The organism is Bradyrhizobium tropiciagri (assembly GCF_001189845.1).
Classification (GTDB): Bacteria; Pseudomonadota; Alphaproteobacteria; order Rhizobiales; family Xanthobacteraceae; genus Bradyrhizobium; species Bradyrhizobium tropiciagri.
Genome location: NZ_LFLZ01000021.1, coordinates 53,833 through 111,503 on the forward strand (window position 1 = coordinate 53,833; position 57,671 = coordinate 111,503).

General features: G+C 60.6%; 51 protein-coding genes and 1 pseudogene (2 of these 52 only partly in view). 42 read left to right on the plus strand and 10 right to left on the minus strand.

Features of this window, described 5'->3' with window-relative positions; genetic code table 11:
- The 4 genes from AKN84_RS48550 to AKN84_RS47405 form a co-directional block, all read right to left on the minus strand.
- A protein-coding gene (locus AKN84_RS48550) for a cytochrome ubiquinol oxidase subunit II family protein (RefSeq protein ID WP_050422085.1) crosses the window boundary here: on the minus strand, nt 1-189 show its 5' end (the start). Its footprint begins 276 nt before the window's first position; only the first 189 of its 465 coding nucleotides appear in the window; it begins with the start codon at nt 187-189; its stop codon lies off the left edge, out of view.
- Between the two features lies 1 nt (nt 190).
- Entirely contained in the window at nt 191-1,207 is a 1,017-nt protein-coding gene (locus tag AKN84_RS18445) for a heme o synthase (protein WP_128970961.1), read from the minus strand.
- 361 nt (nt 1,208-1,568) lie between these two features.
- Entirely contained in the window at nt 1,569-1,901 is a 333-nt protein-coding gene (locus tag AKN84_RS45670) for a hypothetical protein (RefSeq protein ID WP_128970962.1), read from the minus strand.
- A 60-nt stretch (nt 1,902-1,961) separates the two neighbouring features.
- Nucleotides 1,962-2,117, minus strand: coding sequence for a hypothetical protein (locus AKN84_RS47405; protein ID WP_157863319.1), 156 nt, complete (start codon nt 2,115-2,117; stop codon nt 1,962-1,964).
- Between the two features lie 773 nt (nt 2,118-2,890).
- Here AKN84_RS47405 and AKN84_RS18455 point away from each other — a divergent pair.
- The 13 genes and pseudogenes from AKN84_RS18455 to AKN84_RS45690 all read left to right on the plus strand — a co-directional run bounded on the left by AKN84_RS18455 (nt 2,891) and on the right by AKN84_RS45690 (nt 19,808).
- Nucleotides 2,891-5,614 (plus strand): helix-turn-helix transcriptional regulator, encoded by a 2,724-nt coding sequence (locus AKN84_RS18455; protein WP_244485265.1) that lies wholly within the window; start codon nt 2,891-2,893, stop codon nt 5,612-5,614.
- A 191-nt stretch (nt 5,615-5,805) separates the two neighbouring features.
- Nucleotides 5,806-6,249: a winged helix-turn-helix domain-containing protein gene (locus AKN84_RS18460; RefSeq protein ID WP_128970963.1), complete on the plus strand. Its 444-nt coding sequence runs from the start codon at nt 5,806-5,808 to the stop codon at nt 6,247-6,249.
- 51 nt (nt 6,250-6,300) lie between these two features.
- Nucleotides 6,301-7,134 carry a sensor histidine kinase gene (locus AKN84_RS18465; RefSeq protein WP_050422089.1) on the plus strand — a complete coding sequence of 278 codons (834 nt, stop codon included), beginning with the start codon at nt 6,301-6,303 and terminating at the stop codon, nt 7,132-7,134.
- A gap of 236 nt (nt 7,135-7,370) precedes the next feature.
- Nucleotides 7,371-9,059: an ATP-binding protein gene (locus AKN84_RS18470; protein ID WP_050422090.1), complete on the plus strand. Its 1,689-nt coding sequence runs from the start codon at nt 7,371-7,373 to the stop codon at nt 9,057-9,059.
- A gap of 753 nt (nt 9,060-9,812) precedes the next feature.
- Nucleotides 9,813-10,562 carry an electron transfer flavoprotein subunit beta/FixA family protein gene (locus AKN84_RS18475; protein ID WP_050422091.1) on the plus strand — a complete coding sequence of 250 codons (750 nt, stop codon included), beginning with the start codon at nt 9,813-9,815 and terminating at the stop codon, nt 10,560-10,562.
- Between the two features lies 1 nt (nt 10,563).
- Complete coding sequence (locus AKN84_RS18480; RefSeq protein ID WP_050422092.1) at nt 10,564-11,508, plus strand: electron transfer flavoprotein subunit alpha/FixB family protein; 945 nt, start codon at nt 10,564-10,566, stop codon at nt 11,506-11,508.
- A 44-nt stretch (nt 11,509-11,552) separates the two neighbouring features.
- On the plus strand, nt 11,553-13,343 hold the full coding sequence (locus AKN84_RS18485; RefSeq protein WP_050422093.1) for an acyl-CoA dehydrogenase C-terminal domain-containing protein: 1,791 nt from the start codon (nt 11,553-11,555) through the stop codon (nt 13,341-13,343).
- Nucleotides 13,344-13,391: 48 nt separating this feature from the next.
- A complete protein-coding gene (locus AKN84_RS18490) occupies nt 13,392-15,050 on the plus strand; it encodes an electron transfer flavoprotein-ubiquinone oxidoreductase (RefSeq protein ID WP_050422094.1) in 1,659 nt (552 codons plus the stop codon).
- 132 nt (nt 15,051-15,182) lie between these two features.
- Nucleotides 15,183-15,980, plus strand: coding sequence for an enoyl-CoA hydratase-related protein (locus tag AKN84_RS18495; RefSeq protein ID WP_050422095.1), 798 nt, complete (start codon nt 15,183-15,185; stop codon nt 15,978-15,980).
- 29 nt (nt 15,981-16,009) lie between these two features.
- The gene (locus tag AKN84_RS18500) at nt 16,010-17,230 is read left to right on the plus strand and encodes a CaiB/BaiF CoA transferase family protein (RefSeq protein ID WP_050422096.1); all 1,221 of its coding nucleotides are present in this window, start codon (nt 16,010-16,012) and stop codon (nt 17,228-17,230) included.
- Between the two features lie 849 nt (nt 17,231-18,079).
- Nucleotides 18,080-18,574: a hypothetical protein gene (locus AKN84_RS45680; RefSeq protein ID WP_128970964.1), complete on the plus strand. Its 495-nt coding sequence runs from the start codon at nt 18,080-18,082 to the stop codon at nt 18,572-18,574.
- 31 nt (nt 18,575-18,605) lie between these two features.
- A pseudogene (locus AKN84_RS45685) lies at nt 18,606-18,770 on the plus strand (ATPase); the annotation flags it as partial.
- A 168-nt stretch (nt 18,771-18,938) separates the two neighbouring features.
- Entirely contained in the window at nt 18,939-19,808 is an 870-nt protein-coding gene (locus AKN84_RS45690; protein WP_128970965.1) for a copper chaperone PCu(A)C, read from the plus strand.
- A gap of 445 nt (nt 19,809-20,253) precedes the next feature.
- On the opposite strand, the gene AKN84_RS18520 is transcribed toward AKN84_RS45690, so the two are convergent.
- The 4 genes from AKN84_RS18520 to AKN84_RS18535 are packed head-to-tail and all read right to left on the minus strand — an operon-like array spanning nt 20,254 to nt 25,136.
- Nucleotides 20,254-21,591, minus strand: a complete 1,338-nt coding sequence (locus AKN84_RS18520; protein WP_128970966.1) for an NAD(P)/FAD-dependent oxidoreductase — start codon at nt 21,589-21,591, stop codon at nt 20,254-20,256.
- Between the two features lie 54 nt (nt 21,592-21,645).
- A complete protein-coding gene (locus tag AKN84_RS18525) occupies nt 21,646-23,175 on the minus strand; it encodes a CoA transferase (protein ID WP_050422099.1) in 1,530 nt (509 codons plus the stop codon).
- A 50-nt stretch (nt 23,176-23,225) separates the two neighbouring features.
- Nucleotides 23,226-24,200, minus strand: a complete 975-nt coding sequence (locus AKN84_RS18530; protein ID WP_050422100.1) for a 3-hydroxyacyl-CoA dehydrogenase NAD-binding domain-containing protein — start codon at nt 24,198-24,200, stop codon at nt 23,226-23,228.
- 21 nt (nt 24,201-24,221) lie between these two features.
- Complete coding sequence (locus tag AKN84_RS18535) at nt 24,222-25,136, minus strand: 3-hydroxyacyl-CoA dehydrogenase (protein WP_050422101.1); 915 nt, start codon at nt 25,134-25,136, stop codon at nt 24,222-24,224.
- Nucleotides 25,137-25,410: 274 nt separating this feature from the next.
- Here AKN84_RS18535 and AKN84_RS18540 point away from each other — a divergent pair, with 274 nt between their 5' ends.
- Together AKN84_RS18540 and AKN84_RS18545 are read left to right on the plus strand one after the other, a co-directional pair.
- Nucleotides 25,411-31,431 carry a PAS domain S-box protein gene (locus AKN84_RS18540; protein ID WP_050422102.1) on the plus strand — a complete coding sequence of 2,007 codons (6,021 nt, stop codon included), beginning with the start codon at nt 25,411-25,413 and terminating at the stop codon, nt 31,429-31,431.
- Nucleotides 31,428-31,709, plus strand: coding sequence for a sensor histidine kinase (locus AKN84_RS18545; protein WP_050422103.1), 282 nt, complete (start codon nt 31,428-31,430; stop codon nt 31,707-31,709). The genes AKN84_RS18540 and AKN84_RS18545 overlap by 4 nt, the downstream gene beginning before the upstream one ends.
- On the opposite strand, the gene AKN84_RS18550 is transcribed toward AKN84_RS18545, so the two are convergent.
- Nucleotides 31,675-32,064 (minus strand): response regulator transcription factor, encoded by a 390-nt coding sequence (locus AKN84_RS18550; protein WP_244485256.1) that lies wholly within the window; start codon nt 32,062-32,064, stop codon nt 31,675-31,677. The two genes, AKN84_RS18545 and AKN84_RS18550, sit on opposite strands and share 35 nt — an antisense overlap.
- Before the next feature lie 665 nt (nt 32,065-32,729).
- Between AKN84_RS18550 and AKN84_RS18555 the strand changes: the two genes are divergently transcribed.
- From AKN84_RS18555 to AKN84_RS18605, 11 genes are all read left to right on the plus strand, one after another.
- Nucleotides 32,730-32,870, plus strand: coding sequence for a hypothetical protein (locus tag AKN84_RS18555; protein WP_244485258.1), 141 nt, complete (start codon nt 32,730-32,732; stop codon nt 32,868-32,870).
- A gap of 227 nt (nt 32,871-33,097) precedes the next feature.
- A complete protein-coding gene (locus AKN84_RS18560) occupies nt 33,098-33,733 on the plus strand; it encodes a response regulator transcription factor (RefSeq protein ID WP_050422106.1) in 636 nt (211 codons plus the stop codon).
- A 216-nt stretch (nt 33,734-33,949) separates the two neighbouring features.
- A complete protein-coding gene (locus tag AKN84_RS45700) occupies nt 33,950-34,420 on the plus strand; it encodes a winged helix-turn-helix domain-containing protein (RefSeq protein ID WP_128970969.1) in 471 nt (156 codons plus the stop codon).
- Nucleotides 34,421-34,454: 34 nt separating this feature from the next.
- Entirely contained in the window at nt 34,455-36,386 is a 1,932-nt protein-coding gene (locus AKN84_RS18570; protein ID WP_050422108.1) for an FUSC family protein, read from the plus strand.
- Nucleotides 36,386-36,589: a DUF1656 domain-containing protein gene (locus tag AKN84_RS18575; protein WP_050422109.1), complete on the plus strand. Its 204-nt coding sequence runs from the start codon at nt 36,386-36,388 to the stop codon at nt 36,587-36,589. The genes AKN84_RS18570 and AKN84_RS18575 overlap by 1 nt, the downstream gene beginning before the upstream one ends.
- Nucleotides 36,590-36,600: 11 nt before the next feature.
- Nucleotides 36,601-37,776: an HlyD family secretion protein gene (locus tag AKN84_RS18580; protein WP_050422110.1), complete on the plus strand. Its 1,176-nt coding sequence runs from the start codon at nt 36,601-36,603 to the stop codon at nt 37,774-37,776.
- A 220-nt stretch (nt 37,777-37,996) separates the two neighbouring features.
- Nucleotides 37,997-38,305 carry a hypothetical protein gene (locus AKN84_RS18585; RefSeq protein ID WP_050422111.1) on the plus strand — a complete coding sequence of 103 codons (309 nt, stop codon included), beginning with the start codon at nt 37,997-37,999 and terminating at the stop codon, nt 38,303-38,305.
- Nucleotides 38,306-38,338: 33 nt separating this feature from the next.
- On the plus strand, nt 38,339-38,572 hold the full coding sequence (locus AKN84_RS18590; RefSeq protein WP_050422112.1) for a DUF6894 family protein: 234 nt from the start codon (nt 38,339-38,341) through the stop codon (nt 38,570-38,572).
- Between the two features lie 199 nt (nt 38,573-38,771).
- The gene (locus AKN84_RS45705; RefSeq protein WP_128970970.1) at nt 38,772-38,960 is read left to right on the plus strand and encodes a hypothetical protein; all 189 of its coding nucleotides are present in this window, start codon (nt 38,772-38,774) and stop codon (nt 38,958-38,960) included.
- Nucleotides 38,957-39,166 carry a hypothetical protein gene (locus AKN84_RS18600; RefSeq protein WP_050422114.1) on the plus strand — a complete coding sequence of 70 codons (210 nt, stop codon included), beginning with the start codon at nt 38,957-38,959 and terminating at the stop codon, nt 39,164-39,166. The genes AKN84_RS45705 and AKN84_RS18600 overlap by 4 nt, the downstream gene beginning before the upstream one ends.
- Nucleotides 39,167-39,185: 19 nt before the next feature.
- Nucleotides 39,186-39,629, plus strand: coding sequence for a hypothetical protein (locus AKN84_RS18605; protein WP_128970971.1), 444 nt, complete (start codon nt 39,186-39,188; stop codon nt 39,627-39,629).
- Between the two features lie 21 nt (nt 39,630-39,650).
- Here AKN84_RS18605 and AKN84_RS18610 read toward each other — a convergent pair whose 3' ends face one another.
- Nucleotides 39,651-40,565 carry a LysR family transcriptional regulator gene (locus AKN84_RS18610; protein WP_050422152.1) on the minus strand — a complete coding sequence of 305 codons (915 nt, stop codon included), beginning with the start codon at nt 40,563-40,565 and terminating at the stop codon, nt 39,651-39,653.
- Between the two features lie 100 nt (nt 40,566-40,665).
- On the opposite strand from AKN84_RS18610, the gene AKN84_RS18615 reads away from it, so the two are divergent.
- The 16 genes from AKN84_RS18615 to AKN84_RS18690 form a co-directional block, all read left to right on the plus strand.
- Nucleotides 40,666-41,505, plus strand: a complete 840-nt coding sequence (locus tag AKN84_RS18615; RefSeq protein ID WP_050422116.1) for an SDR family NAD(P)-dependent oxidoreductase — start codon at nt 40,666-40,668, stop codon at nt 41,503-41,505.
- Between the two features lie 114 nt (nt 41,506-41,619).
- Nucleotides 41,620-42,225, plus strand: coding sequence for a flavin reductase family protein (locus AKN84_RS18620; protein WP_244485259.1), 606 nt, complete (start codon nt 41,620-41,622; stop codon nt 42,223-42,225).
- Nucleotides 42,222-42,941 carry a hypothetical protein gene (locus AKN84_RS18625; protein ID WP_050422118.1) on the plus strand — a complete coding sequence of 240 codons (720 nt, stop codon included), beginning with the start codon at nt 42,222-42,224 and terminating at the stop codon, nt 42,939-42,941. Before AKN84_RS18620 ends, AKN84_RS18625 begins: the two co-directional genes overlap by 4 nt.
- Before the next feature lie 102 nt (nt 42,942-43,043).
- Nucleotides 43,044-44,354, plus strand: a complete 1,311-nt coding sequence (locus AKN84_RS18630) for a sensor histidine kinase (RefSeq protein WP_050422119.1) — start codon at nt 43,044-43,046, stop codon at nt 44,352-44,354.
- A gap of 660 nt (nt 44,355-45,014) precedes the next feature.
- Complete coding sequence (locus AKN84_RS18635) at nt 45,015-46,031, plus strand: alcohol dehydrogenase (RefSeq protein WP_050422120.1); 1,017 nt, start codon at nt 45,015-45,017, stop codon at nt 46,029-46,031.
- A 140-nt stretch (nt 46,032-46,171) separates the two neighbouring features.
- Entirely contained in the window at nt 46,172-47,551 is a 1,380-nt protein-coding gene (locus AKN84_RS18640; protein WP_050422121.1) for an aldehyde dehydrogenase family protein, read from the plus strand.
- A gap of 101 nt (nt 47,552-47,652) precedes the next feature.
- Entirely contained in the window at nt 47,653-48,372 is a 720-nt protein-coding gene (locus AKN84_RS18645) for a hypothetical protein (RefSeq protein WP_050422122.1), read from the plus strand.
- Between the two features lie 47 nt (nt 48,373-48,419).
- Entirely contained in the window at nt 48,420-48,884 is a 465-nt protein-coding gene (locus tag AKN84_RS18650) for a (2Fe-2S)-binding protein (protein WP_050422153.1), read from the plus strand.
- 9 nt (nt 48,885-48,893) lie between these two features.
- Nucleotides 48,894-51,068, plus strand: a complete 2,175-nt coding sequence (locus AKN84_RS18655; protein WP_050422123.1) for a xanthine dehydrogenase family protein molybdopterin-binding subunit — start codon at nt 48,894-48,896, stop codon at nt 51,066-51,068.
- Between the two features lie 11 nt (nt 51,069-51,079).
- Nucleotides 51,080-52,408: a c-type cytochrome gene (locus AKN84_RS18660; protein ID WP_128970972.1), complete on the plus strand. Its 1,329-nt coding sequence runs from the start codon at nt 51,080-51,082 to the stop codon at nt 52,406-52,408.
- A gap of 87 nt (nt 52,409-52,495) precedes the next feature.
- A complete protein-coding gene (locus AKN84_RS18665) occupies nt 52,496-53,857 on the plus strand; it encodes a Dyp-type peroxidase (RefSeq protein WP_050422125.1) in 1,362 nt (453 codons plus the stop codon).
- 110 nt (nt 53,858-53,967) lie between these two features.
- A complete protein-coding gene (locus AKN84_RS18670; protein ID WP_050422126.1) occupies nt 53,968-54,291 on the plus strand; it encodes an NIPSNAP family protein in 324 nt (107 codons plus the stop codon).
- 32 nt (nt 54,292-54,323) lie between these two features.
- Complete coding sequence (locus AKN84_RS18675) at nt 54,324-55,448, plus strand: DUF4331 family protein (protein ID WP_050422154.1); 1,125 nt, start codon at nt 54,324-54,326, stop codon at nt 55,446-55,448.
- Entirely contained in the window at nt 55,445-56,527 is a 1,083-nt protein-coding gene (locus AKN84_RS18680; protein ID WP_050422127.1) for a tetratricopeptide repeat protein, read from the plus strand. The genes AKN84_RS18675 and AKN84_RS18680 overlap by 4 nt, the downstream gene beginning before the upstream one ends.
- Nucleotides 56,528-56,554: 27 nt before the next feature.
- Nucleotides 56,555-57,070 carry a hypothetical protein gene (locus AKN84_RS18685; RefSeq protein ID WP_050422128.1) on the plus strand — a complete coding sequence of 172 codons (516 nt, stop codon included), beginning with the start codon at nt 56,555-56,557 and terminating at the stop codon, nt 57,068-57,070.
- 275 nt (nt 57,071-57,345) lie between these two features.
- A protein-coding gene (locus AKN84_RS18690) for a carboxymuconolactone decarboxylase family protein (RefSeq protein WP_202814699.1) crosses the window boundary here: on the plus strand, nt 57,346-57,671 show its 5' portion. The gene runs 16 nt beyond the window's last position; only the first 326 of its 342 coding nucleotides appear in the window; its start codon is at nt 57,346-57,348; its stop codon lies off the right edge, out of view.

Sequence of the window (57,671 nt, forward strand, 5' to 3'; positions counted from 1 at the left end):
GAACCAGAAGGCAACGCCAAGCGTCGCAATGACCACCGGGATCACGATCGCCAGCATGATGCCGGTCGCGTTGATCAAAATCTGCAGTTCAGCAAAAGCAATGGGTCCTTTCGGATCGAGCACGCCTTCGGTGCAGCCACCGAGTAGCAAGGCGCCGATCAGGGGCAGAGCAAGCAAACAGATTCGCATGTCAGACCTCGCGAGTAATGAGAGTGGGGAGGCCGTTTGCGACGCGAGCCGTGGCTGGCAGGGCCTTGCCATGTGCCCATCCGCCGCTGTGGCGAGCATGCGGGGCAGGGGACCGCGAGAACGCACCAGTGCCGTGGTCGGCCAGGAGCGCCGCAAACAGCGCGAACAAATAGAAAATCGAAAACAGGAACAGCCTGTGAGCTGCGCGCCGATCGGCTCCAGTGCTTTTGTTCACCCGGTGTGCGAATAGAAGGAAGAGCGCGCTGCAGGCCGCTGCGATCACGCCATAGATCACGCCGGCAAATTCGAGCACCCAAGGCAGTTCGGAGGCGAGAACTAGGAGGACGCTGTAGACCAGGATCTGCCGCGTTGTTGCGGCTCGTCCCGCCACAACCGGCAGCATGGGGACGCCGGCGCGGGCATAGTCATCGCTGCGATTGAGCGCGAGAGCCCAGAAATGGGCCGGTGTCCATAGGAAGATAATGAGGAAAAGCGCAAGCGGCTCGAGTGCAATCTGTCCGGTCGCCGCAGCCCATCCGATGACGGGCGGCAGTGCGCCGGCCGCACCGCCGATAACGATGTTCTGGGATGTGCTCCGTTTCAGCCACGCCGTGTACACGGCAACGTAGAAGAGAATCGTGCCGGCCAGCAGCGTGGCCGCTGCGAGGTTCGTTGCGAAGGCGAGAGCTGTAATTGCGATAACGGCAAGCACCAGTCCAAAGACAAGCGCCTCGATCTTCGTGACCTTACCGCGGGGAATGGGCCGCATCGCCGTACGAGCCATGACTGCGTCGATATCGGCGTCGTACCACATGTTCAACGCACCGGCGGCTCCGGCGCCGGCGGCGATTGCTAGAATTGCAATGAAGCCAGGGAGTGGATCGAGGCGGGTTGGCGCAACCATTAATCCGACGAATGCGGTGAACAGCGCGAGCGCCATCACGCGCGGCTTCATCAATGTGACGAAGTGGGGTAGCCGCTTCACGAAACTCGGCCGTGAGGCAACGTGAGACGCGATAACGGAATCGCTGTGGTATTCATGGTGGTCGATTCCTCAAGCCAGAGAGTTGTCTGTGTGAAGCCCTTCATTTCGCCGTCGCAACGATCGTGCGCCTTTCTGACAGTTAAACTCACGAGTTCTAGAACGTGAGTGAAGGCTGCCAAATTCCTGCAAATTCATCCGAGCGATCGCAAACATCTGGATCCGGTAGGCGTTGAACGCCCATCGAGATGGGAGTGCGTCAGCCGTTCGCACGCCTCCGCGACGGCTGGCCAAGAAGGTTTTACGTCGGGTTACAACCGTTGGTGGCTTACGAGACCGATAGACATCCGATGATGCCGCCGCGAGCTGCGCGAGCCGTCCTCTTGCAGGACGTCGCTCATCGAATTTGAGGTTTTCCGGCTAGAAACTCGCCACTTGACATTTCGAGGCAAATCAAAAGCTCAACATAGCTCTGCGTGCCTCCACTGCTGCTCTCCCCGACGCAGGTCTGCTTGTTCGACGCGGCAAATTCACGCCATCGTCTGTCGAGCTCATTTTTGGCATCTGTTTCGTCTTTTGCGCAGTCTGCGATTTCGGTGCCGACTGCTGCTACTTCGGCGCTGCAGTTTCGTACAATATCGAAGGCCGGTATTCGGTCTGTGGCCGAGGCCCGATCAATCGCCCATGAAGCGGCGACGGTGGCAGCTAGAGCAAGAGTGAAGGTACGCATTTTGATCTCTCCGTTGAATACGTGTCGGACGCCGTTGCGTTCATGGCGCGGCGCGCTCAATCATCCGATCCGGAACGAGTGATTTCTGAAGGTGCCGGTGTTGGGCTTGCCCGCTGAGGGGACTGCGCCTAGCGGATCCGGCTTCACCGTGATCAGGAACATCGCGAAGCACAGGGCTCCCATGACGAACGTGACCACGGTCAAGATGTGTTTCATGGGTGACTCCTGCGCATCTCCATCTGACGCCGCGGTGACCGCCTTTCGAATTTCAGCTTGCGCCGCATCAGACACGGCGCGACGCCGATCAAATGCCGCAACAGACTATTCGGCCGGCACGAGCGTCGGATTCTTCGCAAAATTGGGCGGAGGTCGGCCGGCGCGGGTGGTGTCCGATGAAGTCTTCGATTTGGTCGCTCGAGTGTCATCATGGTCGTTCCGTCGGTGTCGCAATTGCGTGGTCTCAGCTTGCCGTCGTCAGTCTCTGTTTTGACGCAGAGGCGGTGCCATCGCGAGTTAAGCGTCGCGAATCGCGCCAAATTTCTGGGAGCGAGGAGGCGGTCCACGTATGCCGGATCAGGCAAGATCAACGGACGGCTGGCATTTCTCAGGCGATCGGGTACGATTTCTGGGGTCCGAGAGAGGCCCGAGCATGGCGTACATGAGCCGCCGGAAAGCCCGACGCCGGAGTTTCTCAGATGGTGCCGCATCCACTGAATAGCACGTACTCGGATAGCAGCTCTCAGATCCTCCGGGAGAGAGCGCGTCTTTCATGGTGGCTGGCGACTCGATGATGACGGTAAGCGCCGCGCCGTGCTGCTCGTTGCTCCTGCCGCCGAGGATCTGCCCCTCGTCACGGGTATGTGATAGGGTATCCCTCGAGGTCCGGCTGGAAATCATCGCGCGAAGCGCCAAGGCCTAGGATGGCGAAACGGCTGAAAACAACTCGGTTACCGAGGCCCAAGCAGCCCGAAGGCGCCTCACGATCGAGGGTGCTATCCTTGCAGGGACGAGAGACAGAAATCGCCCTGATCAATCAGCTTCTCGACCGGATCGATCAAGGTGGCTCGTCTCTCGTGATCAGCGGGGCACCCGGGATCGGGAAATCAGCGCTGCTTGAAGAAGCAAAAAGCCGGGCGCGTGAACGCGGCATCACCGTATTGGGCATGACGGGCGTCCAGGCTGAAGTCCATATTGCATTCGCGGGACTTGAGCAGGCACTGCGGCCGCTCATGAAGCAGGCAAAATCGTTGGCTTCCGGCCAACGGTCTGCTTTGCTAAGTGCGTTTGGTATGGGCAATGATGCTGCTGCGTCCCCGGATATTTGGCTGGTCGCTCTGGCGACGCTCACCCTTCTGACTGGAGGTTCGGGTCGCAAGCCTTTTTTGCTTGTCGCTGATGACGCCCAATGGCTGGATGAGGCGACCCGCAATGTCTTGTCCTTTGTCTCGAGGCGATTGAGTTCGGATCCCATCGTTCTGCTGTTGGCTGTACGTGAGGGTTTCGAACTGCCGTTTGGTGATGCTGATACTTTGCGACACGTTATTCCCGCTCTCGGCGATGCCGATGCGGAACGCTTGCTGGAGATCCAGGCGCCTGGCCTTTCAGATGATCTACGCGGCCGAGTGCTGAGAGAAGCCGTCGGCAATCCGCTCGCCCTTATGGAACTGCCGAGCGCAATTCAGGCGGCAGATGATCGTGAGGCCCGATGGCTCCCGTTGACGGAGCGCCTTGAACGCGCTTTTTCCAGTCGCTTGTCCGAGCTTCCCAGTGCCACGCGGACGCTCCTGTCCGTAGCTGCGGCAAACGATGGGGCGTCTCCTCACGAAATCATGCGCGCTGGCGAAGTGCTGCTCGACCAGAATATCGGAGTTGATGCCTTCGCAGCCGCCGTCTCGGCTAAACTGATCGAGCTCAATGCAACGGAGGTGCGGTTTCGACACCCGCTCGTACGATCCGCGATTCATCAAGTCACTGACCTGGCGACGCGCCAAAGGGTTCACGCCGCGCTCGCGGCGATCATCGAAGATCCGGATCGCCGGCTTTGGCATCGTGCGGCAGCGACGATCGGACCGGACGATGAACTGGCTGCCGAACACGACCTCCTGGCAAGCCGTACGCGGCAGCGGGGTTGCATCGCCATGGTGGTCGAGACCCTGCAAGTTGCAGCGAAATTGAGTAGCACAGCAGGAGCAAGGAGGGAGCGACTTCTGAAGGCCGCCGAATTTGCTGCCGATCTCGGGCGCCCGGAGTTGGTCGAGCATCTATTGCTAGGGGCCGAGGTAGATACGTCGGATAGGCTGAGCACAGCGCGGATCGGGTGGTGTCGCGAGATATGCCAGCCTCCGATATTCAATGATCCAAGAAAGATCTCCGCGTTGGTTGGCTTTTCCGACCACGCACGCGCCGCAGACGCGAAGGATCTCGCAGCCAATCTCCTCTGGCGGGCGGCACAACACTGCTGGTGGAGCAACGCGAGCAGCGACGTCTGCGCAGGCGTTCTCGCTGCGGCAAGCCGGCTGGAATTACCGGAGCTCGATGCACGCTCGATCGCAATTTCGGCCTATACTGAGCCGCTTCGCCGAGGCGGTGAAGTGTACGCGAAGCTGAAGGCGCTCTCTGGAAGAAGTATCGGCAACGCAAATATTGTGCGCTTCCTGGGGAGTTCCGCGAACGTCATCGGGGCGTTCGATCTCGGTGTCAGCTTTCTGGCCGAGTGCAGTACAGAGCTGCGCAGACAAGGTCGAATCGGCAACCTGCCGCGTACGCTTGTCGCTCAAGCGTGGGCCGAAAGGGAAGTGGGCGATTGGGTGGGGGCAATGAGAGAAGCCGAGGAAGCGGTGCGCCTTGCTGAGGAAACGGGAAGCGCCTTATGGACCGCTGCGGCCACGATCATGAAGGCGAAGCTCGCGGGTATGCAAGGCGATCTGCAGCAGTCCGAAGCACATGCGGCGCAAGCAGAGCGTCTCGTCTTATCCACCGGCGCCATGTTCCTGCTGGCCCAGCTGCAGTTGGCGCGAGGCGTAACCGCCATCGGTGCCGGCCGATATTTGGAAGCCTTTGAGCATCTGCGCCGCCTGTTTGCGCCTGCCGATCCGGCCTTCAACTCCCGTCTGCAATTTTTTGCGCTCGCCGATTTCGTCGAGGCGGCGGTCTATTCCGATCGGTCGCAAGCTGCGCGTAGTGTGATCGATGAGATCGAGCGCGTCTCGGCTCCGAAGCCGGTGCCGTGGGTCGAGACGATGTTATTCTACGGCAAGGCGCTGGTCGCGACTGATGAAGATGCGGAGCGGCTCTTCCTGCAGGGTCTTGGGCCGGCTGCAAAGAATTGGCCTTTCTTGCGAGGGCGCCTCCTGCTCGCTTATGGCGTGTGGCTACGCCGACAGCGCAGGCCCGCCGACGCACGGGCGCCACTGCGCGAAGCCCGGGGCATTTTCGACGCGCTCGGCGCTATGCCTTGGAGCGATCGCGCGCGCGTGGAGTTGCGAGCAGCCGGCGAAACCAGCCTTCGTCGAACCGAACGAATTTGGGAGAAGCTGACCCCACAAGAGTTGCACATCGCGCAACTCGCTGCTCAAGGGCTTTCTAACAAGGCAATCGGCGCTAAACTATATTTGTCACATAAAACCGTCGGCTACCACCTGCAGCACATCTTTTCAAAGACCGGGATCACCTCCCGATCCAGCCTGGGACCTATTCTCTCCACAAGCCCGTAGCCTCGCAACTCGACTTCCTGAGTCGTCGGACTGGGCATTTGCCAGATGGCGCCTGTCCTCGGTCGCCATAGGTCCAAACCCGCGAGACAATTGTAGGAGGCGGTCTAGGGCGGTCAGTGATGGGCTACGCGAGGTTATAATGCCCGCATTCATCGGACGCTCGGCGGATCCCGAATTCAACAGGAGTGAACATGGGTGACGTTATTCGATTTGCTCCAAAATCGGGACTTAACGTAAGTCAAGCTGCTCAACGTCAGGGTATGGACGAGGCGATTTTCGGGAAGCAAACCGAATCCGCCGATGTCCCACCAACCAAAGTGTCCTTTGGACCGTTCTGTCTGCTCCCGACGCGGCTTCTGTTGTTGGAGGGCGACAAAGTGGTGCCTCTCGGAAGCCGTGCCATGGAGATCCTGATTGCTTTGCTTGAACGTTCCGGTGAGCTTGTCAGCAAGCAGGACTTGATGGCTCGCGTTTGGCCCAATCTATTTGTCGACCCGTCCAACCTCACGATCAACATGTCTGCTCTGCGACGCGCGCTGCGAGATGGCCGGGACGGACGCCGGTTCATCGTCAACATCCCCGGACGCGGCTACCGCTTCGTCGGCTCAGTGGATGTGTCGGGAGATGATAACTGAGCTCGAGGGGCAAAACGTCCGCATGACGCCTTGCGAACCCTGCGGCTACTGGTGCGCAAGCTCGCTACATCCGCCATTGCGATCGGGAACGAAATTGAGCTGCTCATGGACTTTGCCGCGCAGACTGCCGTTGCCCCGGAGATCAGCCGCCGTGAGCGTGAGCTACGCGAACAGCACATGCAACTGGCGCACACGAACCGCCTCGTAGCAATGGGGGAACTCAGCGCCTCTATCGCACATGAGGTCAATCAGCCGATTGCGGCGGGGCGCAACAACGTCATTGCGGCGCTGCATTTCTTGAACAGAGATCCGCCAGATTTGCAGGAGGTTCGAGAAGCGCTCGCTGCCGCTGTCAAGGACGCTGACCGGGTCAGCACCATCGTCTGTCGCATGCGCGCGCTCATGCAGAAAGCGTCGCCCCGACTGGATCCGGTAGATATCAACGAGGCCCTGCAGGAAGTGATCGAGCTGACCAGGGGAGAAGCGCTGAAGAACGGGGTCCTGGTGGAGAGCCAGCTCGCGCAAGGCCTGCCTGTCATTGCCGGTGACCGGGTCCAGCTTCAGCAAGTCGCTCTTAACCTCATTCTCAATGCCGTGCAGGCGATGGGCGCAGTTGGTGAGGGCGCGCGACAGATGCTCATCACCAGCCGCCAGATCGGCTCGAACGATCTGTACGTTGGCGTTCAGGATACAGGCCCCGGGCTGAGCCCGGAGACCCTCTCACGTCTGTTCGAGCCATTCTACACGACCAAGCCCAACGGCATGGGAATGGGACTTACAATCTGCCGTTCGATCGTCGAAGCCCATGGCGGACGCCTGTGGGTCAGCGCGTGCCAGCCACGCGGGGCCATGTTTCAGTTTGCGATCCCTGCGCGGCCGTCTTGACCAACCGATTGTCTGTGCCCGTCGCGTCATTTTGCATACCCGCAGCAATCAGGTCGGGTGTACGGTCAAAGCGGATATCGACTGGAAGGCAGGACCGGCTGGCCCAGTAGAGAATGATCCAGAGCAGCCCTCGGACCCATTTTTTGCGCTCAGGTTCCCACGGGACCCTATCTGAAGGCCCGCTGGGGCGATAGCATATCAGGCCGTTAACGTGGATCGATCGGGACGGAGCTGCGATGAACCAGCTCGAAACCGGCGAAGCGCCCGAAGCTGCTCACCGCCGTTCAGATTTGCAAAAGGAGCTGGCCGAGGTCCTTCGACAACGGGCGGCCATCTCGGCAGTGCTGCGCGTTACTGCAAATTCCCCTCACGATTTGCAGCCCATATTCGACACCATCCTCGACAACGCTGTACGTCTGTGCCGAGCAGAGGGAGGTGGGGGCCTCTTCCGTTTGGCCGAGGAAGCAGGCTTTCGTCTCGTTGCATCTACTTTGAGCCCCGCCATTTTAGCGCATTATACACCGCCAACGCTCCACGAATACGACAGCTTTTTCGGTCGCATCTTCGCAAACAAGTCGCCACTCCACATTCCCGACTTCTCCGCTGAACTTCGTCGTGCGGGGGAGGCCCACCCATCGGCCCTGGTCCGAGCGCCCATTGGGACGGCCCTTTTCGTGCCGATGCTCAGAAACGACGAGCTAATCGGGTCGATGGCTATTGGGCGGCCGCACATAGAGCCGTTTACGGAGAAAGAGATCGAACTGGTCACGGACTTCGTTGCCGAGGCATCCATTGCCCTGGAGATTACCCGTCGCGAGCAAGCCTTGCGTGAAAGCGAGCGAGATTTGCGCTCGGCAATTGATGGGATACCTGGGTTCGTTTTGATCCTAGCCCCGAATGGTGAGGTCGAAGCCGTCAATCGCCAAATCGTCGAGTATTTTGGTCGGCCACTCGAAGAGCTGAGGAACTGGGGAACAAACGGAATCGTACATCCTGGTGATCTTCCCCATATCGTTGAAATTTTCACAAAATCGATCGCCTCCGGTATTCCATACCAGTTTGAGGTTCGTCTTCGACACTTTGACGGCGAGTATCGGTGGTTTGATTGCCGCGGCGTCCCAATTTGCGATGGCTCTGGGCGCATTACTCGTTGGTATGCTCTGCAGACGGATATCGAGGATCGCACGCAGGCGCTGGCGCGGTTGCGGGAGATGCAATCGGATTTCGCCCGCATCAACCGCGTGAGCATGATGGGAGAATTGGCAGCCTCGCTGTCTCACGAAATCGCACAACCGATCGCCAGCGCGCGCAACAACGCACGCGCAGCCCAGAACTTCCTAAACATGCAGCCGCTGGACCTGGGCGAGGTCCGGGAAGCACTTGCATGTGTCGTTGGCGATACTGATCGAGCCCGAGACATCATCGATCGCATCCGAGAGCAAATGAAGAAAGCGCCGCCCCGAAAGGAGCGTTTCGACCTTGGTGCGGCGATTAGTGAGTTGATTGTGTTGGCGCGAAGCGTGACCAACCGGCATGGCGTCTCGGTCCAGACCCAGCTTGCGGACGGATCGTTTCCCGTTGAGGGGGATCGCGTTCAACTGCAACAGGTCTTGTTGAACCTCATCCTGAATGCGGCTGAGGCAATGGGCTCGGTCGAGGAGGGACCGAGAGAGCTGTTGATCAGCACCGAGCAAGACCAGACTGGCGTCCTCGTGGCCGTGCGCGATTCCGGGCCGGGAATTGATCCGGCACATCTCGATCGGGTCTTCGACGCCTTCTACACCACGAAGTCCAGTGGAACCGGCATGGGGCTGTCGATTTGCCGCTCCATCATCCGTGCTCACGGGGGGAGGCTGTGGGCGGGAGCGAACGAGCCTCGCGGCGCTGTGTTCCAGTTCACCTTGCCCAACGCCTCCGGCGGGTAACTTCCAGAATTGGCCCGTCGCTACGAAATCGGTCCGTCGCCTCATGTCAGCTGTGAGTGGTAGACGGGACCTCAGCAAGACTGGCCTAAGCCGACGCGATTGAGCCAAGGCGGACGTTGGCGTCGTTGATGCGGCTGCTCGAGGAGGCTCGCAGCGAGCTGCAGGAGGCGGCCCCGCCAGACTGTAGAAGCCTCGGAGGACGCAACGTTCCGGGACGCCGCGCGGATCGGGCAATTTCCGGCCGTTGGAGGCGCGCAGGACAGTCGCACCCCCGCGGAGATGCTCTCTTGCCTCAACCGATCGGCGATGGTCCGCCTTTGCTATGCCAAGCTGACGCCGCTCCCCGATGGGCCACCTGCACTACTGGCGGACGGAGCACACGCGACGATCGGCAAGCGAGATACGCCGACGCTGCGCACCGGTTGCGTGAAACGACTCCGCAGAAAGACTCGATCGAGGCAGATGCGCTGCGTGCCTTGTCCTGACAAACAAGATCCTTGATCGGGTAGCGGTGTCGACTTCTCTCAGGAGGATCGCGCTTGCGCGCCGGCGGCTGGCCACACTGTACTGACCGTCCGAAGGGTGGGAGCTGATGAAAGCGCTATCGTGAGCACACGGTTGCGCGACTGACTCCTTAGAACTCCCATCGATTCGCAACCGTTAACTTCGATCATGTCGCGCAGTGCCATATACATGAGTGCACCCGAAGCAACGATAACTCGTCTGGGTTTTTCCAATGAAGAGAGCCTCAACATGAAGATCCTGGTACCCGTCAAACGCGTCGTAGATGCCAACGCGCATGTGCGCGTGAAGGCCGATGGCTCCGGCGTTGATCTGAGCGGCGTCAAGATGTCAATCAATCCGTTCGACGAGATCGCTGTAGAGGAGGCGACGCGTCTGAAGGAGAAAGGTTCGGCGGCGGAGATAGTGTGCGTGAGCATCGGACCTGCAGAAGCGGCCGAAGTGCTGCGCAGCGCCTTCGCAATCGGCGCGGATCGCGGGCAGCTCGTCATCGGGGAGGGGGACCTCGAGCCTCTGGCGGTAGCCAAGATCCTGAAAGCGGTCATCGAGAAAGAGAATCCGCAGCTCGTGATCCTCGGCAAGCAGGCGATCGATTATGACAACGATCAGACCGGACAGATGCTCGCGGGGCTGCTGGGGTGGCCTCAGGCAACCTTTGCCTCGAATGTCACCATCGAAGGCGATCAAGTGCAAGTCACCCGTGAGGTCGACGGCGGGCACCAGACGGTGCGGCTGCGCTTGCCGGCGATCATCACGTGCGACCTGCGCCTGAATACTCCACGTTTCGCCGCCCTTCCCAGCATCATGAAGGCAAAGAAAAAGCCGATCGAGCAGAAGAGCGTCGACTCCTATGGAGTAGATCTGAAACCACGGCTTCAGGTTTTGAAACTGGCTGAGCCCCCCCGCCGCAAAGCAGGCATCAAGGTCAAGAGTGTGACCGAATTACTCGACAAACTTCGTAACGAAGCTGGAGTTATCTGAAATGAAAACGCTACTGGTCAGTGACCACGACAACAAGACACTCAGTGAGGCGACGGCCAAGGCATTGAGTTGTGCCGTATCGCTCGGAGGTGAGGTGGACGTGGTCATCGCGGGCAAAGGCTGCCGAGCGGTTGCCGAACAGGCGGCCCAGCTCTCCAGCGTCGCACGGGTTCTGCTGGCCGACGCAGACGCTTACGAGCACGTACTGGCCGAACCTTTCGCCGCGCTGATCGTCTCACTCGCAGCGCCATACGATGCAATAGTCGCTCCGTCGACCAGTTCAGGGCGCAACATCCTGCCGCGGGTCGCAGCATTGCTCGACGTCATGCAGATCTCGGATGTGAGCCGGGTGCTCGCACCTGACACGTTCGAGCGACCGATCTACGCGGGAAATGTCATCGAGACCGTCCGGACGACCGACAAGAAGAAAGTCATTACCGTGCGAACAACCGCGTTTCCGCGTGCGGCTGGCGGCGGAACAGCTTCTATTGAGTCGATTCGGGCCGTGGCCGACCCGGGCACCTCGCAATTCGAAAGCGAGGAGCTTCACGCCTCCGCGCGAGCGGAGCTGACGAGCGCGCGGATCATCATCTCCGGAGGTCGTGCGCTTCAGAGCCGGGAGAACTTCACCAAATATATCGATCCGATCGCCGACAAGCTGGGAGCCGCAATTGGTGCCTCGCGCGCGGCGGTCGACGCCGGCTACGCCCCGAACGACTGGCAGGTGGGCCAGACGGGGAAGATCGTCGCGCCGGATCTGTACATTGCCGCGGGCATCTCCGGCGCCATTCAGCATCTGGCAGGCATCAAAGACGCGAAGATCATTGTCGCGATCAACAAGGATCCGGATGCGCCGATCTTTCAGGTGGCTGACTACGGCCTGGTTGCGGACCTGTATACGGCGCTTCCGGAAATGGCCGCCGAGCTGGCCAAGTCTCACGCGTAGCCCACACGACCTGAACCCGAACCGCACACGCCAAGGAATCATCCATGCCCTCGTACAAGGCCCCCGTCCGCGACACACTGTTCCTGCTCAATGACGTGTTTCAAATCTCCCGCCATGCCGATCTGCCGGGATTCTCGGATCTGACCCCCGAGACTCTGCAGGCAATGCTCGAAGAAGCGGCGAAGCTCGCCGAAAACGTTATCACTCCCCTTAATCGGGTCGGTGACGTTGAGGGCTGCCAGCGGCATCCGGATGCCTCCGTTACGACGCCGAAGGGATTCCGCGAGGCCTATCAACAGCAAGCCGCAGGCGGTTGGGTCGGCATCACCGCTCCCGAGCAGTACGGTGGACAAGGTTTGCTGGAAACCCTGAACGTAGTCGTCGGGGAGTACTTCTCCTCCGCGAGTCTTGGCTTCTACATGTATGGCGGCCTGACCCAGGGAGCCATCGCAGCACTGCTCGCGCACGCCTCTGATGAGATCAAGGCGGCTTATGTGCCGGACCTCATTGCCGGCAAGGCAACTGGTACGATGAACCTCACCGAGGCCCATGCCGGAAGTGATGTCGGATTGTCCTATGCTCGCGCCCATAAAGCGGCGGACGGCAGCTATCGAGTGACGGGCTCCAAGGTCTTCATCTCTGGCGGTGAGCACGATCTCGCCGAGAACATCATCCATCTCGTTCTTGCCCGCATCGAAGGCGCGCCCCACGGCACCAAGGGGCTCTCGCTGTTCGTCGTGCCGAAGTTCCTGCCCGCCGCCAATGGGGAGCCGCGCAAGCCCAACGGAGTCAGCTGCGGCTCCATCGAACACAAGATGGGCATCCACGGCAACTGCACCTGCGTCCTGAATTACGACGATGCCACAGGCTGGCTCGTCGGTGAAGAGAACGGTGGCATGCCGGCGATGTTCGTGATGATGAATCACTCGCGCCTGTTTGTCGGGGGACAAGGTGTCGGGCTCGCTGAAGTGGCCTATCAGAACGCCGTCGCCTACGCGCGGGAGCGCCTTCAGGGCCGTTCCCTCTCCGGGGCGAAGTTCCCCGAGAAGCCCGCAGATCCGATCATCGTTCATGGCGACGTGCGCCTCATGCTGATGAGCATCCGGGCATTCACCGAAGCGGCAAGGGCGCTCATCATCTCAACCTCGTTGCGGAATGACGTGGCTATACGCAAGAACGATCCTGCCGCGCTACGGGATGCCGAGAATCACATGGCGCTGCTAACCCCAGTGATCAAGGCGTTCTTTTCGGACCAGGGGTTTCTCAGCACCGTGAACGCACAACAGATCTACGGCGGCCACGGATATATCGCAGAGAACGGCATGGAACAGTTCGTACGCGACTCGCGCATCTCACAGATCTACGAAGGCGCGAACGGCATTCAGGCCCTCGACCTGGTCGGTCGCAAGCTCGGGCTCGAGGGTGGCCAGGTGGTCCGCGCCTATTTCGCGGAGATCGAGAGTTTCCTCAATGAGCACGCGGAAGATCCCGGTCTGGCGCCCTATGTCACGCGTACGCGTGAAGCTCTTGGTCATCTGCAAGAGGCCACGCAGTGGCTCGCCAAGAACGGCGCGAAGGACCGCGACCTCGTCGGCTGCGGCGCCCGGGACTATCTGCAGCTATTTGGGCTCGTCGCGCTCGCACACATGTGGTGTCAGATTGCCGAAACGGTTCAGCGAAAACTCAGCGAAGGTGCTGCGGACCCGTACCTCAAGGCGAAGTTGGTGACCGGGCAATTCTTTGTCGAGCGGATGCTGCCCGAGACGCAGTTTCGGCTGGCGTGTGTCAAGGCGGGAGGCGCCGGGGCAATGGATATGCCGGCCGAGCAGTTCTAGTGCGCGCCTACCGCACACCGAAGCCCCCAACTCTATAGGACCGATCGCATGAGCCCGAACGAACTGCCTGCACGAGAGGCGATGGAATTCGATGTGATCATTGTGGGAGCAGGACCGGCCGGACTTTCCGCGGCCATCCGCTTGAAGCAAGTGGCGCCGGAGTGCTCGGTCGTCATCGTGGAGAAGGGATCCGAAGTCGGCGCGCACATTCTCTCGGGCGCTGTGATCGATCCGATCGGCCTGGATCGGCTGCTGCCTGACTGGCGCAATGACTCATCCCATCCGTTGCGCCAGGCAGTGAAGACTGACCGCTTTTACTGGCTCACGAAGCGCCGGGCCGTGCGGCTGCCGAACTGGTTTATGCCGCCGCTTATGAGCAATCATGGCAACTTCGTCGCCTCGCTCGGCGATGTCTGTCGCTGGCTCGCCACGAAAGCCGAATCCCTCGGCGTGGAGCTCTATCCCGGCTTTGCGGCCACGGAGGTGCTGTACGGGTCGCGTGGCGAGGTCCGGGGCGTGGCCACAGGTGACATGGGTGTCGGTAAGGACGGGCAACCCAAGCCCGGCTTCACCCGCGGCATTGAGCTACGTGGCAAATACACGCTCTTTGCCGAAGGCGCGCGCGGCAGCCTGACCAAGGCGGTCATTGCAAAATACGCTCTGCAGCAGGATCGCGATCCGCCCAAGTTCGGTATCGGCCTCAAAGAGGTCTGGCAGGTGCCACCCGAGCAGCACCGCGCTGGGCTCATACAACACACCTTCGGCTGGCCACTCGACAATCACACCGGCGGAGGTTCGTTTCTCTACCATTGGGGAGACAATCTGGTCTCCGTGGGATTCGTGGTTCACCTCAATTATCACAACCCATGGATCAGCCCGTTCGAGGAGCTGCAGCGCTTCAAGACCCATCCTCTGGTACGCTCGACGCTCGCCGGTGGCAAACGGATCAGCTACGGCGCGCGCGCTATAACCGAGGGGGGCTGGCAGTCAGTGCCGAAGCTCACCTTTCCCGGAGGAGCTCTCATCGGGTGCGCCGGCGGCTTCGTTAACGTCCCGCGGATCAAGGGCTCGCACAACGCGATGCTGTCCGGCATCCTCGCAGCCGAGAAGGTCGCCGAGGCGCTCGCCGCGAGCCGCGCCAACGATGAGCTTGAGGCCTACGAGGCGAGCTGGCGCACGTCCGATATTGGGCGCGACCTGCGTAAGGTACGCAACGTGAAGCCGCTTTGGTCCAGGTTCGGCACAATTATCGGCGTCGGGCTCGGCGGCCTGGACATGTGGACGAACACTCTTGGATTCTCGCTATTCGGAACACTATCGCACGGCAAGCCGGACAATCAAACTCTGGAGCCAGCTTCAAAATTCAAGCCCATCGCTTATCCCAAGCCGGACGGAAAGCTCACCTTCGATCGCCTCAGTTCGGTTTTCCTATCGGGCACGAATCACGAAGCGGACCAGCCTGTTCACCTGCACGTTGCCGACCTGGAGAGCGAGAAGCGAATCGAGCACGACGTGTTCGCGGGCCCGTCAAACCGGTATTGTCCAGCCGGCGTCTATGAGTGGGTCGGCGAGGGTGCCGACCTCAAGTTGGTCATCAATGCGCAGAACTGCGTCCACTGCAAGACCTGCGACATCAAGGATCCCGCCGGCAACATCACATGGACCGCTCCGCAAGGCGGAGGCGGTCCGAACTACACCCAGATGTAACGGATATCGCGATCGGCTTTGCGATTTAGCTCGGAACTCGGGACAGGCACTGGGTGGATGACGCTTTCCTCGAGAAGCGTGCCCCGCGGTTCCTGGGCCGCTGAAGCAAACACGACAATTTAGAGAAACCCAATGCCACCGACAACACTGACACTCGCAAACGTCCTGTACGAGAAGCGCGGCGCGATCGCCTATGTGACCGTCAACCGGCCCAAGGTCCTCAACGCCCTGAACGCGGCGACATGGAAGGACCTGCAAACTGCGTTCGAGGATGCGCGGGACGACGCTGCCGTGCGCGGCGTCATCCTGACCGGCGCGGGCGACAAGGCATTCATCGCCGGTGCCGATATCAGCGAACTCGCGCATGCGAGTGCGATCGACGCCGAACGTTCCAGCCGCTACGCACAGGAGGTGCTCGATCTCGTCGAGAATCTCGGCAAGCCGGTGGTCGCGGCAATCAACGGCTTTACCCTGGGTGCGGGTTGCGAGACGGCAATGGCATGCACGATCCGCATCGCCGTGGAGCATGCGAAGTTCGGCCAGCCCGAGGTCAAGCTGGGATTGCTCCCCGGCGGCGGCGGCACGCAACGGCTGCCGCGGCTGGTCGGAAAGGGTCGCGCGCTCGAGCTCATTCTGTCCGGAGAGACCATCAGCGCGCAGGAGGCCTGGCGCATCGGGCTCGTCAACGAGGTCGTTCCGGCGGCCGATCTTATCACGTGTGCGGAAGCCATCCTGAAGATGATCGCTTCGAACGCTCCCATCGCTGTCAAGCAATCGCTGGAAGCGGTGAACAAGGGAATGGATACAAGTCAGAGCGGGGGCTTCGTCCTCGAAGCCTCCTACTTCGGCCTGTGCGCCGGGACGGAGGACAAGAAGGAAGGCACGTCCGCCTTCCTCGAGAAACGCGCGCCGCAGTTCCTGGGCCGCTGAAGCAAACATAACAATATAGGAGAAACCCAATGGCAAGCGACAACATCTTTTCCGGACTCAAGGTCGTAGACTTCTCGACCTTCGTTGCGGCTCCCGCCGCCGCCGTGATTCTCTCGGACTTCGGCGCCGACGTCGTCAAGGTCGAGCCACCCTCCGGCGACATCTTTAGACACGCGCATCAGTTTCCTCCGATGCCGGCGGCGAAAGAGCCTTACCCCTTTCATCTTACCAACCGCAACAAGCGCGGGATGGTGCTCGACCTGAAGTCGCCGAGTGCTCAGCAAGTTGTCGAGAAGCTCGTCAAATGGGCGGACGTGTTCATCGTCAATACGCCGCATCCCGCGCGGAAGAAATTGAAGCTCGAATACACCGACGTCGTGCAATGGAACCCGCGGCTGATCTACGCGGATCTTACGGGCTTCGGCGAACAGGGGCCGGACGCTGACCTGCCGGGCTTCGACCTCACGGCATATTGGGCGCGCAGTGGCCTTCTATCGATGACGCGCGATGCCGGGGCGCCGCCAACCTGGCCGGTAGCCGGCAGCGGCGACGCCGCGACAGGCGTCGGCATCTATTCGGCGATCCTCACGGCGCTCTACCGCCGCGAGCGCACGGGCGAGGGCGCGTATGTCACGACCTCGCTACTTGCCGAGGGTGTCTGGTCGGCGAGCGTTTCTATCCAAGCCGCGCTGGCCGACGCGAAGTTCTACGGGCTGCATGATCCCAGCAATCCCTCGAGCGCCGCAGCGAATGTGTATCGCGCCGCCGATGGCACGTGGTTTGTTCTTGCCCTCACTCCCGATAAGTGGGCGGATGCGGCGAAAGCCATCGGGCTTCCGGACCTCCTAACGGATCCGCGATTCTCCGATCCCGCGAAGCTCGCGGCGAACCGGCACGAACTTGTCGCCATTTTGGACAAGGCCTTCAGCGCTCAGCCAATGGCGCATTGGTACGAGGCGCTCCGCGGCTTCACGGTCGGGGCCGTGCTCGAGCCGCAGGAAGTCATCAACGACCCTCAGGTCAAGGCGAACGACATCATCGTTCCGCTTCAAGGTGCCGGCGACAGGCTCACCTCGACGATCAGCAGCCCCATCCAGGTGCATGGCGTCACCAAGGTGCCGGCGCGGCGCGCGCCCAGGCTCGGCGAGCACACCGATGAGCTCCTCCAGGAGTTGGGGTTCGACGCGAAGAGCATCGAAGGCCTGCGCGCAAGCGGGGCAGTGGGAGAAGCAAAGGAACACGTGGCCTAGCCAACTTGTGGCATTCGCATTTGCCACAATTCGCTGAGATTCGGATTGCTTCACTCGCATCGGCGCAAGTTGTTGAATATCAATTTGCCTCGCGGAGACACACAGCTTCGCAAGTGCTTGCCCGCGGCGTCCCGTCCGTTCGCCGTGGCTCCCCGCGGCCGGTCTCCCCTCCCGAGGACCGGCCGCCCCCTCCCCAGGGCTGACGAGCGGCGGCTCAGGATCGAAGGGGGATGGGGCACTTTGGATCGACGAAAACAACGGCCACATTGGAGCAGATGATGAAACTCCCTCTCGCTTATGCGGTAACCGCGAGTTGCCTTTTCGCATTTGTCTCCGGAGCGCAAGCCCGCCCTGCATACGATGGCTCCTGGGACCTCCTCTTCGTGACGCAAAGGGGTGCGTGCGATCCGACCTACAATTTCTCGGTCAACATCAGCAACGGTGTCGTCACGCATCCGAATCTGGTGAAGTTCAGGGGCTATGTAGCTCGCTCGGGTGCCGTTCGCGCTTCCGTGACTGTTCAGGACAAGTTCGCGTCCGGCTCAGGCCGGCTCTCGAGCAACTCTGGTCGCGGAACGTGGAGCGGCAATTCGGGGAGCGCGCGTTGCTCGGGCTATTGGACCGCCGTGCGAAACTGACAACAGATTTGGCGTAACCATCCGCCGGATGGGCCGGGAAGGAAACCTAGCGTTGGCTTCCCTTTCGTGTGCGATGGGGGCGTCGAGCGCAGCTCTACCAAAGCTTATTCGCAAATACGCCCGTGCAATAGAACGATGCACTCAAACTGGATCAGGATGGGTCCTCAGAAATCGTGACGAATGCAGGACGTGCGCGCAAAGGAGATTTGGAATGCGTAAAACCGTGATCGTTGTCGCAACCGCTGTTCTCGCCGTCGGCAGCATGTCATTATCGACCTCGGCATCCGCTTTCGGCCTCTTACCCCTTGGTGGGCTGGGTCTCGTCCACCCTGGTTTCGGCCTCGCTCAGCCTGGCTTCCGCCTCGCTCACCGCGGCTTCGGCCCCGCTCACATTGGCGGCGGCTACAGTCTCGGCCACCTCGATGGCAGCTTCGGCGGCCGCCGCTTTGGCGACGGGCCCTACTACGGCGGCTACGCCCATGACGGCGGATCCTTCCACCGCGGCTACGCATATCGAGCTGTGCGTTCCTACGACGGCTACGCCTATGGCGGCTACGGCTATGGCGGCCAATCTTACGATGGCGACTACACCTATGGCGATGGGCCTTACGACGGCGACGCCTATGCCAGCGAGCCTTACGACGGAAATTACACCAACGGCTCCGCCCGCGGACGTCGCAGCAGGCGAGGCGCAGCGAGTCGGTGATTTAGGGACTGCCAGCTGTTAGGCCAAACCTCTGTCTCCAAATAGCCATCGCGCGGCGGAGGAGGAGGTGGCAAATCTGCTGCGCCAGCTCAAGTTGCCGTTCGACGAAAGGGGCCGGCGTCGCGCGGCAAACCGGACCGAATGGTTTGGCCAGCTCAACGAGCCGCTTGAGGTGCACGATATCCTCCGCGCCTGAGGATGACGGCAGAGGCTAGTCGCCGATGACGGCGCTCGATGCAGTGTCCGGGTTCGTGACACGGTACGTAAGACGGACCGGATCTACTAGCTTCACGCCATCCATCCGTCCGCCCTGCCGGTCACGATCGCGCGATAGTTGTTTCGAGAGGCTTCGATGGAGATTTAAATGATCACCACCTGGACAGAATGCACTTTGCGGCCTGGTCGCATTCGCCTGTCACTATTCGGCGCGCTGGCGTCAATCGCACTGCTGGCGGCGGCGCCTGCAGCGGCTGACGACGTCAGCGTCAAGTTGGCCTGGAGCCGGGCCACGCCGAAAGGCGCGCAGGTCGCCAGCGGCTACCTCACCATCGAGAACCGTGGAGCTTCTGCCGACAGGCTGATTTCCGCGGCGACGCCCGCCGCCACCAGGATTGAGATCCACGAGATGACGACCCTCGACGGCATCATGGTGATGCGGCTCGTCGAGGGTGGGCTCACCATCCCGCCTGGAGCCAGCGTGACGCTCAAGCCCGGCAGCAGCCACCTGATGTTCATCGGCCTGAGTGCGCCCTTCAGCGAAGGTGAGCACATTCCGGCCGCGCTGATGTTCGAGAAGGCGGGCAAGATCGACGTGGCTTTCGACGTCGGAAGCGTCGGCGCACAGGGACCCAGGATGAGCGTCGCGGTAGCCGCAGCGGTTGTGGCGGAACCCCCGCCACATCGAGCCCCAGATGACTTTTTTACCCACATCTGCGGCACCCGTGTCATGGCTAACGTCACAGTTTCTCCGATCCGCGCCGGGCAGGTTGCAGTTTCGATCGAGCTCGAAAATGCCGAGGAGCTGCCTCTCGCGGCACAGTCTCTGTTGGTCACGCTGTCCAATCCAGACGTGCCGGTCACGCCAGCGACTACCGAGGCCGAACGCGTCGCCAGCGACAAATGGCGCGCGCGCGTGCCTGTAGCTGGACCGGGCAAGTGGTCGCTCGCACTCGGCATCCAGATCGCCGCCGACGACCGCGTGGATATCGCTGCACCGATCCTGATCGGGAAGTAGGAATGGAGAAGGCGACGCTTGGAATTTTCAAGCGTCGGTGTCGGTCATTGACTTTGTGGTCTTCCGGCCAGGGGCTCGCCACTGGACATTTCGAGGCAAGTCAAAAAAGTCAAAAGGTCAACATAGCTCTGCGCGCCTCCACTGCAGCTCTCCCCAACGCAGGTCTGCTTGTTCGACGCGCCAAATTCAGGTGAGGTCTGTCCAGCTCATTCTTGGCACCTTCTTCGTCTTTCGTGGAGTCCGCGATTTTGGTGCCGACTGCTGCCACCTCGGCGCTGCAGTTTCGGACAATATCGAAGGGCGGCCGCGGCCCGATCAATCGCACATGCGGCAGCAACAGTGGCGGCTACAGCAAGAATGAAGGCGCGCCGTTGAATACGTGTCGGACTCGATCCAGTTCGTGACGCCTGCGCGCTCAGTCATCCGATCCGGAACGAGTGAGCCTCTAAGGTTCAGGTATCAATCGCGAGCTGCGCTGGCCGGTGAAATACGACCAGAGCCACTGGCGCTGTACGCGCAGGCGGTTCTGTAACTGAGGCAACGAGAGGATGTGAATGAACGCCCACACCAGCCACGTCAGGAAGCCGCTGGTGCGCAGCCAACCACGCTCCAGTACGGCGTAATTCTTGCCGACGACTGCCATGTTGCCCTTGTCGAAATAGCGGAATGGGCGTTTGACCTTCTGCCCCTTCAGCTCCTTTGCGATCAGCCGCCCGACAAAGCGTCCTTCCTGGATCGCCGCCTGCGCGACGCCCGGCACCGGGTGTTCGTTTTGCATGACCGACGCCGCATCGCCCACGACGAAGACGCCGGGCGCGTCCACGACCTTCAAGAAGGGATCAACGAGCGCGCGCCCGGCGCGATCGGTCTTGGCGCCCAGCATCTTTGGAATAGGCGATGCCGCAACTCCGGCGGTCCACAGCACCGTGGCGCTGGGGATTCTGACCGTCGCGCCGGGGATCCCGCTTTCGCTGGCGACCACGCCCTCCGCGTCGACGGTCTCGACCTTCACTCCGGTCTGGACCTTCACGCCGAGCTTCGTGAGCCGTCGGGTCACCCGGCGGGACAGCGACTCGGCAAAGGTCGGCAGAACCCGCTTGCCTGCGTCGAGTAGAATAATTTTGGCCTGCGCCGGATCGATGCGCCGGAAGTTTCCGCGCAGCGTGACCCTCACCATCTGTGCCAGAGACGCCGCGAGTTCGACGCCTGTCGGGCCGGCGCCGACCAGGACGAACGTCATCTGTCGCGCGCGTTCGCTCTCGTCCTCGGTCGTTGCGGCCAATTCAAACGCGCCCAGGATTTTGGCCCGGATAGTCTCGGCGTCGCTGAGATTTTTGAGGCCCGGCGCATGCTGCGCGAATTCGTCGTGGCCGAAGTAACTCGGACGCGCACCGGTCGCGACCACCAGATAGTCGTAGGCGATCTTGCGGATGCCCACGCCAGGGGAAGACGCCTCGATCGTGCGAGAAGCGACGTCGAGTCCCATGACCTCCGCCAGGAGCACGCTCAGGTTTGGCTGCTTTACCTCGAGCTGACGGATTGGGGCGGCGATCTCCGCAGGCGAGAGGACCGCCGTCGCCACTTGGTAGAGCAGCGGCTGAAAGATATGGTGGTTGCGGCGGTCGATCAGGACGACATCGACATCGGCGCGCCGCAGCGCGCGTGCTGCGGCGAGTCCGGCAAAGCCGGCGCCGATGATCAGAATGCGCTTTCGCTCTCGACGAGGGGCCTCGGCGACGGCCGTTGCCTCGTCAGGCCGGGTCTCAGCCAACATCGCACTCATAGTTCACCTCGTTGGTGCTCATTGTCATGACGGCTTCTGCCGGGGACGTTGCTCTCAGCGCTCCAGCCATTCGGGTTTGCTCGAGCCGCGCGGCACAAGCACCGTCCTGAAGGAGCCGGGAGTCCGCGACAGGACCACCTGGTCGGTCATCCCCTGATATGTGCCCAGCGGCGTTTCCGCGGTGAACAGATCCGGAGCAATGTTCGCGTGCTCGTCGGAAGATCCGGCCGTCGCCTTGGCGTACTCCTTGTCGAAGATGCCGAGCGACAGCAGCCACAGCACGGTTCGCGTCAGGGAAACGGTGACCCGGTAACTGCCGCCCTCGACAGCGCGCCGGCGCAGCGCTGCGAGAATCCCGATTGTCCCCATCCAGCCCACGATATTGTCGACAATGGGGATGATGGGCGGCGATTTGGGATCTGTGGGCGTACCTTCAAGAGCGAACAGGCCCGCGACGGTCGCACCGATTTCATCGAACCCCGGACGCTCCTTCCACGGACCCTTGTTGCCGTGAAGCAGGACCTGAGCATGAATCAGGCCAGGCTTCTTCGCGGCGAGCGTTTCGGCATCGAGGCCATGGCGCTCCAGATAACCCGGGCGCTTGTTGGCAAAGAAGATGTCGGCATCTTTCAGCAGCTCGTCGAATTTCGCACGATCTTCCTTCGAATAGTCCAGGATGGTTTGACGCATACCGACCTGCACGTCCCACACAAACGCCTCAATCTCGGTGTCGGCTGGCCGCCAGACGTTGAGGACGTCGGCCCCGTGTTGCGCGAGGTCTCTGCCTATGCCCCCCCCGGCGATCACATGCCCCATTCCGAGAGCGCGAATGCCATCCAGCGGGCTCTTTGCATCCTTCTTGAAAGGAATCGGCTCGCTGTCGCCGATCTTCTCCACCGTGATCAATGGCATTCTGGAAAGCACGTCGGTGTATTGGGGCTCCTTCCGGAATTCCTCGAAGGTACGCACCTTCGCCATCACGACCCCAGCCTCTGCCCCGGCGTTCTCGAGATCATCGGCGCGCCACTGCCGAATGGCCTTTTGCACGGCTTCAGCGTTTGCGTTGCACTTGAGCAGATCCAGGGTGCGGGCAGCCAGCTTGGGATAGACGTTCAAGGCGACGACGTGCCGCCCATCCTTGGTTTCGCGAAACAGCGGCAGTTCGAAGAACGGGTTGAGCGGGTCTCCGAAGACCGGAGGACGACCATTGATGGTCTCCCACTTCAGATCGAAGAAGCCAGCGAACCGCTTGAGAGCCTTGCGGACATCCACCGCAATATCCTGTCCTTCGCCTGTCCGGGATTGCCACAGCGCCGCGACAGCGGTGGCCTTGGCGGCAAGCCCAATCGCGGCCATGGTCCCAAACCGAAACGGGCTCGGAATGATCGGATCGCGGCCGTAGAAGGTGAGCTTGCCGCCGCTGTGCGCGGTCGATAGTTCGACGTCCTTCAGGACGTCATTAACCGCGCCGTGAAAGTCGAAATCCGAGTTGGTCACCGGATTGGCGAGCTTCGATTCAATGGTCTCGGTGAGCAGGTCGGTTCCGAGCTTTTCTGCCGGCTGGATCGTCGTTGTGATATTCATTTGTGAATTCCTTCTCGCTTGGGAGAGTGTTGGCTGCTTGCAGCGGATCGTTACTCGGCTGCGGCTTCACGCGGAGTGACCGTCTCCGACCGCTTGGTGCGCAGTTCGATGAGGCCGAGCAGGATCTCGTCCCGCTGCGTCTCCAGCTCCTGGACGGTGCGCGTTCCAACATCGGCGCGGACGCTGTCGATAAGCTTCTGTTGCACGTCCGGCGTCAGCACCGGCGAACCGAGGGTCTTCCACCAGGCTGTCATCGGACCCGAGAACTGATGGAAGAAGTGCTCGATGCCGCCTGGTCCACCGCCAAGGTGATTGAGCATCATGTTGCCCATGACGCCCCAGCGCAGGCCCGGGCCCCAGGATAAGGCAGTGTCGACGTCGGCGGCGCTCACCACGCCCTCGGCGACGAGATAGTAGACCTCGCGCGCCAGAGCGGACTGCAAGCGATTTGCGACGTGGCCGGGCAACTCCTTGTTGACGCGCACTGTCTTTTGCCCGATCGAGGTGTAGAATTCCTCAGCGCGCCGGATTGTCGCTTCCGAGGTTTTGGCTCCGCCGACGATTTCGGTCAGCGGAATCAAGTGCGGCGGATTGAACGGATGGCCGATGACACAGCGCTCGGGATGCGTGGCGGCTCCCTTCTGGATCTCGCTCATGGTGAGCCCGGAAGAGCTCGATGCGATGATCACCTCGGGTGGCAGCAGTTCATCGAGCTGCCCGTAGAGTTTCTGTTTGAAATCGATCCGCTCGGGCCCGTTTTCCTGGACGAGGTCGACGCCGGCGACCGCCTGCGCGAGGTCGGTCGTGAACTTGAGGTTCGACTGCGACGCTCCCGCTGACAGGCCCAGTCGCTTGAGCGCCGGCCAGGCCGTGTCCACGAACTTGCGCAGCGAGGCTTCCGCGTTCGGTGCGGGGTCGGTCGCGACAACCTGCAATCCCTTGGCGAGGAACAGCGAGGCCCAGCTCGCGCCGATCACGCCGGTGCCGATGATGGCGATGCGGTGAATGGGTTTGGTGTTGGTCATTTCACGTCTCCGATGCATTTGTCAGATTTCGGCGTAGGCGATGCCGGTGAGGTTGCCCTGGGCGTAGAGGAAGTTGCGTTCGTTCTTGCCATCGAGATCGGCGGAATATACCGAGCCGGCGAAGTCGGTGACGAACATCCGGTTGCCAGGCACATCGAGCGCGATGCCGATGCCTTCCATCAGATGCGTGACCAGGATCTCGGGCTCCGCCTTTGTGTCGATCGGCGCGCGATTGACGGTGTTGCCGCGCGGAGGATCGCCGCGGTCGGTCCAGTAGAGGACGCGGTTCGCCACATCGAGCTCGAGGTCGATCGGTTCCGGCAGGCGATCAAACAACACCTCGATGTCGGAGCGGTTCGCCGGGCTTTCCCCCTTCGGGAGGTCGATGTTGGCGCGGAAGATGCGGCCGAGGTCGCCGTTGTCAGGACCCTTTTGCGTCCAGTAGATGTGCCGCCGGTTGGGATCGACGGTGATTCCGACGCACCACCGGGTTTGATCTTTCCGGTCCTTGTCGCCGCGGCCGGTCTCGACCAGCGTTTCGACCTGCGAGCCGTCGAGGTTCGCGCGCATCACGCGCATGCCTTCGCGGTCGCACCAATAGAGCTTCTTTCCCTCTTCGTCGAGGTGCATCTGTTTCGGCGTATACGTAACGCCTGGTGGAATGATGATCTTGCGATTCCCACCGTCGAGATCGGCTCGCTCGATCGAGCCGTCATTGAGGTTGGGAACGCCCATGTTGGTCCAATAGATATGACCTGCCTCCAAATCGACCGCGATGCCGTCGGGAAAGCGACAATCAGTGACGATGGTCTTGCGGTCGGAGCCATCGGGTTTCATCGAGTGAATGCGGTCCCCGCTCAGTTCGAGAACGAACAGCCTGCCGGAGCGGGCGACGCTCGATGAATTCTTCGATTTGGTTGCTTCAAGTACCGTCATGGTTTTTCCTTCGGGTCAGAGTTGTCGCGTCTCGCTGGCCTCTAGTTGGCCCACGTGCGCCATCGTTGCGAGTAAAGGCCGGCAAATCGCGCCAAATTGCCGCTAACCGGAAGGGAGATTTCGCGTATTCCGGACCGGGCAAGATCATCGGACGGCTGGTATTTCTCAGGCGATCGGGTACGATTTCTACAGCCGGAGCGAGGCCGCGCACATCGCGCACGCAAAGTGTGGCTGGCCGAACTCAATTGGGAGTCCGAATGCCGGAGGCTCAGAGATGGTGCCGCATTCGCAGAACGTCGCGAACGTGGACGGTGGCTCTCAGGTCTTGTGGAGAGACGGCGAGCGCGTGTTTCACCGCGGCTGGCGACTCGATGATGAGGGTAAGCGGTGCGCCGTGCTGCTCATTGTTCCTGCGACCGAGCACCCGTCTCGTTCAACCTTCGATCGCTTCAGTCACGAATACGAGCTGAAGGACGAACTCGATAGCACGTGGGCAGTGCGGCCATTGGAGCTCGTGCGCGAAGCCAATCGGACCGTGCTGGTGCTCGATGATGCGGGCGGCGAGCCGCTCGAGATGTTGCTCGGCGTGCCCATGGATATCGGGCGCTTCTTGCGCCTCGGCAGCACTATTGCCTCGGTCGTGGGCAAGCTTCACCGGCGCGGGCTCATCCACAAGGACATCAAGCCAGCCAACATCCTCCTCAACGGGGTGACCGGCGAGGTGAAGCTGACGGGGTTCGGCATTGCGTCGCGCTTCGAGCGTGAACGTCAATCACCTCACCCTCCCGAGATGATTGCCGGCACACTCGCCTACATGGCGCCCGAGCAGACCGGGCGGATGAATCGGTCAATCGATTCGCGGAGCGACCTCTACGCACTCGGCATCACCTTCTACCAGATGCTCACCGGTGCTTTGCCGTTTGTCGCCACGGAGCCGAAGGAATGGGTGCACTGCCATCTCGCGAGGCAGCCGGTGCCACCTGCCGAGCGGCTGAAAGAAATCCCTGGCGCCGTCTCGACAATCGTCATGAAGCTACTCGCGAAGAGGGCCGAAGATCGCTATCAAACGGCGGCCGGCCTCGAAAGCGACCTTTGCAGCTGCCTGATCGAATGGGAGGCGCGGGGCCGCATCGACGACTTTCCGCTGGGCGAAAACGACACGTCCGATCGGCTCCGGATCCCCGAGAAACTCTACGGGCGGAAGCGCGAGGTTGAGACTTTGCTCGCCTCCTTCGATCGCATCGTCAACGGTGGCGCCCCGGAACTGGTCCTGGTTTATGGCTACTCCGGCATCGGCAAATCGTCGGTCGTCAACGAGCTGCAGTCGGTGCTGGTACCGCCGCGCGGCCTGTTCGCATCCGGCAAGTTCGATCAGCTCAAACGCGATATCCCATACGCGACGTTGGCACAGGCCCTTCAGAGCCTGATCCGGCCGCTACTCGGTAAGAGCGACGCCGATCTCGCGTCATGGCGCGACGCCTTGTGGGGAACCCTGGGATCTAACGCGGGACTGATGGCGGATCTCGTTCCTGAACTAAAGCACCTCATGGGTGAGCTACCGCCGGTCGTTGAGCTTCCGCCGCAGGACGCCCAGCGACGCTTCCAGACGGTGCTTCGGCAGCTGATCGGCGTTTTTGCGCGGCCGGAGCATCCTCTGGCGCTGTTCCTCGATGACTTGCAGTGGCTCGATGCAGCGACGCTGGACCTGCTTGAGGACTTGTTGAGCCGATCCGATCTCCGTAATCTCCTCCTCATCGGCGCCTTCCGCGATAACGAGGTCACCGTAACGCATCCGCTCATGCGCAAGCTGCAGGCGATCCGCGCAACCGGAAGGGTGCGGGATATCAAACTGGCGCCCCTGGCGACCAGTGACCTCGGAAACCTTGTTGCGGACTCGCTCCGCTGCAACCCCGAGCAGACAAACCTTCTTGCCGGGTTAGTGCACGCGAAGACCGACGGCAATCCGTTGTTCGCCATCCAGTTTCTTCACGTGCTCGCCGACGAGGGGCTGCTGGCCTTTGATCAGGCGCGGGTGCGATGGTCCTGGGACACGGAAGGCATCCGCGCCAAGAGATACACGGACAATGTCGTCGAGCTTCTGGCTGAAAAGTTGAATCGGTTATCACCCGGCACTCAGGACGCGTTGCGACAGCTCGCTTGCCTCGGCAGCGTCGTGGACGTCGCGATCCTCTCAGCTGTTCTAAACAAACCGGAGGAACTGGTGCACGCGGCCTTCTCGGAGGCCATTAGTCAACAACTCATCGACCGCGTCGCAGGCTCTTACAAGTTCATTCACGATCGGGTGCAGGAAGCCGCCTATGCGCTGATCCCGGAGGCGTCACGTGCGGAAGCGCATTTGACGATCGGCCGGCTGCTGCTGGCGCAGACTGCTCCGGAAAAGCGGGACGAAGCGATCTTCGAAATCGTCAACCAGCTCAACCGCGGCGCACTATTGATCTCCTCATCCGAAGAGCGCGAGCAACTGGCCCGGCTGAATCTGATCGCGGGTAAGCGCGCCAAGACGTCGACGGCCTATGGCGCGTCCCTTAGGTATTTTACGACCGGTGCCGCAACGTTGCCGGAGGATTCGTGGGAGCGCCGTCGTGAGCTCATGTTCGAACTGGAGCTTCACCGGGCCGAATGCGAATTCTTGACCGGCGAATTGGCCGCCGCGGAGAACCGGCTGACGCTGCTGTCAGCCCGCACCGCCAACACCGTCGAACGGGCAGCCGCCGCTTGCCTGCGAATAGATGTGTATGCGGCCCGTGGGCGAATGAGTGAAGCGGTCGCTGTCGGCCTGGAATTTCTCCAACATGTGGGCGTGGCATGGTCGGCACATCCTGCGGACGAGGAGGTGCGTCGCGAATATCAGCGGATCTGGTCCAAGCTCGGTGGCCGCGCGATCGAGGAACTGGTTGACCTGCCACTGATGACCGATCCCGCATCTCTAGCCATTCTCGATGTTCTGAGCAAGCTCGGGCCAGCAGCGGTGTTCACGGATGCGAACCTGCTTGCGTTGGTCGGCTGCGGGGCGGTCAGCCTCAGCCTCGATCGCGGCAACAGCGACGGCTCGTCCAACGGGTATGTCCGGCTCGGCATGGTTGCCGGTCCGCTTTTCGGGGACTACAGGGCCGGATATCGATTTGGCCGAGTCGGCTACGAACTGGTCGAGCGGCGCGATTTGAAGCACTTCCTGGCCAGGATATTCATGAATTTCGGCAACCAGGTCCTGCCGTGGACGAGGCATGCTCGGAGTGGCCGCGATCTGTTGCATCGGGCGTTCGACGTTGCGAACAAGACGGGTGATCTCACTTATGCGGCGTACAGCCGCGCCCACCTCAACTCCAACATGCTTATGGTCGGCGATCCGCTCGACGAAGTGCAGCGCGAGACTGAGCAGGGACTGGCGTTGGCGCAGCAGATGCAGTTTGAACTCGTCACCGAAGTCATCGCGACGCAGCTTGCACTGGTCCGAATGTTGCGCGGGTCGACTCCCCGATTCGGCTCTTTCGACGACGAGCAATTCGATGAAGGCCGGATCGTTCGCCATCTGTCTGGTGATCGGAACCTGGCCTTTGCGGAGTGCTGGTATTGGATTCGAAAGCTGCAGGGGAGCTTCCTGGCCGGCGATTTTTCTGCGGCCGTCGAGGCGTCCCTTAGGGCGCAGCGGCTGATCTGGACGTCGCTGCCGGCCATCGAATTCGCGGAGTATCATTTTTACAGCGCGCTTGCGCGCGCTTCATCTTGTGACTCCGCTTCGCCCAACCGACGCCGGGACCATTTGGAGGCTCTGGCCGCGCATTACGAACAGATCGGAATCTGGGCGGAGAACTGCCGCGAGAATTTCGAAAACCGCGCCGCACTGGTCGGCGCTGAGATCGCCCGATTGGAAGGTCGCGAGCTGGATGCCGAGCGGCTTTACCAGCGGGCGATCAACTCGGCCCGTGCAAACGGCTTCGTCCACAACGAAGCGCTCGCCTGCGAGCTGACCGCCCGCTTTTACGCGGCTCGTGGATTTGAAGACATTGCGCAACTCTACCTGGGGAATGCACGGCGGAGCTATCTTAAATGGGGAGCTGCTGGAAAGGTGCGGCAGCTCGATCAACTCCATCCGCGATTAGGGCAGGACGAGCCCGCGCGGGGTCCAGCGGGTACGATCGAAGCGCCGGTCGAACATCTCGATCTCGCAACAATGATCGAAGTCTCGCAAGCACTCTCCGGTGAGATGGTGTTGGAGAAGCTCATCGACAAACTCATGCGCGCGGCCATCGAGCACGCCGGCGCCGAACGAGGACTTCTGATTATCCCGCGAGGTGATGAGCTGCAGATTCAGGCAGAAGCGATCGCTAGTGGAGAAAATGTGATCGTGCATCTGGGGGATGGGTCCTGCAGCTTGACCGCCTTGCCTGAATCTGTGGTTCGATATGGAACGCGCACCCATCAGACTGTGATTCTCGATGACGCTTCGTCCCGCAATCCATTTTCTGGCGATTCCTATATTCTTCAGGGGCGTGTCCGTTCGGTTCTCTGCTTGCCGTTGATCAACCAGGGAAAGCTCGCGGCAATTCTCTACCTTGAGAACCATCTAGCGCCGAATGTGTTTACGCCGGACCGCGTCGCCTTGTTGAAAGTGCTTGCGTCGCAAGCGGCGATCTCGCTCGAAAATTCGCGGCTCTATCACGACCTCGCAGATCGCGAAGGCAAGATTCGCCGTCTGGTCGACGCCAACATCATCGGAATCATCATCAGGAACCGCGAAGGGCAGATTCTGGAAGCCAATGATGCGTTTCTACGTATCGTAGGATATGACCGCGAGGATCTGGCTTTGGGTCGCGTGCGCTGGGCCGAGCTGAATGCTCCGGAATGGCGCGAGCGCGACCAGCTCACGGGGGTACAGCTGAATTCAACAGGGATCGCTCCACCCTTCGAGAAGGAGTATGTTCGGAAAGACGGCAGCCGCGTTCCCGTGCTTGTTGGCGCGGCGACGTTCAACGAAGGCGGGGATGAGGGCGTCGGATTCGTGCTCGATTTGACCGAGCGCAAGCGCGCTGAACAGGCGGTCCAGCTACGGACAACACTCGATTCCATCCCGGCGATGGCTTGGCGCACCAGGGTGGATGGCTCCACCGAGTACATCAACAAACGTTGGCTGGACTACACAGGGATCTCGCTTGATCAAGCGTTGGGTTGGCAGTGGTTTGCTTTGATCCATCCCGACGACGCTCCGCGCCTGCGGGACGCCTGGCTACAAACGTTGGCATCTGAAAAACCGGGCGAAGCCGAAGCCCGCATGCGCGGCTCCGATGGATCGTATCGCTGGTTCCTCATTCGTGCCGAGCCTGTGCGCGATGAGGCAGGAGCGGTTGTCGCTTGGTATGGCACCAACACGGATATCCAGGACCTGAAGACAGCCGAAAGTGCCCTGCGACGAAGCGAGGCCGAATTGGCGAACGTCAGGCACGTGCAACAAACTCTTGACTCAATTCCAGTTGCGGCCTGGCGCGCCAGAGCCGACGGTTCCGTCGAGTACTTCAACAAGCGGATGCTCGACTACACGGGGAACTCGATTGATCGAGCGCTAAGTTGGCAACGGACTGGGTCGATCCATCCCGAAGACCTTCCGCGCGTGAATGACTTGTGGCTGCAACTGCTCGCATCTGAAAAGCCGGGTGAAATTGAAGCCCGCATACGCCGCCATGACGGATCGTATCGCTGGTTCCTGATTCGTGCGGAGCCTTCGCGCGACGACACAGGAAGGGTTGTTGCGTGGTACGGCACCCATATGGACATCGATGATCGCAGACAAGCGCTGGCGCAGTTACAGCAGATGCAATCGGATTTCGCCCACATGAACCGCGTGAGCATGATGGGAGAATTGGCAGCCTCTCTGTCTCACGAAATCGCGCAACCGATCGCCAGCGCGCGCAACAACGCGCGGGCAGCCGAGAATTTTCTGAATATGCAGCCGCCGGACCTGGATGAGGTGAGGGAAGCGCTCTCCTGTCTGGTTGCGGACGCAGATCGATCCGGAGAAATCATCGATCGTATCCGGGAGCAAATCAAGAAGGCGCCGCCGCGAAAGGAGCGCTTTGATCTCAACACGGCAATCAATGAAGTGACTGCATTGGCGCAAAGCGTGACGCTCAAGAATGGGGTTTCGGTCCAGATCCGGTTTGCGGAGGGGCTGCTTCCGGTTTTGGGGGATCGTGTCCAGTTGCAACAGGTCTTGCTGAACCTGGTTCTCAACGCGGCTGAAGCGATGGGCTCGATTGAGGAGGGGCGAGAGAATTGTTGATCAGCACCGAGCAGGACCAGGCGGGCGTCCTCGTGGCCGTGCGCGATTCCGGGCCGGGCATTGATCCTGCGCTTCTCGACCGGATCTTCGACGCTTTCTACACCACGAAGTCCGGCGGAACAGGCATGGGGTTGTCGATTTGCCGCTCCATCATCCATGCTCATGGGGGCAAGCTGTGGGCGAGAGCGAATGATCCTCGCGGTGCTGTGTTTCAGTTCACCTTGCCCGATATTGAAAGAGAGCTTACGGCTCCTCTTCCGCCGAGTCAGCAGACCTGAAAGCCTCGCGAAGGCATTGTGTGAATTGCTCGTCCTCCACTGGCTTGCGCAGGTAACACAAGACGCCGTCGTTCAGGGCGCTGGTCCGATCAACGTCATTGGGAAACGCAGTTACGAGGATTGTCGGTATGGCGTTGCCGGTGTCGACAAGTTGTCGATGGAGTTCGAGCCCGGTCATGGCTGGCATTTGGATATCGGCGATTAGGCAGGCTGTTTCGGCGAGGCGCGGGGACGCGAGAAACTCGGCTGCAGACGAGAAAGAATCGGCCTTATAGCCCAGCGATCTCAACAGCCGACACGTGGACTCGCGACAGAACCGGTCATCATCGACGATCGAAACCAGTATCTTTTTCATCATGCCCGCCTATGGTCATTCGCTGGACCCGTCGTGTGGGCAGCCAACTATGCCGATGCTCCGCATGGAATTGCCCGATGTGGGGGGAGAATGCCACTGGTGCAACGCAGATGCCCCGTAAGCTTTGGCTTATCTTGACGACAATAGCGAAGCTCGACCGATAGGGCTTGCGATCGAGAATGTCAGCTGACGGAACGGGCGCCGAGATCACACCGGGTTACCTCAGGACGGAGTCCGAGCGCCATAAGCCTTCGTATCGTCGTCCTGTCCCCTTTGGATGTCCGACATCGACCTGCGCTCAATTGAGCTCTTGGTGACTGTCCTCCTAGTGTGCATGTGTCCGAAATTCCCAAAGGCCAAGAGGAGAGAGCAATGTCTTACCGCCTGGAAAATCGAGGACCTCACACGGCAAAGCGATGTGCACTCTGTGATGGCAAGTTTGGGCTCGTCCGGCATTATTCGTGGCGAACTCAGCTTTGCTCCAGGACGTGCGTCGATCGCTTCAAAGCGCGCCGCCAAAGTGACCGCAATTGGGTGGGCTGGCTCCAACTCGCCTTCGACCATTCCTCCGAAAACCGCACGAGGGCGTCATGACCCTTCAAATCTCACAACGAGGCAAAGAATATTTGAAGACAGCGCAGACGTTGCTTCGCACCGCCAGGAGCATGACTGACCTGACGATCGCGGGCCAGCTCAAGAAGCTGGCCGACGACTATGAGCGGCGAGCCGAGAAGGCCTCGCGCGATGATGCAGCGAAGGCGCTGGCTCGATCAGCCGCCAGCCCGGAGCCGGAGTGGGGCGTCTGAGCTGTGGGTCGGCTCGCTCAGTGGCCACCGACTGTAGATCGTCATAAGTCGACCGGCGCGTCGCACGAGGTCGAGCCGTGCCAGTATTGGGTAAACTTTGGTGTACCCCCGCGCGCATTCTCCGCGAAAAATGGGACTGTTCAGGTTCAAGGATTAGGACTAGATATGCGGAACTGGCCGTGAACTAGGCAAAGGTTGATTTTCGCGATCTCTTCCGAGCAGCAGCGATGTCTGACCCAGACTCCACCGTGTTGGTCATCGACGACGACCCGGATCTCCGCGCGTCGATCGGGCGGCTGTTGCGTTCGCTCGGTATCGATGTTCAGCTGTTTGCCTCTATCTCCGACTTCCTCAAGTCCGATCCTCCGGCCTGTCCAACTTGCCTGGTGCTCGATATCAGACTACCCGGCCAAAGCGGCCTCGACCTCCAGTGCGAGCTCACCGCAGCGAACAGGGAGATCCCGATCATCTTCATCACCGGACATGGCGACATCCCAATGTCTGTGCAGGCGATGAAGAGAGGTGCCATCGAGTTCCTGACCAAGCCGTTTCGCGATCAGGATCTGCTCGACGCCATTCAGCTCGGTCTCTCTCGCGACCGTGCACGGCGGGAAAGTGACAAGGACTTGGCCGTTCTCAGGGAGCGTTTCGGGTCACTAAGTCCCAGGGAACGCGAAATCGTGATCCAGGTTGCTCGCGGCCGCTTGAGCAAACAGATTGCCCATGAGATCGGCATCGCTGAGGCCACCGTGAAAGTGCATCGCAGCAGGGCAATGCAGAAGATGCAGGCCGGCTCGCTTCCCGAACTCGGGCGGATGGCTGACAAGCTCAAGCTCGTGCCTGGCACACCACAACGTTCTTAGCCCTGTCAACCTGGTGCAACCCGTCACCTGCACGGCAGGCGCGCCCCTTTCTCGCGCCAATCCGCGAGGTGCAGTGTAAATTTTGGTTCAACTAACACAGCCAAATCCGTCGTTACGCGCCACCCGCGTGCAATAGCCTACCGCATTCCAACTCACCAAATTCGCCTCACGAGCATCGTTGCGGGGATTCGCCCCGCGAAAGCACGCGAGGTCATAATGCGCGCATCTGGTTCGGCTGCGAATTTCGAAGGCTCGACGCGATTTGATCCCGAATCGCGACCTGACGTGAGACGTGCCGTTCATACTCCTGATGCGGTCGAGCCATTCCCCGGGAAACGAGCCGGATCAGCCGGCACCACTGCGGCCAAAGTCTCGTTCGGACCGTTCCACCTGCTTCCAACGCAGTTTCTTCTTCTGGAAGGCGACAGGCCCGTACCGCTCGGGAGTCGTGCTCTGGAGATCCTGATTGCTTTGCTTGAACGTCGCGGCTTGCTGGTCAGCAAGCAGGACTTGATGGCTCGGGTTTGGCCCAATGTCTTTGTCGAGCCTGCCAACCTCACGGTCCACATGTCTGCGCTGCGTCGCGCGCTGCGCGACGGCAGGGACGGGCATCGGTTCATCGTCAACATCCCCGGACGTGGCTACTGCTTCGTCGCCTCAGTCGATGTGACGGGACACGAGAACTGAGCGGGAGTGGCGAAGCATCTGCCGAGGTATCACCGTGGTCGCGACAACATCAGAGCAGCCGCTCACTTTGGCGAATATCCCCCTCAGCTCCTGGAGCTTCGCCATCCGCGTTTGGCTGGCCATGATCTTGGCCCTGTTCGTGAGCTTTTGGCTGCAGCTTGAAGCCCCGGCCTCGGCGGCGGTCACTGTTGGAATTCTCGCCGAACCGACCCGCGGTCAGGCGCTGGACAAGGCCGGTTTTCGATTGCTCGGCACGATTGTGGGTGTCGCAGCATCAATCGCAATCACCGGGATATTCGCCCAGGAGAGGGATCTAATCCTCGTTGCATTCGCGGTGTGGATTGGCATTTGCGTCTTTGCGGCGAACCTTTTGGACGGCTATCGAGCCTATGCCGCAGTACTGTCCGGTTACACCGTTGCACTCATTGCGACACAACAGATCGACAACCCACAGCACGTGTTTGAATCAGGCGTAGCGCGCGGCGCCGCGATCGCGGTCGGCGTTCTGTCGATGGCGGTCATAAACACGCTGGTGTACACCCCCGACCGTCATCCACGGCTCATGGTGCAACTCGCGACGATTCGCCGCCGCATTCGCGCATATGCGGGCGCAGCCTATGGCGCCGAACCAGGCAACTCGGCTACATTCCTGACGCTGCTTCGGGAAATCGTGGCGCTCCGACCTGAGATCGCCAGCATAGCCCTGGAGACGAGCAGTGGATTGGTAAGGAGCGTCGCCGCCCGTAGCGTCGCGGTCGGATTGGTTGCTGAATTGCAGGCAGCCAGGATCTTGAACAGCAGTCCTGTTGATGTCGATGACACGGATCAGGCAAGAGCTGCGCACCAACGCGCGGTCGATTCTGCGCTGCCTGCGCCGCAGCCGGTACTTGTAGCAGGACAAGAGCATGTACGTAACGCCGGGACCGAAGCTTCGGCATGGACAGCCAGAGAATGGCGACGTCGGGATGACGAGGTTTACCAGGATCTGTTAGCCCTGAGGTCGGCGCGATGGCCACTGCGGGTTTGGCGTGCGCCCTTGTATCGATCCTACAGAACTGCAGCTGCAAGTGGTGTCCGCGCCGCCCTGTGGCTTGCAATTGCCTCAATATTCTACGTTTGGGCTGGATGGCCCGCGGCGAGCGCCTCGCTGTCGTTTGTCGCGCTGATCACCGGGTTAGGAGCCACAACACCGAGCGCCCGCGGCTTCACCGCCATCACGGTTGTTGGTTCACCGATCGCAGTTGCCCTGACCGGCATACTCGAATTCATGATCCTCAACGGCGCCGACGCCTTTCCCGTGTTGGCGATCGCCATGGCTCCCTTCACGATCGGTGCAGCCATTCTCATGAAGTCACAAAACCCTCTGTGGTCATCGCTCGGCCGGGTGAATCTGCTTTTCATACCGGTTATCCTGGCACCGAGTAATCCGCAGACTTACAATCCGCAGAGCTTCCTCTTCACCTCTCTGTTTCTTGTCGCGGCAGCGGCGCTGCTACTGGCGGCACAGACGTTGATTCCTCCCGTCTCCGATGACGAGCGAAGGACGTGGCTGCTCGCGGAGGCTCGCCGCGAGCTGCGGAAACCGGCGCAGCAGATCGGAGAGCCTTCAGAAGAAGCAACGTTCCGGGATGCCGCGCGAATTGGACAGTTTCTCGCGGTCGGAGGAGCGCAGGATAGTCGCGCCCTCGCAGAAATGCTCTCTTGCTTCGACCAATCGACGATTGTCCGGCTTTGCGAGGCGAAGCTGATGTCGCTTGCCGATGGGCCACTTGCATCACTGGCAGACGAAGCGCGCGCGGCGATTGCCAAGCGGGACACGGCATCCCTGCGCACCATTGCTCGCCGGCTACATGAAACGGCCGCACACAGAAATTCGAGAGAGGTGGATATTGCTGCGTGCCTAATACTGACGGGCAGCATCGTTGACCGGGGCAGGGGCGTCGATTCCGCTCGAAAGGCAACCTGATGGCACACACCTTTTCAGAGCTGATCATCGGAGGCGTTCTCGTGGCGCCATTTGTCACCTACCTAATGACGGCTGTCGTCGTCATCATCGTCCTGCGACCGCTTCTGCATGTCGTCGGATTCGCGAGGATGTTTAGTCACGCCTCGATTGCTGAGCTCAGTCTGTATGTGACTATCCTGAGCTTATCGATGTTGTTGTTCTAGAGGAGGGCGCCATGGACGCGACGGTTCGTGATGATGCGGTTCAGCAGGAAGAGGTGGGGGCAACCGTCACTCGCTCTTCGCCGAACTTAGCTCGCCAAGCCGGCGAGTTGGAAGAAATTGCGCGACGGGTGCCGGAAGGTCGTCGAAACGATAAACCGAGTGTCTCGTCTTACGGGAAATCCGCCGCGCGGCGACGTGACGCCTTGCGGACCGCGCGGCTTCTGCTGAGCAAAATGGCTACAGCCGCGATCGCGGTCGTTGCGGTGCTAATCGCTCTCGTGACCTGGGACCAGTACAACGCCGGGCCATGGACACGCGACGGACGAGTGCGGGTGCAAGTGGCAAATGTCGCGCCGGAAATTTCCGGCAATATCACCGAGTTGCGGATCGTCGATAATCAATTCGTTCACAAGGGCGACGTACTGTACGTCATCGATCCTGTCGATTTCGACGTCGCGCTGCGCACAAACAAGGCGGTCTTGCAGCAGAGGATCGCGGACCTCAACGTGAAGGATTTGCAGTCTGAACGTCGGCGACGCTTGTCGGATCTGGCGAGCAGCACCGAAGAGAAGCAGATCTACGAGGGAAATGCACTTCAGGCAAAAGCTGCCGTCGAGTCGGCCCAGCAGCAGGTGCGGCAGGCGGAGATCAACCTGCGGCGCACCGAAGTACGCAGTCCGGTGAATGGAATTGTCACAAACCTCCTGCTCAGAGAAGGAGACTACGCGCATCAAGGCGGCACTAACGTCTCGATCATCGACACGGACAGTTACTGGGTTGACGGCTATTTCGAGGAAACTAAGCTGGCCCGCCTGTGTGTGGGTGACCGCGTCGAGGCAAAACTGATGGGCTACCCGGCGCCGATCACAGGTCACATCGCAACAGTGACTCGTGGCGTCAGCGTATCCAACGCAGCCGCTTCGACGCAGGGGTTACCAAACGTCGATCCCGTTTACACCTGGGTGCGCTTGGCGCAGAGAGTGCCGGTCCGAATCGCGATAGACAACGTGCCGCCCGGCGTGCCACTGGTGTCAGGCTTGACCGCAACGGTCACGATCAGGGACGGCGAGAGCGGAGCGCTCCTTCAAAGAGTGCGATCTGAGCTCAAGACGAGCTTCCTCGGACTGATCGGCGAAACTCCGGCGCGGCCCGACTGCATTCCTGGCCCTTCATCTCCGGCGCCGTAGGAAGCGTGCGGGTACCGCGTCCGTCGTCGACCGGTGGTGCCTTCACTCCGCTTGGAGGTGGTGGTCCCGGTGGGGCGTCCGAAAACTGTCGCTCGTCTCTTCTGAGCCAAGGTTTATGCGGCGCAACCAAAGCGGCGCTTGGAACGACCCGCGTGCAATAGAAGATAGAACCGCAGGGCGTTAATTCTCCTCACAACAGCTCGTTTTGCGGAGTTTGCTCATGAGGAGAATCGTTGTTCTCGTCGCTTCTGCCGTCATTAACGCATCCACGGTCCCCTCGCTTGCGGCCGAGTGCGCCTCAAACAAGGACATCAACGCCTCTCGCGCACGCTGGGAGCTGTTGCGCAGCCAACCAGCCAAAGCTACCGACCAGGAGACGGCCTGCCGTGCCTACGCCGCCTCGTTCTACGAATCGGTGACGCTTCGGCAGACAGCGACGAGGTGCGCCAACGGCGAGCGAAACCTCGCTGTGCTGGACTCCGAAATCAACGCTTTCAATGATCTGTTGGCGACGAAGTGCGGCGGTTGAGCGGCTATCCGCTCTATTTTATGGAGGTTGAATATGACCCAGGTGTATTTTCACTGCTCCAACGCGAACAAGGTTTTCGTCGATCACCGTGGCGCCGTGGTGGACGACCTCGCTGAGGCGCGCGATCATGCGACTCGCGTGGTGCAGTCCTTCACCAACGAGCGCAGCCTCGAGGATTGGCGTGACTGGATCCTGCATGTCAACGACGATCAGGGCGACGAGCTCTTCGTTGTGCCCTTCGCATTTGTCCTAGGCAAGCCGAATTGAAGTCATTGTTCGTGAGACTGCCTTTTGCCGAAGGCGGCTCTCAGGCGATCCCGACCGATGCATGCCAACGGTTGGCGTTCCAAATTCGGCTTCCGTCACGAGTATTTTATACCCACGTTACCGCCTGCGAGGTTTCAGCGCCGGCGTCAAGGGCCCATCTAGGGTGTGAAATGACGATAATAATATAATAGGAGCGAACATGGGTGAGGTTGTTCAATTGGTTCCGAGGTCTGAGCGCGAGCGGCTCCGCCTCATTCGAGAAGCCCGCGCGATATACGACAGCGTGTTCCCACCGGTTGCTCCTGCTAACGAACAGAGCGACAAAGCCCTCGTCCGTCATGCGATCGCCAGCGCCAATGCCGATGGCAGGGATGGGCTTTTGCCATGATTGCGATCGTCGCCGTGCTCTGCAGTCTGTCCGCCCCGGCAAATTGCCACGAGCAGACCGTCACCACCTCCGACTTCGCCGACGTCTCGATGCAGTCCTGCATGATGGGAGCACCGCAGCTTGCCGACTGGATGAAAGAGCATCCAGCCGAACGCCTTGCGGGATGGCGCTGCGAATTCGGAAAGCGGCCGAGCAAGGGAGCCTAAGGTAGCGATGAGGTAAGGAGTGCTTGAACATATTCTCAGATTTATGACGCTTGGTACCGTCATCGTTGGCAGTATCGCCATCTACGCTGCCGTGCACACCAACAATCGGCGTTTGGGAGCCGACATCTTCCTCAGATATTCCGACCGAATCTCCGATCTACGGCGGAGCCTCCCGATCGGCGCGCTCGTCGAACAAGAGGTTTCCAGCAACGTTGAAAAGACACCTGAAGAACGCCGGGCCGCGCACGAGATCATCTATTCAATCTTCGAACTTTATGAGCTCAAAGTGTATGGCTTCTTTCCTCACGCGATCTGGAAGACCAGGGAGCCAGACATTGAGGCACTTCTTTCACTCCCATACTTCCAGCAGGAGCTGGCGGCATTTGAAAGCAGGTTTGCAAGGCACCCGCGCTTTGCGCGGTGGCTCGACCAAGTCAGGCGAAGCAAGGCTTACTCGCGCTGACGAGGTGAGATTCGATCTCACCTAGAAGGCAGGCGGTTGGCCCTCCGCGAAGAATCGCTTCAGCCTGGGCGCTGCAAAATCCAGGAAAGCGCGCACCTTGATCGGCAGAAACCGGTTGGCGGCGTAAACGAGATTGACCGGCAGTGGTTCCGGCTGGAATTCATCGAGCAGGGTCGTGAGGGTCCCGCGCTCGAGCGCCGTCTTGAAATGATAGGCGAAGGCGGAGGCAATTCCGATGCCGGCGCACGCAGCGTCGCAGGCGGCCTCGGCGCTCCCGACCACAAGCCGCGCACGCACGGGCACCGCGACGGCCGTCTTGTCTTTGAAGAATGTCCAGACATCAGGGGACATGAAACCGGCATAGGTGATGCAGTCATGCCCGGCGAGATCGTCCGGAGTGCGCGGCGTTCCCTGGGCTGCGAGGTAGGCGGGGCTGGCGCAAACTATGCGACGCGTCGTACCGAGGCGTACTGCAATCAGGCTGCTGTCGGGCAGCGCGCCGATGCGTAGCCCAACGTCGATCTGTTCCTGAAACAGACTCTGCACGCGATCGGCGAGGAGCAGACTGGCCTTGATGTCCGGGTAGGCCTTGAGGAAATCCGCCAGGATCGGGATGAGGTAAGCGCGGCCAAGCCCAACCGGAGCGGTCACGATCAATTCTCCGGTCGGAGCGGAGTATTCGCCGGAGGCGGCGCGCTCGGCCTCGGTCACATCAGCCAAAATCCGCTTGCACGCTGCCAAATAGGAACTGCCAGCCTCGGTGAGGACCAGCTTGCGGCTCGACCGGTTGAACAGCTTCGCCCGCAAGTGGGACTCGAGCTCGGAGACCTTGCGGCTGACTGTCGCCAAAGGCGTTTTCAATTGCCGCGCCGCAGCTGACAGGCTGCCGCTCTCGACCACGGCCAGAAAGGTCGACATCGCTTCCAGGCGATCCATCGGCTCCTCTTCCATATATTGGAAGGATAGCTCTCGACTTTGCCATATAGCGCCAGATTTCGGAAGGCCTTAGCTCTGGACGCAACAGAGGAGAACGTCCATGACCACCACAACCAAAGGCACCGCCCTGATCACCGGCGCATCCGCCGGCATCGGCGCCGTCTATGCCGACCGTCTGGCCTATCGGGGTTATGACCTGATCCTCGTCGCCCGCAACAAGACCCGTCTCGCCGGCCTTGCGCAGCGCTTGAGAAGCTCAACTGGCCGCTCCGTCGACACGGTCGCAGCCGACCTCAACGACAGGACGGATCTGGCCAAGGTCGAGGCAATCCTGCGCGCGAACGCGGACATCACGCTCCTGGTCAACAATGCCGGCGTTGGGGCCACGGCGCCACTGCTTAATGCCGACGTCGAGAAGATGGACGAGATGATCCGCCTCAATGTCGGCGCGCCGGCCCGACTGACCCATGCCGCGGTCCCGGGCTTCGTCGCCCGCGGCAGCGGCACCATTATCAATATCTCGTCGATCGTGGCGATCTCTCCCGAAACGCTCAACGGCGTTTATGGCGGAAGCAAAGCCTTCGTGCTGGCCTTCTCCCTTTCGCTGCACCACGAGCTTGCCGGCAAGGGTGTGCGCGTCCAGGCCGTCCTGCCCGGCGCGACGGCGACCGACTTCTGGGACATAGCCGGTGTGCCGGTCCACCAGCTACCTGCCGCGATCGTGATGACGGCCGACGACATGGTCGATGCCGCACTAGCCGGTCTCGACCAGGGTGAGGTTGTTACCATTCCCTCCCTCGCCGACAAGGCCGATTGGGACCGATATGAGACCGCGCGCCGCGCCATGTTCGGCAAGCTCTCAAGCGCAGTCCCGGCTCCTCGATACAACGCCAAGGAAAACGTCTCGAAGTCGAGAGCTACCGCAACGTCGATGCGGTGACTCGCCGGCAAGGATTAAAAGTCGACAACAAAGGGGTGAAGCGAGGCGCTAGAGCCGACCAGATCAACCGGGCAACCAAGGATCGGAAAAGCCATGCAGTTTGATTTCGAAAGAATGCCAGCACTCGAACGCTACAGACTGCTGCTGGCGACCGTTTTGCCGCGGCCGATCGCGTGGGTGACGACCCGTGATGCTGCCGGCGCAACCAACGCAGCGCCGTTCTCGTTCTTCAACGTGTTCGGCAGCGATCCAGCGACAGTGGGTATTGGCATCGGCAGCAGAGGACCGGCTGAACCAAAGGACACCCGCGTCAACATCCGCACCAACGAGCAATTCGTCGTCAATCTGGTGCCGTTCGCACTGGCCGAGCAAATGCGCGTCACGTCGATTGCGTTTCCCAGAGGCGTCGAGGAGCCGAGAAAAGCAGGCCTCTCGCTGGCGCCCTCGATGCGGGTCGGCGTCCCCCGTATCGCGGAGGCGCCGGTCTCGATGGAGTGTACCTTCATGCAGGAAATCGCGCTCGGCAGCTTCGGTCTGGTGCTCGGTAAGATCCTGATGGTGCATGTCCGGGATGAGGCCGTGACCAATGCTGCCCGCCAGCACATCGATGCCGAAAAGCTTGACCTGATCGGTCGTATGGAAGGTGGCTGGTACACGCGCACCCGCGAGCGCTTCGAAATGCCGACGATTGCACTTGAGGATTGGAGACAAAAGCTATGAATGAGCTGCTGACGAAGGTTCTCGACGCACACGGCGGTCTGGAGCGCTGGCGTAGCTACAACAAGGTTGAGGCCACTATCGTCAGTGGCGGCGGCTTCTTTGCCCTGAAGGGCGTTTTGCAGGACTCAAATCCGCGCCGCATGGCCGTATGGCTGCACGAGGAGCGATCGTCCGTGACTCCTTATGGCGCCGCAGATCAACGCACCATGTTCACGCCCGACCGGATCGCGATCGAGAAGCTCGACGGAGCCCTGGTCGCGGAACGTATTGCGCCCAGGGATTCGTTTGCTGGACACCAGATGCACACACCCTGGGACCCTCTGCATCGCGCCTACTTCAACGGCGAAGCGTTGTGGACCTACCTCACGACGCCCTTCGCCTTTGCGATGGATGGCTTCCGCGTCGAGGAGACTGCGCCCTGGCAGGAAGGGAAGGAGACCTGGCGGGTGCTTCGTGTCTATTTTCCCGGCTCGATCGAGACACACTGCCAGGTTCAGGATTTCTTCTTTGACGAGAAATTCGAGCTCCGCCGTCATGACTACAGCGTCAACATCGCCGGCGGCTTCCCCGCCGCGCAACTGATGCTGGAATATACCGAGGCCAATGGCATGCGCTTGCCGAGCAAGCGTCGCGCATACACGCGCGGCCCCGACCGGCGCCCAATATTGGATATGCTGATGGTATCGATCGACATCAGTGACGTTGCCTTCTCTTAGACACCGACGCATTTTTTGGGCTGCGGTTCCCCGCGGGAGCTATCCGAGTAGCGGCTGGAGCGATACCATCTCTCCCGCAACTTAGATCGGGAAGGAGCTGCCATGAACCAGCCCGGAACCGGCGAAGCGCCCGAAGCTGCTCACGCTCGCTCAGATTCGCAAAAGGAGCTGGCCGAGGTCCTTCGGCAACGGGCGGCCATCTCGGCAGTGCTGCGTGCTATTGCCAATTCACCACACGACTTGCAGCCCATATTCGACAGCATCATCGACAACACAATGCATCTCTGCCGAACAGACTGGAGCGCCTTCCGTCTTGTCGAGGAAATAGGCTTTCGTCTCGTTGCCTTTAGAGGAAGCCCCGCGGTGTCAGGGTTGTGGTCACCACCAATGCTTCGGGAATTCAACAGCTTTGTAGGTAGCCTCTTCGGAAGCAAGTCGCCGGTCCACATCCCCGACTTAGCCACACATCTTGAACGCAATTTTCCGGGAGAAGCTGAACGGGAGCCTATATCCAAAGTTGGCATTCGGACAGTCCTCTTCGTGCCGATGCTCAGAAACGACGAGCTAATCGGAACGCTTTCTCTTGGGCGGCACCGCATAGAGCCCTTTACGGAGAAGGAGATCGAAGTGGTCACGGACTTCGCTGCGCAGGCAGCCATTGTCCTGGAGATCACCCGCCGCGAGCGGCAGCTGCGGGAGCAGCAGATGCAGCTGGCGCACGCGAACCGCCTCGTAACGATGGGGGAACTCAGCGCCTCTATTACACATGAGGTCAAGCAGCCGATTGCGGCGGCGCGCAACAACGTCATTGCGGCGCTGAATTTCTTGCGTAGAAACCCTCCGGATTTGCAGGAGGTCTCAGAGGCGCTCGCCGCTGCCGTCAAGGACGCTGATCGAGTCGATGCCATCGTCGGTCGAATGCGTGCGCTCATGCAGAAAGCGTCGCCCCGATTGGATCGGGTCGATATGAACGAGGCTCTGCGGGAAGTGATTGAGCTTACTCAAGGAGAAGCACTGAAGAACGGGATTTCAGTGGTGAGCCAGCTCGCGAACGGCCTGCCTATCATTGCCGGGGATCGGGTCCAACTTCAGCAAGTCGTGCTAAACCTCATTCTCAACGCCGTGCAGGCGATGAGCGCAGTTACTGAGGGCGTGCGACGGTTGCTGGTCACCACCCGTCAGATCGAATTGAACGATCTGTACGTTGGGGTTCAGGATACTGGCCCTGGGGTGAGTCCGGAGACCCTCCCACATCTCTTTGAACCATTCTACACGACAAAGCCAAACGGCATGGGGATGGGACTAACAATCTGCCGTTCAATCATCGAAGCCCATGGCGGACGCCTGTGGGTCAGCGCGTGCGAGCCACGCGGGGCTCTCTTTCAGTTTGCGATTCCTGCCCGGCCGTCATGATCAAACGATTGTTCGTTGATGCCCGTAGCGAAGTTCGCTCACCATCGGCACGTCAGCACTTGAGCGTTCCTCGGATTGACCGCAACGTTATCCGATTCAATCGCTTTCGCCGAAACTGCGCAGATCGCAGAAGTGAGGTCGTCTTTCTCTCGCCGAAGCTGAAGCTAAGCGCTGGGTGATGCCCCCCTTGGTCATGCTGCATCTGCAAATTCACCAGCGGTATGCGCCATCATACACCGAGGCCAACGGCATGCGCTTGTCGAGCAAGCGTCGCGCTTACACGCGCGGCCCCGACCGGCGTCCGATCCTGGATTATGCTGATGGTATCGATCGACATCAGCGACTCTTAGACGGCCGAAGTAGGACTGCTGACAGCTGATGAGCGTCGTGGCCTGCGGACCCATGTGGTCCGTAGGCCCAGAGAAAAAGCTGCATCACGACCGAGCCGAAGAATCGGCTTCCGAGCACGCAACGACTTGCCGAGATTTGCAGCGCTTTATTCGCACAGACGTTCTTCGTCGGATACCAATTTGCCTCGCGGAAACGTGGAGCGGTGGTTACGAACGCATTCAGGCGTACTGCCAACGCATTGAATACGCCGCGGCAGAATTGCCGCCGCTTCCGGTCAGCAAATGACGACAATGAGCGAGAGCCACGACGATGAGCGAGACCTACAAGGCCATTGAGGTACGGAAACCTGGAGAGTTCGCTGAAGTGAGGCGGCCGCTTCGGGATCCCGGCCACGATCAGGTACGCATTCGCGTCGAGGCGTGCGGTGTTTGCCACTCGGACGCGGGAACGGTCGAAGGAAGCTTGCCTGGCGTTACCTATCCGCGTGTACCCGGCCACGAGGTGGTCGGGCGCATTGAGGCGGTGGGATCCGGCGTTCGCGGTTGGCAAGTCGGCCAGAGGGTCGGCGTCGGCTTTCTGGCCGGCTCTTGCGGTTATTGCGAATTTTGCCGTGGCGGCGACCTTGTGAACTGCCGGAACCAGGAGAACACGGGCGTTCATCACGACGGCGGCTATGCCGAAGTCTTGCTCGCCAAGGCGAGCGGTCTCATGTCGATTCCCGACGATTTGTCCTCCATCGACGCGGCGCCGCTGCTTTGCGCCGGACTCACGACATTCGGCGCTCTAAGAAACGCGCCGGCGCGGGCGGGTGACCTCGTCGCGATATTCGGCATCGGCGGGCTCGGTCACCTGGCGGTCCAATATGCGCGTCACATGGGGTTCGAGGTCGCGGCGATTGCGCGCGGCGCCGACAAAGCGGAATTGGCGAAGAATCTCGGCGCCCATCATTTCATCGACAGCGCGGTAACCGACGCCGGCTCGGCTCTGCAAAAACTCGGTGGGGCGAAAGTGATTCTGATCACCGCGTCGGGCGGCAAGACGATCGCCGAAACCTTCAACGGCCTGCGTCCCGAAGGCGTTTCGATCGTCCTGGGCGTTGGACCGGAGCCGATCGAGACGTCGAGCGCGGACCTGATATTCGGAAATCGTAGACTTCAAGGCGCTCTCACGGGCGACCCGGCTACAGGCGACGCAACGCTCCGTTTCAGCGTGCTGAGCGGAGCCTCTGCGATGATCGAAACGGTCCCGCTCGAGCAAGCCGCGGCCGCCTACGCGAAAATGATGTCAGGCAAGGCGCGCTTTCGCATGGTCCTGACCATGACGTGATGAACGACGGAAGGTCGAGCGTGAGCGGCGATCTTTCGGAAGACCAAGCCACCGGACTTGCGGAGCAGTCCGCCGCACCATCTCGGACAAGCGATCGCAACCGGCATTCGAGAGTAATCCACGAGCCCAGGTAGAAGACAATGAACCCGTTCCAGAGTCTATTTGATGCGCAGAAGTCTCATTTTGCCAGCAACATCACCCGCTCGCATGCGTGGCGGGTCGAACAGCTCGATCGTATGGGCAGGATGGTCAAGGAGAATGAAGCTGCGTTGCAGGAGGCCATTGCACGCGACTTCAAAACCGCCAGCCAGGAACATATCTTCGAAACTGCGACTGCGGTAACGGAGACTGAGTTTCAGAAGAGCCAGCTTTCTTCATGGATGGCCCCGACGGAAGCATCCCTTCCCACAGCGCTTGCCAAGACCGGCCACAAGGGAATGATCTATCGCGACCCTTACGGCGCGGTCCTGGTCATCGGGCCGTCCAACGGTCCCCTGACATTGCTGCTTCGGCCCGCTATCGCGGTCCTGGCCGCCGGCAATACTTGCGTCCTCAAGCTCAGTCCGGCCTTGTCGGCTACGTCGGCGGTGCTGCTCGATCTCGTGCCGAAATACTTCGACCCCCGCGCGGTCTGCGCCGTAGCGGGAGGCCGCGAGGAAACAACCGAACTCCTGAAGCTTCCCTTCGACTTCATCTTTTTCACGGGCAGCACCAAGGTGGGAAAGGTGGTTGCGCATGCCGCGGCCGAGAATCTTACGCCGGTTCTGCTCGAACTAGGCGGCCAAAATCCTGCCTTGGTCGACCAGACCGCAAACATCCCCGATGCGGCCAAAAAGATCGCGTGGGGCGCGACTGCGTGGGGCGGACAATGGTGTACGTCGCCAGGCTATGCCTATGTCCACGAGTCGATCGCCGACGCGTTCCTTGCCGAAGCCAAAAAGGCGCTGGTCGAACTCTATGGACGTGATCCCAAGAGCAATCCGGACTACTCGCGCATTATCAGCACCAAGGAAGCTGCAAGGCTCGCAGGGCTGATTGACCCCACGAAGGTCGTGTATGGGGGCAAATCGGATCCCGATGCTCGTTACGTCGATCCGACGATCCTCCATCCCGTCACTTGGGACGACGAAATTATGCGCGACGAAATCTTCGGCCCCATCCTGCCGATCCTGACCTACCGGACTTTGGACGAAGCCTTTGGCCGGATCGCAGCCACCCCACATCCTCTCGCAGCGTACGTCTTCAGTCGTGACAAGGCGGCGATCGACCGCTTCATCGGCGAGCTTTCGTTCGGCGGCGGAGCCGTCAACCAGGTCAACATCCAGCTGTTTATCGAGACGATGCCTTTCGGTGGCGTCGGACCATCAGGTATGGGTCATTACTACGGCAAGTATGGCTTCGACATGCTTACGCATGCCAAATCGATGCTCGTCTCGCCGCCGGATGTAGCGATCAAACATCTATTTCCTCCGTTCTCGCCTGAGAAGAACGCCGATCTCAAGATCTGGAGCGAGTACTGAGCGAGGATCCCGATCGCAACGCCCCTTTTGGTGCCTGACGCGGCTGGTGCACAGGCGCGAGCGAAGATGCCTATCGCGCAGGAGGATTGGAAAGGAAAGCCATGAACGAGTTACTGACGAAAGTTCTCGACGCGCACGGCGGCCTGGAGCGCTGGCGTAGCTACAACAAGGTTGAAGCCACGATTGTCGCCGGCGGCGGCTTCTTTGGCTTGAAAGGCGCTTTGATGGATGCGGACCCGCGCCGCTTGACTGTGTCTCTGCACGAGGAGCGAGCGTCACTCACAAATTTTGGGGCAGCGGATCAGCTCGTCATGTTCACGCCCGAGCGGGTCGCCGTCGAGAAGCTTGACGGAACGGTCGTCGCGGAGCGGTTTGCGCCCAAGGACTCGTTTGCCGGGCACCAGATGCACACGCCGTGGGATCCTCTGCATCTTGCCTACTTTAACAGCGAAGCCCTGTGGACCTACCTGGCGACGCCCTTCGCCTTTGCAATGGACGGTGTCCGGGTCGAGGAGGCGGAGTCCTGGCAAGAGGGCAAGGAGACCTGGCGGGTGCTGCGTGTCTATTTTCCCGGCTCGATCGGGACGCATTGCGAAATGCAGGACTTCTTCTTTGACGAGAAATTCGAACTCCGCCGGCACGATTACAGCGTCAATATCGCCGGCGGCTTCCCCGCCGCGCAACTGATGCTGGAATATACCGAAGCCAACGGCATGCGCTTGCCGAGCAAGCGTCGCGCTTACACGCGCGGCCCCGACCGGCGTCCGATCCTGGATATGCTGATGGTGTCGATGGAGATCAGTGACGTCGCCTTCTCTTAGGCGTGTCAGTCGATCTGAACCAGCTCGAGGAGAGTGCAGGAGTCTATATGGCAACGACGCTAACGATCAATGGTCAGGAAAGATCCTTCGATGCGCCGCCCGAAATGCCTCTGCTGTGGGTCCTGCGCGACATTCTCGGTTTGACCGGCACGAAATTCGGATGCGGCATGGCGCAGTGTGGCGCCTGCACCGTGCATGTCGATGGCAAGCCGGTCCGTTCTTGCGTGCTCCCCGTTGGCAATCTCCAGAGCCGCACGATCACCACCATCGAAGGCATCGGTGCGACGCCGGTAGGGGCGGGGGTGCAGAAGGCCTGGCTTGATCTCGAAGTCGTGCAATGCGGTTATTGCCAGTCCGGCCAGATCATGTCTGCGGCGGCGCTGCTCGCGTCGACGCCGGATCCCGACGACTCCGACATCGACGCAGCCATGGCGGGCAACATCTGCCGCTGCGGCACTTATGTGCGGATTCGAGCTGCCATCAAGCAGGCAGCTGCCACACAGAAATCCTAAGCGGCGCCCATGACCATCACGGCTGAAGTTCCGGAGATCTCGCGTCGTCGCATCCTCGGTGGTGCACTGGCGACTGGTTTGGTACTCGCCTTCCATCTTCCGCTCGGCGCCGCCAGGCCGCCGCAGACAAAGGATCCGGCCGCCGGAAAGTTTGCACCAAACGCGTATATCCGCATCGATGAATCCGACCAAATAACACTCATTATGCCACAGGTCGAAATGGGGCAGGGCATATATACCGGGGTCGCGACGATCCTGGCCGAAGAGCTCGATGCAGACCTAACTCAAGTCGTCCTCCAGCACGCGCCGCCGGAGGAGAAGCTCTATGCAAATCCGTCGTTCGGCATTCAGGCCACCGGTGGATCGACTTCCGTTCGGGCGTTCTGGACCCCATTGCGCAAAGCAGGCGCGGCCGCGCGGGCCATGCTCATCAAGGCCGCTGCGGACCAGTGGCAAGTCGCGCCGGCAAGTTGCAGCGCGGCGCTTGGCACGGTGCTTCACATCGAAAGTGGCCGTAGGCTTCGCTACGGCGAGCTTGTCGACCCCGCCAGCAAGCTGTCTGCGCCGAGCGATATTCCCCTGAAGGACCCGAAGAACTTCGTTCTGATCGGAAAGCCTTTGAAGCGTCTCGACACGCCGGACAAGGTCAACGGCAAGGTGATCTATGGCATCGACGCCATGATGCCCGGCCTGAAGTTTGCGACGTTGGCGCAATGTCCGGTCTTTGGCGGCAAGGTTGCCGATGTCGAAGACCATGCCGCGATGCAGATCCCCGGCGTAAGGCAAATCGTCGTGCTGGACGATTTGGTCGCTGTCATTGCCGATGATACCTGGACCGCCAAGCGCGGTCTCGAGGCCCTGAAGATCACCTGGAATGAAGGCAAGAACGCCAACGTCAGTTCAAAGGACATCTGGGACCATCTTCGCGCCGCCAGCGAGATCGAGGGTGTCGTCGCAAAATCCGTCGGAGATGTCGCCGACGCGCTGCACCTCGGCGAGACGTACGAAGCTTCCTACGAAATGCCGTTCCTTGCGCACGCGACCATGGAGCCTCTGAACTGCACCGTCCATGTCACGCCGAGTTTCTGTAACGTCTGGGTCGGAACGCAGATCATTGCGCGCGCCCAGTCGGTCGCCGCGAGGGCGGCCGGGCTTCCAGAAGACAAGGTGACGATCCATCAGCACCTGCTCGGCGGTGGCTTCGGGCGCAGGCTGGAGGTTGACATGATCGCCACAGCCGTTCGCATCGGCAGCAAGGTCGATGGACCGGTCAAGATCACCTGGATGCGGGAAGAGGACATCCAACACGACATCTACCGACCAGTTTATCGCGACACAATTTCAGCAAGACTGTCGGGCGACAAGGTGATCGCCTTCAAGTACCGCGTCGCCGGGTCTTCGGTGATTGCGCGATGGTTGCCGCCCGCCGTTCAGCAAGGCATCGATAATGACGCCGTCGATAGCGCCGCCGACACGCCGTACGATATTCCAAACTTCCAGGTGGAATATGTCCGCGTCGAGCCGCCCGCGGTGCCGACCGGCTTCTGGCGCGGCGTCGGTCCGAACAACAATGTGTTTGCCATCGAAAGTTTCATGGACGAGCTTGCCCGCAAGGCGAACAAGGACCCGATCGCATTTCGACGTGACATGCTTGGTAAGACGCCGCGTATCCAGCACGTGCTGGACCTCGTGGCGGAAAAGTCGAACTGGGGCCAGCCGTTGCCGCGACGCGTCGGCCGGGGCGTCAGCGTACAGCCGACGTTCAATACGTCGATCGCCACCGTGGTTGAGGCAGAGGTGGACTCCGGGGGCGACGTCTACATTCGCCAGGTGACGCTCGCCGTGGATTGCGGGCTCGCCATCAATCCGGACACCGTCGTGGCGCAGATCGAAGGCGGCATGATCTTCGGTCTGACCGCCGCCTTGTATGGCGAAATCACGCTGGAGAAGGGCCGCGTTCAGCAGTCCAACTTCCATGATTATCGCGTGCTGCGCATCGACCAGATCCCGAAGATCGATATCCATCTCGTCAAGAGCGGCGAGGCGCCTGGCGGGATCGGCGAGGCCAGTGTGATCGGAGGACCTCCGGCCTTGCGCAACGCCATCTACGCGGCGACGGGGGTCGCATTGCGCCGGCTTCCGATCGACCGGGGGCTGATCGCGGAGAAGAAGTCGTGGTTGTGAGAGCCGGGATTGTGAGAGTTTTCATCGGAGCTGTCATTGTCGGTGCCATCGTTGCGCTCGGCGCGGTTTGGTACGTGCGAGGTCCTGATCCGCTGGCCTTCACCGGCGGCAAGAGCGTCGCGCTGGCCGACTACAAGGATGGTGATCCGACCGGTGTGCCTACCTCCATGAGGCAGGCCAGCCTCCTTGAACGCGGCAGGTATCTCACGGAGGCTGCGGACTGTGGGGTTTGCCACACCGCACCCGGCGGCAAGGAATATGCGGGCGGCTTTGCTTTCAAGATGCCTTTCGGAACGATGTACTCGACCAACATCACGCCCGACAAGGAGACGGGTATCGGCAAGTACACCGACCAGGAATTCCTCGACGCGATGCATCGGGGCATCCGCCGCGACGGCGCGCGGCTTTATCCGGCAATGCCCTACACGTCTTACGCTTACATCACGGACGCCGACGCGCTGGCGATCAAGGCCTACCTGTTCAGCCTTGCGTCGGTGCGCGCAGTGCCTCCGGAAAATACCTTGATGTTTCCGTTCAATCAGCGCTGGGCCATGGCATTCTGGTCATTGGTGTTTAATCGCGATACGCGCTTCCGGCCTGATCCTTCGCAGAGCCTCAAATGGAATCGGGGGGCCTACTTGGCTGAAGCGCTGGCGCATTGCGGCGAATGCCACACGCCTCGCAACATCGGCTTTGCACTCAATAACCGAGAAAAGTTTGCCGGAGCTCCGGTGGGAGGCTGGCGCGCGTTCAATATATCGCCCGATAAGGCCACCGGCCTCGGAGGCTGGAGCGACGAAGATATCGCGTCGTATCTTTCGCTCGGACATGCACCGGGTCACGGCACCGCATCAGGAGCGATGGGTGAGGCCGTTGATCACTCCTTCAGCAAGATGACGCAGGCTGATATCGAGGCGATGGTCGCGTTCGTACGGAGCGTTCCACCCAGCACGACACCCGATTTTGCCTTGAGGTCGGCGCCCGCGCCGGCTTCTCACAAGGACGGTGTAGCCGCAAACTTGCTCGGGAAGAAGATATTCGAGGGCGCTTGCGCGAGTTGCCATGGCTGGACCGGCGAGAGTGCGGTTTCACCTTTCGCGACACTGACCGGAAGCGCCGCCATAAACGATCCGAGCGCGACGAACGTGGCACAGATCGTTATCGGCGGTACCAGACGCCTGACACCGGCTCGCGCGTTGTCGATGCCGTCGTTCGGCCATGTGCTCTCCGACGACGAGATCGCCGCGGTCTCCAACTACGTCACCGCCCGTTTTGGAGCCAAGGGCTCATCGCTCACGGCACGGGACGTTGCCAACATGCGAGCACAGGTCTCGGACTAGCGCGTTCACGCTACTCATCGTGTCTCGCCAGAGTGAGATGAGAGTGAATAGACTAATCAGCCACCGTGTAGAACGAGGTCGGTTTTGATGCTCAAGCCTTACACCCCGGCCCTTGATATGAGTGACATCCAGGCCACGGTCCTGCGGCCACGCCCGTCGCCTTACGTGGGAGAATACGTCGTTCTTCGCATCGACGACGCGGCGCAGGGGCGAGAGATGTTGCGCCGAATAATCCCGCATGTCGCGCCCGCGGACGAATGGTGGGTGCCATCGTTACCCGGCTGGCTAGGAATCGCCTTCACCTACCAGGGCCTCAAGGCATTAGGGCTGCCGCAGGCCTCCCTGGACAGCTTTCCCGTCGAGTTTCGACAAGGGATGGCGGCTCGCGCCGCGATACTCCACGATTTCGGCGGCAACGCGCCGAGCAATTGGGAATATCCGTTCGGCAACTCCGACATGCACGTCGCACTAGCGGTCTACTCGGACAATGAGCAGCATCTCGGCGAAATTCTGGCACGGGCGGGCCAGTCCCACCATGATCTCGCGCATGTCTCAGTTGTCTATCGCATGCGTTTCAATGAACTCCCGGGCGGACGCAATCCATTTGGCTTCCGGGATGGATTGCACAATCCGCACGTCGAAGGCAGTGTTGCTGAAGAAGATGGTTTTGTCCCTGCCGCCAGCAACGCGTCGATCAAAGCAGGCGAGTTCGTGATGGGCTATCCGGACGAACTTGGCCAGACGGCGCTGGCTCCGATTCCCGGCGAACTGCGGCACAACGGCACCTTTGTGGCGTTTCGCAAATTTCACATGGATGTCGCGGCGTTTCGCAAATACCTGCGCGCGCACGCATCCTCGCCCGAGGAAGAGGAACTCCTCGCCGCCAAAATGGTGGGACGATGGCGCAGTGGTGCGCCCTTGGTATTGGCGCCCGACCACGACGATCCCGCGCTGGGTGGTGATGCGACGCGCAACAACGATTTCAGCTATGCAGATGATATGAAGGGATTGAAGTGTCCATTCAGCGCGCATACTCGTCGCATCAATCCACGCGATGCCCTGAAGGACGACGTCGTCAACGTCAATCTCCACAAATTCCTGCGGCGCGGCACGAACTACGGATCAGCCTTGCCGGAGGGAGTGCTCGAGGATGACGGCGCCGAGCGCGGCGGCGTCTTCCTCCTGATCGGCGCACACTTGCAGCGGCAGTTCGAGTTCGTGCAGTCGCAATGGGCGACCGACGGCAATTTTATCAGTCACGGAGCCGAGCAGGATCCACTCGTCGGCAATAACGATGGTGAGGGCGTCTTCACCATTCCCAAGATTCCGGTTCGACGTCGTCTGCACGGGCTGCCTTGCTTTGTCTCTGTCCGCGGCGGTGAATATTGCTTCATGCCTGGCCTGCGCGCGCTGCAATGGCTTGCGCGCTTGGGCGATAACGCCGACTAGACGCGCAGCGTTAGCAAGGTTTTGCGTCGCTTTGTCAGCATTCACTCGAAGTTCAGCGCAGGGTCGCTTAATTCAAAGCTCGACGCTGCTGAAGATTTAGGAGAATCACCGTGCTCGTCGACGTCCGCACCTATCAGGTCAAACCGGGAAAACTCACCCAGGAGCTGGATCTTTACGCCAAACACGGCTTGGCGGCGCAAATCCGTCACCTGGGCGCGCCGCTTGCATATTTGCACGCTGAAAGCGGCGATCTGAACACCATGGTTCATCTCTGGACGTTTGAGGATGCCGCCGATCGAGCCTGCCGCCGCGCCGCCATGATGGCGGACCCGGAATGGCTGAATTACCTGAAGCTGGCCGACGAGGCCGCGTACCTGGTGGAGCAGCGCAACAGTCTCATGGTGCCGGCAAGCTTTGCTGCCATCAAACGGTGAGCGCGGTCATCGGTAACAAGGATTGTTCGACCATGTCCGATCACTTCTCCGGGCCTCGGGCCCTCTCCGAACCAGCCGCCGACATTACGGATGTGTATGCGTTTCCGGCGCCCGACAGTCCAGATCACCTTGTCTTGGTGCTGGACGTGTTCGGCAAGGCCGGCCCCTCAGCCGTCTTCTCCGACGCGGTCATCTATCGGTTTCGAATACGGCCGGTTGAGATTGCTGCAATGGGTCCGGAAGCGGCCTTTGCACCAAGTCAAACTGAGTTCACATTTGACTGCACGTTCGACGTCCCGAGTGGTACCGGCAACGCAGTGCGCCTGGCTCAGTACGGCCGCTGTCTCACGCCGGATGGACGTGTCATCTCGTTTCGCGCCGACGACGAGAACGGCGGTGTGGGTGACGGCGTCCAGGTATTCGCGGGCCAGCGTTCTGAACCATTCTTTCTCGACGTGCGAATGATCGAGAAGACGGCAGCCACCGGCAAACTGTCGTTCAAACCGAAAGGGTCCGACACTCTATATGGCACCAACATACTCGCCATCGTGATCAAGTTCGATTGGCGCAAGATGCTCAAAGGCGGACCGCTCTTCGCGGTCGTGTGTGAAACGCTCGTAGCCGGCAAGCAACCAGTTCGAATTGAACGTGTCGGCCGTCCTGAAATCAAGAACGTCACGTTGAGCTGGAAGCAGTTCGATCAGATCAACAGAGACCTTGAAATCCGCGATCTCTACAACAGCGAGGACGCCTTCGACATCAAGCGCGACTATTTCGATGTCTATCGGATGCGGATGAACGCCAATCTGGCATTCCACGATGGACTCGACGGCAAAATCGATTGGCCTTTCGATCAGCACGGCAATCATCCGCTCACCAAGCTGCTGTTGGCGGACTTCCTGGTCGTCGATGCATCGATGGCTTTCGCTGAAACGAGCTACTTCGATATCGAGCGTTCGATGCTCGAGGGCCGACTGCACGCCACGCCTGGCGGCCGGTGGCTCAATCAAGATTTCATGGATTTCGTTTACACGCTCTATGTCAACGGCATAAACGGCCCGCCCATCAACGATGGCGTCGACGCGCCGATCGCCTGGTCGTCTAAGACATTTCCGTATCTTGCGCCGCCCAACCCAACCAAGGCAGCGGTGGCATGATCGACTCGTCCGGAATCTCCGCGCCGGCCATTTGGCCCGCCGCCAGCCCGCTCACGCTGACGGACGGAACGATCGCTCTGCTCAATCTGCAGGCCCAAATCGATGGCCTCGAAGGTCACTGCACCTCAGCGGAAACAGCAACCCTGATCGACCTGCTCATTCTTCGCGGGCTCATCCTCGGGCGCATCAGCGATTATGAGCGAGCCGCGCAGCTGGCCAATCGTCAGGTCGGCGAAGCAACTACGGACGCGGCCGCCTACATGGCGCGCGCACGGACCCGCGCGGTATTCCATCGTTTTGCAGAGGCGCTTGACGATCTTGATAACGTCGATCGGATGTCGCCCCACGATGCTGCTGCAAAGCGGGAGCGTGCAGCAATCCTGCAGGCGCAGGGGCGCTTTGATGAAGCCCTCGCGGCATATTCTGCCGTCATCGACGGCGTGGGACAATTTGAACGAGCTGCCGCATTGACCGGGTTGTGGGCCGAGCGGGGCGAGGCCGACACGGCGCAGCACTTTTATCTCGATAGCCTGCGCAGCTACCGAGGCATCTCTCCGTTTCCGCTGGCGCTACTGGATTTTCAGCAGGGCGTCATGTGGATGAGGCATCAGCGGCTGGAGAAGGCGCGAACGTGCTTCGAAGCCGCGATACGTCGCGTCCCTGCCTTCGCGCCAGCGCAAGGCCATTTGGCGGAGGTCGAGGCAGATCTGGGCAAGCCTGAAGCGGCGCTGGCGCGGCTGTACCCGTTGGCCATTTCTTCCGACGATGCGGACTACGCGGCGCAACTCGCGCGCATCCTCGGCGAAATGGGTCGGAACGAAGAGTCCAGTGTTTGGCGCCACAGGGCTGCCGAGCGCTATGACGAGTTAACCACTGCACACCGCGAGGCGTTCGCCGATCATGCGGCGGAGTTCTGGCTTGGCCCCGGTAACGATCCGGAGGAAGCCCTTCGCCTCGCAATCCTCAATCTAGAAGTGCGGAAGACGCCGCGCGCGCGTGAACTCCTGGTGCAGGCGCTCGACGCGAACACGGCAGGAGCAGCATCTGCTCGGTGCTCCGGCCCCACCTTATCCAATTGAGCAGCAACCAGTCATGAGGAGAATACAATGACCACGAAAGTCATCGAAAACGAACGCACGGCAATGTCGCAGCACATAACGCGTCAGCCTGACGGGCCGGGCAAGCGCATCGGGAAAAAGGGAGAAATCTCCTTTCTCGGTAAACTTGCCCCCGGCGCAGCAAAAGTGTTCCGCGAGCGCTTACCGCAGATTCAAGCCGAGGCGGGATCTTGGGAAGACGGAGTTGGCACTGTGGTCGACTTCCGCGCGACGCTGATCGACAACGATACACGGATGTTGGTAACGATCGTCTACGATGGCGATTTCAAGCCCTATCTCGAGGATGTCCTGAGTAAAGCTGGCCCGTGGCTCGACCAGGTCTTTGGCGGATTTGAGGGCTTCAAAGGGGTGAAAGATCGTAAATCCGTTGAAGAGCTCGTCGCTAACACTCACTTTGAGTGCGACCTTTTCTATATCGCCAATCCGGACGTCACTGCTCGCGACGTCGCTAAAATGCAGCGGCTGAGCAAGGCAGTCGGCGACCTGCTCGATGCTGCGAATTGAGGGGCTGCGTCTCGTGGAGACCTCCCAGTCATGCTTCAACCCGCTGCACTCGTGGACAAGGCCATAATGGTCGTGACCCACGAGGCGGCGCTGGATCGCATGTGGCATGAAGGCTAGTCGGATTCGCAAACCGGCCAGTTGGCTTGTCCTAGAGCCAAATCATGGAGAACATCTGGACCCGCGCGATCGGCGCGATCCAAAAATGCATCTGAAGGTATTCCACCGGCCTCGGCTCCACGAGCTTGATGAAAACAGCCAATACCATGGAGGACACAATGGCTATGCTTGATTGGAACGAATATCGAGGGCAGATACTCGCCCGGCTCGGCGAAATCGGCAAGCTCTCACCGGATACTATCAGGGGCTACACGGCGCTCGGCGGGGCCGGCGCAAAGACCGGACATCTTGATGCCAAGACGCGTGAGCTGATCGCGCTTGCAGTCGCGATTACGCTGCGCTGCGACGGCTGCATCAGCGTGCACACGGCAGCGGCCAAGAAGCTTGGCGCTACCAAGGAAGAGATAGCGGAAGCGCTGGGTGTCGGCATCAGCGTCAATGCCGGTGCGGCCCTCGTTTACTCAACCCGCACGTTCGACGCGTT

What these genes read in the sequence shown, in the direction of transcription:
- AKN84_RS18575 (WP_050422109.1), top strand. Translation starts at nt 36,386, where the DNA reads ATGGCACACACCTTTTCAGAGCTGATCATCGGAGGCGTTCTCGTGGCG.
- AKN84_RS45680 (WP_128970964.1), top strand. Translation starts at nt 18,080, where the DNA reads ATGCGTAAAACCGTGATCGTTGTCGCAACCGCTGTTCTCGCCGTCGGC.
- AKN84_RS18680 (WP_050422127.1), top strand. Translation starts at nt 55,445, where the DNA reads ATGATCGACTCGTCCGGAATCTCCGCGCCGGCCATTTGGCCCGCCGCC.
- AKN84_RS18495 (WP_050422095.1), top strand. Translation starts at nt 15,183, where the DNA reads ATGCCACCGACAACACTGACACTCGCAAACGTCCTGTACGAGAAGCGC.
- AKN84_RS18650 (WP_050422153.1), top strand. Translation starts at nt 48,420, where the DNA reads ATGGCAACGACGCTAACGATCAATGGTCAGGAAAGATCCTTCGATGCG.
- AKN84_RS18685 (WP_050422128.1), top strand. Translation starts at nt 56,555, where the DNA reads ATGACCACGAAAGTCATCGAAAACGAACGCACGGCAATGTCGCAGCAC.
- AKN84_RS18675 (WP_050422154.1), top strand. Translation starts at nt 54,324, where the DNA reads ATGTCCGATCACTTCTCCGGGCCTCGGGCCCTCTCCGAACCAGCCGCC.
- AKN84_RS18475 (WP_050422091.1), top strand. Translation starts at nt 9,813, where the DNA reads ATGAAGATCCTGGTACCCGTCAAACGCGTCGTAGATGCCAACGCGCAT.
- AKN84_RS18530 (WP_050422100.1), bottom strand. Translation starts at nt 24,200, where the DNA reads ATGACCAACACCAAACCCATTCACCGCATCGCCATCATCGGCACCGGC.
- AKN84_RS45690 (WP_128970965.1), top strand. Translation starts at nt 18,939, where the DNA reads ATGATCACCACCTGGACAGAATGCACTTTGCGGCCTGGTCGCATTCGC.
- AKN84_RS45670 (WP_128970962.1), bottom strand. Translation starts at nt 1,901, where the DNA reads ATGCGTACCTTCACTCTTGCTCTAGCTGCCACCGTCGCCGCTTCATGG.
- AKN84_RS18615 (WP_050422116.1), top strand. Translation starts at nt 40,666, where the DNA reads ATGACCACCACAACCAAAGGCACCGCCCTGATCACCGGCGCATCCGCC.
- AKN84_RS18460 (WP_128970963.1), top strand. Translation starts at nt 5,806, where the DNA reads ATGGGTGACGTTATTCGATTTGCTCCAAAATCGGGACTTAACGTAAGT.
- AKN84_RS18640 (WP_050422121.1), top strand. Translation starts at nt 46,172, where the DNA reads ATGAACCCGTTCCAGAGTCTATTTGATGCGCAGAAGTCTCATTTTGCC.
- AKN84_RS18540 (WP_050422102.1), top strand. Translation starts at nt 25,411, where the DNA reads ATGGTGCCGCATTCGCAGAACGTCGCGAACGTGGACGGTGGCTCTCAG.
- AKN84_RS18480 (WP_050422092.1), top strand. Translation starts at nt 10,564, where the DNA reads ATGAAAACGCTACTGGTCAGTGACCACGACAACAAGACACTCAGTGAG.
- AKN84_RS45700 (WP_128970969.1), top strand. Translation starts at nt 33,950, where the DNA reads ATGCGCGCATCTGGTTCGGCTGCGAATTTCGAAGGCTCGACGCGATTT.
- AKN84_RS18635 (WP_050422120.1), top strand. Translation starts at nt 45,015, where the DNA reads ATGAGCGAGACCTACAAGGCCATTGAGGTACGGAAACCTGGAGAGTTC.
- AKN84_RS18560 (WP_050422106.1), top strand. Translation starts at nt 33,098, where the DNA reads ATGTCTGACCCAGACTCCACCGTGTTGGTCATCGACGACGACCCGGAT.
- AKN84_RS18590 (WP_050422112.1), top strand. Translation starts at nt 38,339, where the DNA reads ATGACCCAGGTGTATTTTCACTGCTCCAACGCGAACAAGGTTTTCGTC.
- AKN84_RS18585 (WP_050422111.1), top strand. Translation starts at nt 37,997, where the DNA reads ATGAGGAGAATCGTTGTTCTCGTCGCTTCTGCCGTCATTAACGCATCC.
- AKN84_RS18665 (WP_050422125.1), top strand. Translation starts at nt 52,496, where the DNA reads ATGCTCAAGCCTTACACCCCGGCCCTTGATATGAGTGACATCCAGGCC.
- AKN84_RS18550 (WP_244485256.1), bottom strand. Translation starts at nt 32,064, where the DNA reads ATGAAAAAGATACTGGTTTCGATCGTCGATGATGACCGGTTCTGTCGC.
- AKN84_RS18485 (WP_050422093.1), top strand. Translation starts at nt 11,553, where the DNA reads ATGCCCTCGTACAAGGCCCCCGTCCGCGACACACTGTTCCTGCTCAAT.
- AKN84_RS18470 (WP_050422090.1), top strand. Translation starts at nt 7,371, where the DNA reads ATGAACCAGCTCGAAACCGGCGAAGCGCCCGAAGCTGCTCACCGCCGT.
- AKN84_RS18645 (WP_050422122.1), top strand. Translation starts at nt 47,653, where the DNA reads ATGAACGAGTTACTGACGAAAGTTCTCGACGCGCACGGCGGCCTGGAG.
- AKN84_RS18520 (WP_128970966.1), bottom strand. Translation starts at nt 21,591, where the DNA reads ATGAGTGCGATGTTGGCTGAGACCCGGCCTGACGAGGCAACGGCCGTC.
- AKN84_RS18630 (WP_050422119.1), top strand. Translation starts at nt 43,044, where the DNA reads ATGAACCAGCCCGGAACCGGCGAAGCGCCCGAAGCTGCTCACGCTCGC.
- AKN84_RS18620 (WP_244485259.1), top strand. Translation starts at nt 41,620, where the DNA reads ATGCCAGCACTCGAACGCTACAGACTGCTGCTGGCGACCGTTTTGCCG.
- AKN84_RS18580 (WP_050422110.1), top strand. Translation starts at nt 36,601, where the DNA reads ATGGACGCGACGGTTCGTGATGATGCGGTTCAGCAGGAAGAGGTGGGG.
- AKN84_RS18555 (WP_244485258.1), top strand. Translation starts at nt 32,730, where the DNA reads ATGACTGACCTGACGATCGCGGGCCAGCTCAAGAAGCTGGCCGACGAC.
- AKN84_RS18500 (WP_050422096.1), top strand. Translation starts at nt 16,010, where the DNA reads ATGGCAAGCGACAACATCTTTTCCGGACTCAAGGTCGTAGACTTCTCG.
- AKN84_RS18625 (WP_050422118.1), top strand. Translation starts at nt 42,222, where the DNA reads ATGAATGAGCTGCTGACGAAGGTTCTCGACGCACACGGCGGTCTGGAG.
- AKN84_RS45705 (WP_128970970.1), top strand. Translation starts at nt 38,772, where the DNA reads ATGGGTGAGGTTGTTCAATTGGTTCCGAGGTCTGAGCGCGAGCGGCTC.
- AKN84_RS18490 (WP_050422094.1), top strand. Translation starts at nt 13,392, where the DNA reads ATGAGCCCGAACGAACTGCCTGCACGAGAGGCGATGGAATTCGATGTG.
- AKN84_RS47405 (WP_157863319.1), bottom strand. Translation starts at nt 2,117, where the DNA reads ATGAAACACATCTTGACCGTGGTCACGTTCGTCATGGGAGCCCTGTGC.
- AKN84_RS18655 (WP_050422123.1), top strand. Translation starts at nt 48,894, where the DNA reads ATGACCATCACGGCTGAAGTTCCGGAGATCTCGCGTCGTCGCATCCTC.
- AKN84_RS18600 (WP_050422114.1), top strand. Translation starts at nt 38,957, where the DNA reads ATGATTGCGATCGTCGCCGTGCTCTGCAGTCTGTCCGCCCCGGCAAAT.
- AKN84_RS18525 (WP_050422099.1), bottom strand. Translation starts at nt 23,175, where the DNA reads ATGAATATCACAACGACGATCCAGCCGGCAGAAAAGCTCGGAACCGAC.
- AKN84_RS18610 (WP_050422152.1), bottom strand. Translation starts at nt 40,565, where the DNA reads ATGGATCGCCTGGAAGCGATGTCGACCTTTCTGGCCGTGGTCGAGAGC.
- AKN84_RS18535 (WP_050422101.1), bottom strand. Translation starts at nt 25,136, where the DNA reads ATGACGGTACTTGAAGCAACCAAATCGAAGAATTCATCGAGCGTCGCC.